Genomic DNA, 56158 nt, shown 5'->3' with positions numbered 1-56158 from the left:
ACTGCACCCGGCTCAGCCGCTCGCCCAGAAACATGGTGCCCAGCAACACGTTAAGCAGCGGATTGATGTAATAGCCCAGGCTCGTCGCAAGCACGTGTCCGTTGTTGATCGCAATGACGAAGATCAGCCAGTTCACGGCGATCAGGGCGGCGCTCAGCCCGAGCATCGCCAACACAGGGCGATTCGCGAATGCGGCGCGCAGGTCCGGGCCCTGCTTGCGGAAGGCTATGATCGCCAGGCACACGGGGACCGTCCAGACGACGCGCCAGCCGACCAGTTCGAGCGGCGGCACATCGTGCAGCGCGCGGAAGTACAGCGGCAGCAAGCCCCACAGCCCATAGGCAGCGATAGCGGCGAACAGGCCACGTTGCACCGAAACTGGCTGGGCGGATGAATGAACGGTCATTTGCGGCACTTGGCAGCATCTCGGACATCCCGCCACCCGCTTTCGTTCAAACGTTTCACCGACGCGTATATGCGCCCCATCGCAAAATCGAATTCTGACACGTCGGTTGCGGTCTGTTCAGGTTGGGGTGCGTAAACATGAACCAACAACAGCTTCTGGACGATACGGAACCCCCGAAACGTCCGACCGTTATGAGGAGAACAGTGATGAAAAAGTTCAGGAACATCGCCCTCGCACTGGCCGCCGCATTCGTTACGACGTCGGCACCTGCCGTTGCCGCCACCGCGACCCACGGTCCGGCTGCCGTGGTCGCCAGCGAATGGAACCAAGGCTGGAACGGTGACCGCTGGGAAGGCCGCCGCGATCGTGACTATCGCGACTATCGCAACGATGGCCGCCGCGACCGCTACTATGGTCGGGGTAACGACCGTGGCTACTACCGTGGTAACGATCGCGGATATTACGGCGATCCGGTTTACCGCAACACGCGCGTCTGGCGCGGTAATGATGGTCGCAACTATTGCCGCCGCTCGAACGGCACCACGGGTCTTCTGATCGGTGGCGCAGCCGGTGCCCTGCTTGGCCGTGAAGTTGCGGGCAACTACGGTGACCGTACCCTCGGCGCGATCCTGGGTGCAGCCGGTGGCGCACTGCTCGGCCGCGAAGTGGATAATGGCGGATCGCGCTGCCGCTAACGATTACTGACCGTCCTTCGGGTCGCACTGAAAGGTCGGCGGGGCGCTCCACCCAGGTGGAGCGCCCCTTTTCGTTGCGCAAACCATTCCCCCCTGCCGCCTGCGCGAAGGGTCGGGGGTGGGCACTTTCTTAACCGGACCCGGCTTACACGCCCAGAATGCCAGCGCTGCGTTACCTTCTGTCCGCACTCACCACGGCGCTGCTCGCGGCCTGCGGGCCAGCGCCGCTCGAACAGGACGGTGCTCCGCTCGATCCGGTGATGGCAGAGGCGCTGCAAGGGCAATTGATGGTCGACCCAGACCTCACGCAGCAGGACATGCGCAATCGCGTCATTGTCCCCGGTGGCCCGATCGACCCCGCGCTCCCGCTACCCGATCCGCGGGAGCAATAGCCTAGTCGCTGCGTAAGCCAACGCCGATGCTCGCGCGCGGCTGGTCCATCTCGGTCGAGGCGACCGGATAGGCGCAGTAATCGGCAGCATAGTATGCGCTTGGCCGGTGGTTGCCCGACAGCCCGACCCCGCCGAACGGCGCTGCCGAACTCGCGCCGTTGGTTGGGCGGTTCCAGTTGACCACGCCTGCACGAATGTTCGCCCAGAACCGGTTGTAGTCCTGTGGGCTGCCGCCGATCAGCGACGCCGAAAGGCCGAAGCGCGTGTTGTTGGCCTCGGCAATCGCCTGGTCGAAATCGTCGACCTTGACCACTTGCAGCAGCGGCCCGAACAGCTCGACATCGGGCCGTTCGGCCACACCGGTCACGTCGATGATCGCGGGGCTCAGGAACGGCAGGTCGTCGCGCAGGCGAACCATGTGCTTGATCGGACGCCCGCCCGACGAGAGCAGGTAAACGAAACTCTCGGTCAGCCCATCGGCGGTGCGATTGTCGATGACCGGCCCCATGAATGGCGGCGGATCGTCGAACGGCGCGCCGACGATGACGCGGTCGGCCAGGCGCTTCACCTCGTCGATCACCTCGTCATAGATCGAAGCCTTGACGATCAAACGGCGCGCGGCGGTGCAACGCTGGCCTGCGCTGGTGAATGCAGATTGGACGATCAGCGACGCCGCGTCCTGCATCTTGGGCGTATCCCACATCACGATGGGATTGTTGCCGCCCATTTCGAGCGCGACCATCTTGCCCGGGTTCGACGCCAGCTTGCGGTTGATCGCAATCCCGGCGTGGGCGGATCCTGTAAACAGCACACCGTCGATCCCGTCATGCGCGACCAGCGCCTGGCCTTGCTCGGGTCCGCCGACCAGCACCTGTACGACAGCGGCCGAAATCCCCGCGCGATGGAAGCACTGCGCCAGCATCTCGCCGGTTGCAGGCGTTTTTTCCGATGGCTTGAACACCACCGCGTTGCCCGCGATCAGCGCCGGTACAATGTGGCCGTTGGGCAGGTGCGCGGGGAAGTTGTACGGTCCCAGCACCGCGAGCACGCCGTGCGGCTTGTGGCGCAGCGCGGCGGTGCCTTGGAGTGCCGAATCCAGTTTGCGCTGCGAGGTCCGGTCGGCATAGGCCCGCACCGAAATCTCGACCTTGTTGATCACGCTTTCGACTTCGGTGCGCGCTTCCCACAGCGGCTTGCCCGTCTCGCGCGAGATCATCGTCGCCAGCTTGTCGGCGTCCTTGCGCACTTCGTTGGCAAAGCGGCGGAGCAGTTCGATCCGCGTGGCGAGCGGCTGCGCGGCCCACGTGGGCCAGGCGCGACGGGCGCGCGCGACGACCTCGTCGACATCGCCGACCTTGCCGCGCCACACTTCCTCGCCGGTCGCGGGCTCATACGATACGATTTCGGCCACTGCCACGGATCAACCTGTCTTTTCTCGTTATCCCGCAGCGATTACCGCCGGGAAGGTTACCGATTAAACAATATTCATGCGCGGGGCCAGTGGTGCTGCGCGATTTCAGCGCGGAGCGTGGCCCAGCGGCTCGGGCCGCGCGCCCATCGCATCACCCATCCGTCGGATCGCTGACACTTTGGTCTGGAGCATCGACCAGTCGTCGTCGCGCGCAATCGGCGCCCAGATTGCCTCGACTTCCTCGATCAGCAGCGATTGCGGCGCGGCGTCTGACCAATAGGGGTGCCCTGCATCGGTCGCGCTATATGGCGCCAGCGCTGCCTCAAGCTCGGGGATTTCATACGGCCCGCGCCCCCCGCGATGCGCGTGGAAGAACGCGTCCGGCCCCATGCCGCTGGCCACCATTGCCCGCTCGCAAGCGCCGATCAGCGCGGTGTCTTCTTCCAGCCCGCGCTGCTTGACACCCAGCCGCCAGCACCACCGCCGCGCCATGGCCTGCTGGTACAGATCGGGAAAACGATTGAGCGCTTCGATCAGCGGCGGCGCTTCGACCAGATTGCGCAGAGCCACCGCCATCTGCCCGCAATTCCAGTGAATCGCCTCGGGCTGGCGACCATAGGCATAGAGCCCCTGATGGTCGAAATAGGCCGCGGTAAAGCCCGGCTCCCACTGCGGCAGCCACCGCCACGGGCCATAGTCGAAGCTCTCGCCGGTCACGTTCATGTTGTCGGAATTGAGCACGCCATGGACGAAGCCTGCGACCATGTAACTCGCGGCCATGTCCGCCATCCGCTCGATGACCTGATTGAAGAATCGCACGGCGGGATGCGGCGCGTCCGAAAACGCAGCGCCCGGAAAGTTCGCCAGGCAATAGGTCACCAGTTGCGCCATCTCGTCATCGAACCCCAGCGCGCCCAGCCGCTGGAATGTGCCAATGCGGATGTGGCCGTGGCTCAACCGCACCATAACCGCCGACCGTGTGGGTGAGGGCTCGTCCCCGCGATAGAGCGCCTCGCCGGTCTCGATCACGCTGAATGTGCGGCTGGTATTGACCCCCAGCGCAGCCAGCATCTCGGTTGCCAAAATCTCGCGGACCGCGCCTTTCAGCGTCAGCCGGCCGTCACCGCGCCTGCTCCACGGCGTTTGCCCGGACCCCTTGGTGCCAAGGTCCATCAGCCGCCCGTCGCCATCAAGCATCTGCGCAAAGGTGAACCCGCGCCCGTCGCCCAGCTCGGGATTGTAGGTGCGGAACTGGTGCCCGTGATAGCGCAGCGCCAGCGGACCCGGCATGTTGTCGTGCAGCGGTGCGAACCGCCCGAAGTGCCGCACCCATTCCTCGTCCGAGAGATTCGCCAGCCCGACCTCGGCGGCTGCACGGTCGTTGCGCCAGCGCAGCGTCGTCTCGGGGAAGTCCGCAGCCTCTACCGGATCGCCGATCCAGTCGGCCAAGGCCATGATCCGGGGTGATGCGCGATAGATCGCGGCTTGCACGGGTGCCGTCATACCGGCAATAGTGGGGGTGGCGATGCCCGCCTGCAAGCGGCGCGTCCGATTAAGTCCAGGGCACAAGGCGGTTTCACACACGATCATGGCGCAATTCGAAGATCGTCACTGGACCAGCGCCGACGGGCTGCAACTGCACTTTCGCGATTATGCGGGTGATCCGGCGCGCCCGCCGATCCTGTGCCTGCCCGGCCTCACCCGCAACGCGCGCGATTTCGAGGATCTGGCAGCCCACCTCGCGGGCAAATGGCGCGTGATCTGTCCCGAAATGCGCGGTCGTGGCGATAGCGACTACGCCAAGGACCCGATGACCTATCAGCCGCTGCAATACCTGCAGGATATCGAGCTGCTGCTGCTGCAGGAAGGCATCACCCGCTTCGTCTCGATCGGCACCTCGCTCGGCGGGTTGCTGACCATGCTGCTATGCATGTCCAATCCGCAGCGCATCGCCGCCGCCGTGCTCAACGACATCGGCCCCGACATATCCGAAGCGGGCCTCGAACGCATTCGCGGCTACGTCGGGCAGGGGCGCAATCACGAAACCTGGATGCACGCCGCCCGCGCGCTTCAGGAAAGCACCGGCGATGTCTATCCCGATTGGGAAATCACCGACTGGCTGCGCTTTGCCAAGCGGATCATGGTGCTCGGTACGGGTGGTCGCGTCGCCTTCGACTATGACATGAAGATCGCCGAGCCGTTCGACACGCCCGCCGGAGTAACGCCGCAAGTCGATATGTGGCCGCTCTACGATGCGCTCGCAACGCGTCCGCTGCTGATCCTGCGCGGTCAGAACTCCGATATCCTCGAGGCAGACATTGGCGAGCGTATGGCCACCCGCCCCGGCGTCGAACTCGTCACCATCCCGCGCATCGGCCACGCGCCGACGCTCGACGAACCGGAGTCGGTCGCGGCGATCGAACGGCTGCTCGACCGGATGGCATGACCGCGCGCGCAAAGGGAGCACCGCTCAAGGTGCTCCATCTCCATTCGACGTTCGACGCAGGCGGCAAGGAGCGCCGCGCCGTCGCGTTGATGAACCGCTTCTGGAAGGGTGTGTCGCACCACATCGTTTCGGCCCAGCCCACGGCAATGGGTGCCAAAATCCTGATCGACAAACGCGTTGCCGCATTTTTCCCGTTCGGCTTTCCCGCGCTTGCCGGAAAGTTGCGGATCGGCCGGTTGCAGACGCTGGCGCGTGCGATGCAGGACTTCGACCTGATCCTGACCTACAACTGGGGCGCGATGGATGCGGTGCTGGCTCATGCGGTCTTCGCGCCGTCGATGGGTCTTGCCCCGCTGGTACACCACGAAGACGGCTTCAATGCTGACGAGGCAGGCGGCCTCAAGCGTAGCCGCAACTGGTATCGCATGGTCGCCCTGTCGCGTGCCTCGGCGCTGGTCGTGCCCTCGCACCAGCTCGAAAGCATCGCGCTGAAGGCGTGGCATCAACCCCGCGCCCGCGTTCACCTGATCCCCAACGGCGTCGACACCGCCGCCTTCCTGCGCAAGCCCCGGCCCGATGTCCTGCCGCGCGTGGTCAAGCGCCCGGGCGAGAAGTGGCTCGGCACGCTCGCCGGTCTGCGCGCGGTCAAGAACCTCCCGCGCATGGTCCGCGCTCTGGCTGATCTGCCGCCCGAATGGCATCTCGTCATTCTGGGCGAGGGGCCCGAGCGCGCCGCGATCCTCGCTCAGGCGACAGACCTCCAACTCGGCCACCGCGTCCATCTGCCCGGCCACGTTCCCGATCCCTCGGCGGCTATCGGCCTGTTCGATCTGTTCGCCTTGTCGTCCGACAGCGAACAGGCGCCGCTCTCGGTGATCGAGGCGATGGCCGCGGGTCTCGCTGTCGCCAGCCCTGCCGTCGGCGACGTCGCGCACATGGTCAGCGAGGCCAACCGCCCGTTCATTACGCCGCCCAAGGATGATGACGCGTTCACCGCCGCCGTCGCAGCACTCGCCGCCGACGATACGCTGCGCCGCCGCCTCGGCGACGCGAACCGCACGCGTGCGCGCGACGAACTCGACGAGAGCGTGATGGCCGCCCGCTACGCCGCGCTTTATGCCAAGGCACTCGGCCGGGCGTCCTTCCCCTGAGTCAGCCTTCAGCCAAGGTTCACGCTGAATTCCTACAAAATCAAATCCGTTGAAAAGGCGGTCCCATCCGCTAAACACCGCGCCAGACAAACGTTAGCAATCTTCCACCGTACTTCCCGAAAGCGCGCTGCCTTGGCCCTCCGTCCCGATCGACCGCAGTCCCGTTCAGACCAGCTTGCAGCCCAAGGTGCATCCCCGACAGGTGATGCATTCCTGCGCGAGGTCGACGATGCCCTGCGCGAGGACCAAGTGTTCACCGCGCTGCAGCGTTACGGCAAGCCCGTAGCCGCGGTGATCGTGGCCGGGCTGCTCGGCCTTGCCGGCTGGCTGTGGTATGAAAATCATACGAAGTCCGTCGCAGGCCAGCAGGGCGAGGAACTGACCAAGTCGCTCGACCTGCTCGAAGCCCGCAACCTGGGCGGCGCGGCAACCGGACTCGCTCCGATCGCCAAGGACGGCCGTGATGCCTATCGCGGCACCGCCAAGCTTGTCGAAGCCGGTATCCTGTCCGAACAGGGCAAGAGCGATCAAGCCGCAGCCGCCTTTGCTGCGATTGCCGCCGACACCGATGCGCCGCAGGTTTTTCGCGATCTCGCGTCCATTCGCGAAGTCGCGATCACGTTCGACAAGATCGGTCCCGCCAAGGTTGTCGAACGTCTGAAGCCGCTGGCCGTGCCGGGTAATGCCTGGTTTGCCAACGCGGGTGAGCTTGTGGGCGTCGCCTATCTCAAGCAGGGTAAGAACGATCTTGCCGGCGCGCTGTTCGGACAGATCGCCAAGGACAAGTCCGCACCGGATTCGCTGCGCCGCCGCGCTCGCCAGATGGCAGGTCTGCTCGGCGTCGACGCGGTAGAAGATCCGGGCGAAACCGCGCTGGCCGCACCCGCAGCGCAATGAAAATGAACACGCAAGGATGCTCAAGCATGACGCCTAACCCCAGCTTTCGCCGCGCCACGCTTTCCAGCGTGCTGGTTCTTGCGCTCGCGCTCGGCGGATGCGGCATCTTCGGCGGCAAGGACAAGGCCAAGACGACGCCCACCGTCGGCGAACGCACCCCAATCTTATCCAAGATCGAAGCGGGCACCAAAGTCGATGATTCGATTGCGCTGACCACGGTCGTCCTGCCCGCTCCCGAAGTGAACCCCGATTTCGCGCAGGCCGGTGGCACCGCCAGCAAGTCCTACGGCCACGTCGCACTGGCCGACTCCCCGCGCAAGGCGTGGACCGTCGCCATCCAGGGTTCGTCCTCGCGCGAACGCCTCGCAGCCTCGCCCGTAATCGGTGGCGGCAAGCTGTTCGCGATGGACACGAATGGTACGGTCCATGCCTTCGATGCCGCCACAGGCGCACGCGCGTGGGAAACCGCAGTGAAGGCTGAAAAGGACAACGCCAACTCGACTTTCGGGGGCGGCGCGGCCTTCGATGAAAGCGTTGTCTACGTTACCAACGGCGTCGGCGAAGTTGCCGCGCTCGATGCCGGCACCGGTGCGATCAAGTGGCGGGTGAAGCCCGCGGGTCCGTTGCGCGGTTCGCCGACGATCGCCTTCGGGCAGGTCATGGTGATGACGCAGGACAACCAGATCCTCACGCTCAACGCGCCTGATGGCGCGGTGCTGTGGAACGCCAATGCCTCGGTCGGCCAGACCAACGTGTTCGGCGTTGCCGCGCCCGCCGCAGGGCAGGGCACCATCGTCGCAGGGTATTCCTCGGGCGAACTCGTCGCCTACCGTTACGAAAACGGCCGTGAACTGTGGGCCGACGCGCTTGCCCGCACCAGCATTGCCACCAGCGTCTCGACCCTGACCGACATCGACGCCGATCCGATCATCGAACGCGGCCGCGTCTATGCCTTGGGGCAGGGCGGCCGCATGGCTGCCTACGAACTGGTTACCGGCCAGCGCATCTGGGAACTCAACCTCGCCGGCATCTCCACTCCCGCCATCGCGGGCGACTGGATCTTCACGCTGACCGACGAAGCCAAGCTGCTGTGTATCGCGAAGTCCAACGGCAAGGTCCGCTGGATGACCCAGCTCGATCGCTACAAGAACGAAAAGAAGAAGAAGAATCAGATCCTGTGGACCGGGCCGGTCCTTGCCGGTAACCGCCTGTGGATCGCCAATTCGCGTGGGCAAGTGATGAGCGCCTCGGTCACCGACGGCACGGTCAGCCCGTTCACCGAAGTCGGATCGGCCGTCAGCCTCGCGCCCGTCGTCGCCAACCAGACGCTCTACATCCTCGACGACGGTGGCAAGATCACCGCCTTCCGTTAAGCCTTCTTCCCCCTCCCGCTTGCGGGAGGGGTAGGGGGTGGGCCTGTTGTTAAAACCGTTTCCTAACCCTTTGTAGGCTAAGGGATGGGCAACATGACCTCGCGCCCATCACTCCCGCCGTCGGACGTCTCCGCAGGCGTCGGCCTCGCAGGCCTCGTCGGCCTCGCCTTCTGGGTGCTGGTCTGCCGCTTCTGGCCCGCTATCGCCGACGCGTTCGCGCTCCCCGGCCCGCGCGCCGTGATGGACGGCCCCACCGCAGCGATGACCGCGATGCTCTTCTCGGGCGCAGGCATGGTCGGCTGGTCGCTGCTGGTCGACAAGGTCCACCGCCGCCCCTCCACCGGCATCGACTGGTCCAATCCACGACCCTTGCGCGATGTGATCGACATTTCGATCACCAAGATCGCCGGGCTTTGGGCGACATGGGCGATCATCGGCCTCGTCTATTGCATCGCCCGTTGGTACTGGCGCGGGCAATACGTCTTCGCGATGGAAGTGCTGGAGGGCGCGGCTCCGTTCCTGTTCATGGGCGCGATCCCTTACGTCCTCTGGCTCGACCGCGTGCTGGTAACCCCGCGCGACCCAGCCTGGCACTTCGGCGCGATGCTGATCGGGCGTGAGCCGTGGGACGCAGCCGAGGTCAAGCGCCACTGGCTTGCGTGGATCGTCAAGGGCTTCTTCTGCGCCTTCATGATCTCGATCGTCCCCGGCGGCTTCGGCGCGGTCGTCCGCTTCGACTGGAGCCACGCGTTCCACGATCCGGTCGAATTCGCCACGCTGCTGATCGAGACGATGTTCATGATCGACGTGCAGATCGCGATGGTCGGCTATCTCGTCACGATGAAACCGCTCGACGCGCAGATCCGCACTGCCAACCCGCACCTCGGAGCATGGGTCGCGGCGCTGATGTGCTACCCGCCGTTCATCCTGATGGGCGATGGCGGCGTACTCGACTACCGCCACAACGGCGCAGAATGGCCGTTCTGGCTGCAGGGCCACGATGTACTGCTATGGATATGGGCAGGTGCGCTGGTGTTCCTCACCGCGGTCTACGCATGGGCCACGGTCGCCTTCGGCCTGCGCTTTTCGAACCTCACCTATCGCGGCGTGCTGACCAACGGGCCATACGCGTTCACCCGCCACCCTGCCTATCTCTCGAAGAACACCTACTGGTGGCTCGCCTCGCTGCCGTTTCTGGCGACCAGCGGCTCGATGGTCGACGCGATCCGCAACACCACGATCCTCGCGCTGGTCAGCGGTGTTTATTACTGGCGCGCCCGCACCGAGGAGAAGCATCTCCTCGCCGAGGACGCCAAATATCGCGAATATCATGCATGGATGGCGCAACACGGCCCGATCACGCGCACCCTGCGCCGCTTTACCGCCGCGATCACACCCAACCGCCCGGTCGCCCAGCCAGCGGAGTAGCGATTACCCTACCTTCGCTCGGCACGAACGGGTCTTTTGAAGACTAAACCGCCACGCCCTCGTCGCTCTCGAACACCTTGATGTCCCGCTCGGACAGGCCGAGGCTCGCGCGTTCAACTGCCCATTCTTTCATGTGCGGCGTCTGAAAATGCGCATCGAGCGCCGCGCGGTCCCGCCACTTCTCGGCCACGCGCACCAGGCTCGGGTCCAGCAGGTCGCGCGAATAGGCGTACATAAGGCAACCGTCCTCGGCGCGCGTCGCGGCGATCACCTTTTCCATCATCGGCTGTGCAGCTTCGAAGTTCTCCAGCGGAAATCGAAAGCTACCGATGAGGATGATCATCAGAAGCTTTTTTCCTCGTAGATCCGCGACAGATCGCCAGCCCACGGTCCGTTGTACAAGTCGAGCAGGCGCTCCGCCGGAGTCTTGCCCGTCGCCACGATTTCGTCGAGCGGCTGAAGGTAGCCAGTCTCGTTATCGCCCGCCTCGTTCAACCGCGCCCGCGCCGAAAGCCCGCCGCGCGAAATCGCCAGCACTTGCGCCGCAATGTCGCGCAAGGTTCCACCACCCGGCAGCGCCGCGTCCAGCCCCAGCTTCGGCACTTGCGCGCGCAGTTCCTCGCGCCCGGCCATGTCCCAGTCCTTGACCAGATCCCACGCCGCATCCAGCGCACCCTGATCATAGAGCAGCCCGACCCACAGCGCGGGCAGGGCGCAGATCCGGTTCCATGGACCGCCATCGGCGCCCCGCATCTCGAGGAACGACTTCAGCCGCACCTCTGGAAACGCGGTCGACAGGTGATCGACCCAGTCCGACGCGTGTGGCTTTTCGCCCGGCAGCACCGAGAGCTTGCCGTCGAGGAAATCGCGGAACGACAGGCCCGAGGCATCGATGTATTTGCCGTCGCGGTAGACGAAGTACATCGGCACATCGAGCATGTAGTCGACGTAGCGCTCGTAGCCGAAGCCGTCATCGAACACGAAGCCCAGCATCCCGGTCCGCGCCGGATCTGTATCGGTCCAGATGTGGCTGCGATAGGACAGGAACCCGTTGGGCTTGCCTTCGAGGAATGGCGAATTGGCGAACAGCGCAGTCGCCAGCGGCTGCAGCGCCAGCGAAACGCGGAACTTCTTCACCATGTCCGCCTCGCTCGAATAATCGAGGTTGGTCTGGATGGTGCAGGTCCGCAGCATCATGTCGAGGCCCATCGAACCCACGCGCGGCATGTGTCGCAGCATGATGTCGTAGCGGCCCTTGGGCATGATCGGCAGTTCTTCGCGGGTCTTGTCGGGCCATAGTCCGAGGCCAAGATACCCCAGCCCCAACTTGTCGCCGATGCTCTTGACCTGAACCAGATGCCGTCCGGTTTCGGCGCAAGTCTGGTGCAGGTTCTCCAGTGGAGCGCCCGAAAGCTCGAGCTGTCCTGCAGGTTCCAGACTGATCGCGCCGTCGACGCCGCTCATCGCGATGACGTTGCCGCCTTCGGTCACCGGCTCCCAGCCATAGTCGGTCATCGCCGACAGCAGGTCACGGATGCCGCCCTGCTCGGTGTACGAAGGCGCTGCACGATCCGCCGTCCGGTAGACGAACTTTTCGTGTTCGGTGCCGATTCGCCAGTCTGCCTTGGGCTTTTCACCCTTCTGCATGGGCGCGACCAGCATGTCGCGGCTCTCGATGATGGGATCGTTGCGATTTGAAACTTGCCGCGTGCTCATGCGCGCATCCGTTAAAGCGCCGCAAGGCTTTACGCCAGTGCAATTGTTGCGTCCGCGCGGGACTCACCTTTGCAGATTGGCTGACCTAGTCGAGCCAGTCGCCTTGCATCCCCATCCACAGCGCCGTTCCCGCGATTGCCGCTGTCTCTCCGCGCAGGATGCGAGGCCCCAATCCGATCGCGATGGCCGCAGGATGCGCGCGGATGCTGGCCCGTTCAGCCTCATCGAACCCGCCTTCCGGCCCGATCAGCAGGGCGGCCGGAGCAATGCCATGCAAGGCAAACGCCGCGCCAGCCTGCATCCCGCCATTCTCGTCGGCAAAGAACAGCGTCCGCCCCTCGGGCCAGTCGCGCAGTAATTGGTCGAGCTTCACCGGATCACCCAGCGCCGGGAGCGCGGTGCGCGCGCATTGTTCGGCCGCCTCGGTCACGATCGTCCGCGCCCGCTCGGGGTTAAGCTTGTCCGCCACGCAGCGCCGCGTCACCACCGGCACCACGCGCGCCACGCCCAGTTCGGTCGCCTTTTCCAGCACCAGATCGAAATTCGGCTTTTTCAGCAGCGCCGCACAAAGCCAGAAGTCCGGCACCTCTTCGCGCGGGCGCAATTGCCGCTCGACCGCAACCACTACTTCGCGCTTGCCCGCTTCGGCCACGCGCGCCACCCATTCGCCGGTCGCATCGTCGCACACGATCACTGCATCGCCCACGCCCACGCGCATCACCTTGCCCAGGTAATGCGCCTGTTGGCCCTCGATCGAAAGGCGCAGGCCTTCACCAAGCGCAGTTTCGACAAACAGACGCGGCGCGGACTTTGGCGGCCATGCAGGGGTAGCGGGCATCACAACCGCCTAGCGGAATTCGCTGCAGACGGTAAGGCTTCAAGCATGGACCCGGCCACATCGGAACAGATCGTCCCCGACAGCGAACATCGCGGACACGTCGCGCGTCTGCCGCAACCGTGGCGCAACCTCGCGCTGCTCGCCCGGTTCGATCGCCCGATCGGCTGGTGGCTGCTGTTCTGGCCCTGCGCGTGGGGTCTGTTCCTCGCCGGAGGCACCGCACGTTGGGGCATCCTCGCGTGGATGCTGCTCGGCGCCATCGCGATGCGCGGGGCGGGCTGCGTCTACAACGATATCGTCGATGCCGATCTCGACGCCCGCGTCGCGCGCACCGCCGCGCGCCCCATCGCCAGCGGCGCGACCAGCAAACGCGCGGCATGGATCTGGCTGCTCACGCTCTGCGCGATCGGTCTCGTCGTCCTCCTGCAACTGCGCTGGGAAGCGCAACTCGTGGCGCTCGGCAGCCTCGGCCTGGTCGCCGCCTATCCGTTCATGAAGCGCATCACCGGCTGGCCGCAGGCGTGGCTCGGCCTCGTGTTCACGTGGGGCGCACCCGTTGGCTGGGTCGAGGCGTCGGGCTTCGAATACCTCGCCCCGCTCGGCCTGCTCTACGCCGGATGCTGGGCATGGTGCATGGCCTACGACACGATCTACGCGCTGCAGGACCGAGAGGATGACGCGCTCGTCGGCATCGGCTCGTCCGCGCTATCGTTCGGCCGCCACGTCAGGGCAGGGGCGGGCGGTCTCTATGCGCTCGCGACAGGCTGTTGGGGCGGAGCGATCTGGCTCGTCCGCCCCGATCCGCTTGCACTGCTGACTCTAGCGCCGGTCGCCGTGCATCTGTGCTGGCAGGTGGCCACGCTCAGGGAAGACGGTGCCGACCCGCTCGTCAAGTTCCGCTCGAACCGCTTCGCCGGCCTGCTGATGGCCGCCGCTTGCTACGTCGTCGGGAGCGTTTGAGGCGATCGTAACCGCAACGGACCAATACACTCTTGCCGAAATATAACCTCAAGCTAGGTTGAGGTCGTCGATCCATCGTCAGAATGGACGAAATCCTTGGACGGGTGCGCCATTATGAACCGCAATGACCTTATCCCGATTGGCGCTTTGTCGCGCCGCACCGGCCTCGCCGTCTCGGCGATCAGGTATTACGAAGAGCGCGGGTTGATCACATCGCTGCGCACCGGCGGAAACCAGCGCCGCTTCCTCCGCTCCGACATCCGCCGCCTCGGCTTCGTCCAGATCGCCCAGCGCCTAGGCCTCGGCCTGCCAGAGATCGAGCGTGAACTCGCCGCCCTGCCTCAGGGCCGCACGCCCAACACCATGGACTGGCAGAAGATCAGCCGCTCGCTGCGTAAAGAGATCGACAGCCGCATCCAGTTGCTCACCCGCACCCGCAACAAGCTAGACGAATGCATCGGCTGCGGCTGCCTCAGCCTAGACCGCTGCCACATCACCAACAAGGAAGACCGTGCCAGCGCCGCCGGACCGGGGCCGCGGTACGTGCTGGATTGACCGTTCCGAAGTTCAATCTCGCGCCCCTACGATTCTGCGGAAAAGCATATCCGCCTCGTTTAGAAAGGTCTCGCTTGCGAGACGCGGCTCAATTGTTCCTGCGCGGGCCAGTTCATCGTGCACAAGCGCCTCGATTTCGACGGACCGCTTGGTTCCAGCCTTCTCCCGCTTCTGCGCCTTCAGTGTCACCAGTTCGTTGATCTGGTCGGCAATAGCAGGCGGCAGGTCGATGACCGCCATGAGGTCCTGCAGTCGCATTGGTGGCCGTCGCAGCGGATTCATGCGTAGCGCGCGTACGGCGAGCGCGGGCCGCAGGGCATAGAAATAGCGCTTGGCGGACAAGGTTTCGGCATGCTCCGGCCAGCGCTTCACGTTGTTCATGCCAAGGCTAGCATAGTGGAGAGCATAGCCGCGCGGATCAAAATGCCGATCCGCAAGCGCTGACAATTCCCCAATCGCCGGATCGTCGGGCAAATAGCGGATAGGGGAATCCAGCCACTCGGCCACGACCGCATTGTGTTTGAGAAGCAAGCCGAGCGTTTTGCGAATGTCCCAGCCATTTACGTCGAAGTCGTCCACGATCGGTCGTTCGATAACATCGCGCAGGGGCCGAAGCGTGACATAGTCCCGTGCGGGGCGGACATAGATGAAGCGCACATCGTAATCACTGTCGGGTGACGGGAAGCCCCAGGCGCGTGACCCGGATTCGACTGCCATCAGATAACGGATGCCGTCTTCTTGCGCCACGCGCGAAAGCCGGAATTCGATTTTACTCCGGGCAACAGGTTCGATGGTAATCATGGCGCCGGAATACACTTCCGGCCCGGGCAGGCAAACCTTCGCGAAGCCTCAACCCGCCGCCTCAAGCAACTCCACCGCCCCGCCCAGATCCACGCTGACCAGTCTTGAAACGCCCTGTTCCACCATCGTCACGCCGAACAGGCGGTGCATACGGCTCATGGTCACGGCGTTGTGCGTGACGATCAGGTAGCGCGTGCTGGTCTCGGCGACCATCGCGTCGAGCAGGTCGCAGAAGCGTTCGATATTGGCATCGTCCAGCGGCGCGTCGACTTCGTCGAGCACGCAGATCGGTGCGGGGTTGGTCAGGAACAGCGCGAAGATCAACGCGACGGCGGTCAGCGCCTGTTCGCCGCCTGACAGCAACGTCAATGATTGCAGCCGCTTGCCCGGCGGTTGTGCGAAGATTTCGAGGCCTGCCTCAAGCGGGTCGTCGCTGTCGATCAGCGCCAGATGCGCCTCCCCCCCGCCGAATAGCCGCGCGAACAGCCGCCGGAAATGGCCGTCCACCGCCTCGAAAGCCGCGCGCAGCCGTTCGCGACCCTCGCGGTTGAGGTTGCCGATCGACCCGCGCAGTCGATGCACCGCTTCGGTCAGTTCGGCCTGTTCGGCAACGCTCGTCCCGTGGCGCTCTTCGGCTTCGGCAAGTTCGGCAGCCGCGACCAGATTGACCGGCCCGATCCGCTCGCGCTCAGCCACCAGCCGGTCCATCGCCGCGCTTTCGTCTCCCGCCGACGCCACCGTTGCTGAATCGAACTCGAACCGCGCGGGTAACAGCGGGGGAGGGCACTGGAACCGCTCACCTGAAATCCCTGCCATCTCTTGCCGTCGCGCATCCTCGTTTTCGGCCCGCGCCGAGGCACCTGCGCGGCCCTCGCGCGCGGTCGCCAGCGCCTCGTTCGCCGCCGCAAGCGTGCTGTCAGCGCCCTTCGCGCCAGCATCCGCCAGCGCCAGCGCGGTCTCAGCCGCCGCAAGCTCGCCCGCCAGCCGGTTGCGGATCGCCTCGCCCTGTTCGATCTCGCGGATGAGCCCGGCAGGTTTGGCCGCCAGTACCGCGCGCTCCTGCTCAAGTTCCTCACGCCGCCCGGTCATTTCCGCGAGCCGCTTGGCTGCGTCCCCGGCGCGCGCAGTCCAGGCACGCGCGTCGCCCTTCAGCCCTGCCAGCCGCTCCTTGCCGACCGCGATCTCCTGCTCGAGTGACGCGATTCCCGCGCTCGCCGCCTGCAACCCACGTCGCGCCTCATCGTTGCGCACGCGTGCCGACTCCAGTGCCGTGCGCCCCGCCGCCGGATCGGGCAGGGCATCACGCCGCCCTTCTGCCGCCACCAGTTCGCCAGCGGCACTTTCGCGCCGGTCAGCGAGTTCACCCTGCGCCCGCGCCAGTTCCGCCTTGCGCTGCGCCATCCGCGCCTGCGCCGCTTCGGCAGCATCGAGCGCCCGCAACGCCGAACGTTCGGTATCTGATACCGCAGAGATCGCCTTCTCGACCCCACCAAGCCGCGCCTGAACCTCGCCCAGTGCGTTGCGCGCCGCCATCGATGCCGTCTCTGCATCAGCCACCGCCGCGCGCCGCTCGGGCAATAGCGCCGCAAGCCCCGCGAGCCGATTTTCCGCCTCCAGCGCGGCTGCCTCCGCCGCGCCTTCGCCCCGCGCGACGAACCCGTCCCAGCGGCGCAAATGCCCGGCCTTGGTCACCAGCCACTCGCCCGGAGCCAGCGCGCGCCCATCGTCGCTATCTGCCACCCGCACCAGCGCCAGCCGCGCGGCAAGCTCGGGCGGGCATTGCGGCACGTGGTGCGCCAGCGCATCCGCCAGCGCGGCAGGTGCCTCCGCCCCGGTCCAAAACCGCCCCTCGGCTCCACTCGGCGCAGGCCCCACCGGCGCTGCTGCATCGCGCCCGAGCACCGCCGCCAGCGCGCGCTCATAGCCAGGTGCCGCCCGTGAACCGGCAAGCGCCGAAGCACCGCGTCCCTTGGCCGCCGCCGCCTTTTCGCGCGCAGCCTTGTCACGTGCGAGGGCGTCGGCCTCGCGCTCGATCCCGGCCAGTTCCGCGCGCGCCTGCGCCAACGCATTGCCCGCCGCATCGCGTTGCACCGAAAGCGCGTCGCGCTGCGTCAGCAGTCCAGCGCGTTCGGTTTCCGCCGCCGCCAAAGCAGCCGCAGCTTCCGCCCGCCGCGCTTCCGCCTCGGCGATCTGCGCACCCGGGTCGGGCTCGCGCTGCAGGGCATCCGCCTGCGCAACGAGCCGCGCCGCATCGCCATCGAGCCGCGCCAACTGTGTCCGCGCAGCCGCTACCGCAGCCTCGGCTACGCGCCACTCGGCGTCGATCCCGGCCTGCTCGGCCACCCGTTGCGCCAGCGCCACTTCCGCGGCACGCGCTGCCCGGTCGGCATCGTCCATCGCCGCTGTCAGCACTGGACGACGCTCCGCCTGCGCCGTGACCGCCGCTTCGGCTGCCACGAGATCCGCCTCGATCCGCGTCATCGCTGCTGCCGCATCCTCGGTCAGCCGGTCCGCGCTGCTACGATCCGCCTCGATCCGCGCAAGCTGTCGCTCGATGTCCGCGACGCGCTGCTCGGCTGCCTCAAGCTGCGCGCTGAGCGACGCCATGCGCTGCCCATGCGCCGCCGAATCCTGCCGCCGGTCGAACAGTTCGTCGCGCGCCTCGGCCAGCGCCGCCGCCGCCTTGTGCTGTGCGTCCTGCGCCGCCTTGGCCAAGCCTTGCGCGACCAGCACACGTTCATCCGCAGCCTTCGCCTCGGCCCGCGCCGCATCTGCTGCCGCAGCCGCATCGCGCCAGCGCGCAAACACCAGCCGCGCCTCGGCCAGGCGGATCTTCTCGCTGACCGCCTTGTAGCGTTCGGCCGCGCGCGCCTGTCGCCGCAGCGTGGCGATCTGGCCTTCAAGCCCGGACATCAGGTCTTCGAGCCGCGCCAGATTCGTCTCGGTCGCACGCAGCTTCTGCTCGGCATCGCGGCGGCGGACGTGCAGCCCCGCGATTCCCGCCGCTTCCTCGAGCATCATCCGCCGCTCGGCAGGTTTGGCCGCGATCACCGCCGCGATCCGCCCCTGGCTGACCAGCGCCGGGCTGTGCGCCCCGGTTGCGGCATCGGCGAAGACCAGCGATACGTCCTTGGCCCGCACATCGCGCCCGTTGACGCGGTAGGCCGACCCCGCGCCCCGCTCGATCCGGCGGACGACCTCAAGCTCCCCGCCGAACGGCCCGTCAGGATCGGTATCGGCGGTCAGCATCACTTCGGCGAACCCGCGCGAAGGGCGCGTCGCGGTCCCGGCAAAGATCACGTCTTCCATCCCTGCACCGCGCATCGACTTGGCCGAGCTTTCGCCCATGACCCAGCGGATCGCTTCGAGCAGGTTGGACTTGCCGCAGCCGTTGGGGCCGACAACCCCGGTCAGCCCGGGTTCGATGCGCAGTTCGGCGGGCTCGACAAAGCTCTTGAAGCCCGAAAGCTTCAATCGCCTGATCTGCACCGCCCTGTCCCCCCGAACTCCGGCGCCGCCCCTAGCGCGCGCCGGCCTTCTGGATCAGTGGCTCAAGCGCGGACCAGTCGGCCACCCCGGTCTTGCTGCCGTTCAGGAAGAACGTCGGCGTGCCGGTGATGTCGAATTCCTTGCTCCACTGCTCGTTCGTCGTGGCAAGCTTGGTCGCCTTGGCAGTATCGGCAAGGCACGACGACCCTTGCGCCGCCGCGATGCCGCGCGAGGCGAAGAATTCGGTCATCCCGCCAAGCTGCGCGATTCCGGCAAAGCGCTTGTCGACCGGCAGGTTCGAAACCTGCTGGAACGCGGCCTCGTCTTTCTGCAGGTTGGCAAACATTTGTCGCTGGAAGCCCCAGAACTGCTCCGACAGCGGGATTACCGCCTCGGGCGCGCCGCAGGTCGCCAGCAGCACTGCCGGCATGTCGAGCGCGTTCAACAGGAACAGACGCAGTTCATAGCTGACCCGGCCCGATGCGATGTATTCGTCGCGCAGCTTGGGAAAGCCTTTTTCCGAGAATTCCGCACAGTGCGAGCACGACAGCGCGCCGAATTCGATCAGCTTGATCGGCGCATTCGGGTTGCCCATCCGGTAACCGCCTTCGGGCGTGACCGCGAACGTTTCTGTCCAGCTTTGCCCGGCAGGCGCGGCAATCTTGGCGATCGGTTCGGAACTCGAAACATCGCCCGTCGCCGCATCGCCCTTCTTGTCGCAAGCCGCCAGGCCAAGCGTCAGTGGCAGGGCTGCAAGAAGCAGGGCGCGCGCATATTTGATCGTCATGAGATGTCCCGTTGCTGGAAGTCGCGCAACGCTAGCCGATCATCGCGTATGATTGAAGGGGGTGCGTGATGGTAGATCAGCGCTGCCCCACCCCCAGCCCCTCCCGCAGGCGGGAGGGGGGAATTAAACGCCCCTTCTTCCCTTCCCGCAGGCGGGAGGGGGAATTAACCGCCTCTTCTTCCCCCCTCCCGCTTGCGGGAGGGGTCGGGGGTGGGCCTGCCTGCTACTTAAACCGCGCTTCCAACTGTGGCTTCAGGCCCGCCCAGTCGTGCGTCCCGGCCAGCAGCGCGCCGTCGATCATGAAGCTCGGTGTGCCGGTCACGAAGTACTTTTCCTGCGCCTCTTCGGTCTGCGCCGCCAGCTTCTTGGCGAGCGCCTCATTTGCCAGGCACCGGTCCATCGTGGTGCGCGTCATCCCGCGCGCGGCCATGAAGTCATAGAACTTGAAGTCGCTCGCAATCGCCCGCGTCCGTGCCGCAAGTGGTCCGGTGGACCAGCGTTGGCGCTGCGCCTCGGTCGAATTGGTCGCCGTCGCGATCCATGTCGACTGGCTGCGCATGAACGCGGTGTGCAGCGGGAAGAAGCGGTTGGCGGGCACGCAATTGGTCAGCAGCGCCACCGTCATGTCGATCGGATCGCGCACGAAATTGCGCACTTCGATCGCGCCCTTGCCCGGCGCGACCATGCCGATCTTCAGCTGCGCTTCGGACTGCGTTTCGAAGTGCGAACAGTGCGGGCAGGTATAGCTGACGAACTCGACCAGCCGCAATTCCGCCGCCGGATTGCCCAGCACGTGATAGCCCTCGGGCGTCACCGATCCAGCCGCAACCCAGTTGGCGCGTTGCACCGGCTTGGCGGGCTTCTGCGCCCCCGTCAGAGTCACCAGCGCGCCAAAAGCCAGCGCCAATGTCGCAATCGTCTTCTTCACGAAACCTTCCCCTTGGCTACCTGATCCAGACTGCGCGCGAGACTTTCCAGCACCGTGCGTAATTCCGGATCGCCGATATCGCGCAGTGAATCGCCCAGTTCGATCGGTATCGGCTTGAGCGAAGGCGGCGCGGTGCGTGGCGCATCCTTGGTTTTGGGCGCCTGAACCACGCCTTGCCGGATCTTGACCCGCGCCACCGCGCGATAGCCGAAGAAGCGGTTCACCCGGTCGATGATCTCGGGCGTCACGTGCTGAATCATCGTCGCATGGGCCGGCGTCACCACCAGTTGCAGGATGCCTTCGGCCTTTTCGCCGGGTGCAAAGCGGATCGATTCGGGCATGCAGTTGCGCGCATGGCGCTCGCCCACGATCTCGGGCCAGCGCGTCACCACGCTCGATTGCACGAAGCCGAAGCGGCGGAACGCGGTGCGCCCGATCGCGGGCATCAGGTCGGCGATCTGCCGCGCCTCGCCGCCGCGCGGGCGTTCGTACGGTTTTCCGGCGTAAGGCTTGCCCGCAGCAGGCTTGGCCGCAGCCTTGGGCTTCTTCTTGGCCGGGTCCGAAGGGGTGCTTTCCATCTTGCCCGCCGCCATGCCATAGCCGCGCGATGCAGGCCAGTGCGCAACCCACCCCTAATTCGCAAGATACGCAGATCGCGGGCAAACTGCTCGACTGGTACGATGCCAACGCGCGCCGCCTGCCATGGCGCTCTCCTCCGGGAGAGACCGCGCCAGACCCCTACCGCGTCTGGCTGTCCGAAGTCATGCTGCAGCAGACCACGACTGCCGCAGTCGCTCCCTACTTCACCAAGTTCACCACGCGCTGGCCGACCGTCACCGACCTCGCGGCAGCCGATGATGCCGATGTCATGGCCGCATGGGCAGGCCTTGGCTACTACGCCCGCGCCCGCAACCTGCTCGCCTGCGCCCGCGCCGTGGCTGCGATGGGCGGCAGCTTCCCCGATACCGAGGACGCCCTGCGCACGCTGCCGGGCCTCGGCGCCTACACCGCCGCCGCCGTGGCAGCGATTGCCTTCGAACGCCGCGCGGTCGTCGTCGACGCCAATGTCGAACGCGTCGTCGCGCGCCTGTTCGCGATCAAGCAGCCACTGCCCGCCGCGCGCCCCGCAATCCGCACCGCTGCCGACAGCATCACGCCCGACTCCCGCGCCGGAGACTTTGCCCAGGCGATGATGGATCTCGGCGCGACCATCTGTACGGCGCGTTCGCCACGTTGCATGCTCTGCCCGCTGCGCGCCGATTGCCGCGCCTATGCTCAGGGCGCGCCCGAGCGCCTGCCGGTCAAGGCCGCCAAGAAGCCCAAGCCCACCCGCCAAGGCCGCGCCTACTGGGTGGAGCGCGACGGCAAGGTTCTGCTCGTCCAGCGCGCGGGAAAGGGCATGCTCGGCGGCATGCGCGCCTTGCCCGATGACGGCTGGTCTGCACGTGGTGATGGCGACGTGCCGCTGCCGGGCGAATGGCATCCCGGCGGCGTGGTCCGTCACAGCTTCACGCATTTCGATCTCGAATTGCAATTGATGCTTTGCGCGGCGAACGAATTGACTAGTCTGCCCGTGGGAGAATGGTGGCCGGTTGATCAGATCGAGGCCGCAGGATTGCCGACCGTGTTCGCCAAGGCAGGGCGGCTGGCAGTAGCCGAAAGAAACACATGAACGCCAATACGATGAACATATCCCGGCGCGGACTGATCGGATCGCTCGGCGCGCTGGCGGGCACTGCCCTGATGCCGCGCATGGCTTTCGCTAGCGCCGCTGCCGAGGCGCGCTTCCCCGTCGTCACGCGGATGGTCGATGGCTACGTTTCGTCGGGCAAGCTTCCCGGCATGATCGCCACACTGGGGCAGGGCATCGGAACGTCCGCATTGGACATCGCACGCGGAACGCTCGCGCGCGGCAACCCTTCGCCCGTCGATATGGATAGCCTGTTCCGCATCTATTCGATGACCAAGCCTGTTACCGGCATGGCCGCGATGATGCTGGTCGATGACGGCAAGCTGCGGCTCGATCAGCCTCTGGCCGACCTCATCCCCGCGTTCGGCAAGATGCAGGCGCAGGCAACGCCCGATGGCTCGATCACCGACTTACGCCCCGCCAAAACCCAGATCACCATCCGTCACCTGCTCACCCACACCGCAGGGCTCGGCTATTCGATCATCCAGCAAGGCCCGATCAAGGACGCCTACATCAAGGCGGGCGTCGTGCCCGGCCAAGCGAGCCGCATGGCGCTGCCGGGCCTCGAGAAATTCACCCCGCTCAAGAGCCTCGCAGAATTCGCCGAGGTTCTGGCCACGCTGCCGCTGGTTTACGAGCCCGGCACGACTTGGAGCTATTCGGTCGGCCTCGACCTAATGGGTCGCGTGATCGAGATCGCCAGCGGCATGGCCTTCGACCAGTTCCTCAAGACGCGCCTGTTCGACCCGCTCGGCATGGCGTCCACCGGTTTCCGCGTGCCCGAGGCGCAAGCACCGCGCCTCACCACCAATTATGCGGTGGCAGGCGGTATGCTGCTGCCGATCGATCCTGCGAAAACCTCAGTCTATCTCGACCAGCCAGCATACCCGTTCGGCGGGGCAGGGCTGGTCTCCTCTCCCCGCGATTACGACCGCTTCCTCGCCATGGTGCTCGGCTACGGCTCGTTCGGTGGTCGGCAGGTGATGTCGGAAGCCGCCGTCCGTCTCGGCACCAGCAACCTGCTGCCGGTGGGCACAGACCTGTCGCGCTCGTTCATCAAGGGCAACGGCTTCGGCGCGGGCGGCTCTGTCGGCCTGGGCGAGGACGCGGGCACTTATGGCTGGGCAGGCGCTGCGGGCACGGTAGGCTTCGTCAGCTTCCGCGCCGGATTGCGCGCCGGGCTCTACACCCAGTACATGCCGTCCGAAGCCTACCCCGTGCACCGCGAATTCGCGCAGGCCGTGCTGGCCGATGTCACCCAGAAGAAAGCTGCCGCCTGATGGAAACCGCAATTGCCTTCGCCAGCGTAGGGCTCGACCGCGCCGATCACATTCGCGGCGATGCCGAAGCGCTTGGCAATCTGATGAACTGGCGCGCCCGCCTGCTCAAGCTCGACGGCATTGACCCCCAAATCGCGCCCGACGGCGGCCTCGACTGGGGCACGCTGGCCGACGCCGACCCTGAAGCCGAACTCGTCTTCCTCGGTCTGATGGGCGATGGGCCAAGCGCTTCTCGACCCTGTTTCGCACAAGTCGCACCCAGCCTGATCGGCAGCGTCGCGCCGCCCAACCCGCGCCTGTGGGCCGCGATGGGCATGCTTTCTCCGACCGATCTTGCGATCTACGGCGGCGCGCGCAGCCTCGTCGATTGGCACGCCCGCCACCGCTTCTGCGCGCGCTGCGGTCACGCGACCAAACTCGCCAAGGGCGGCTGGCAGCGCTCCTGCACCAACACCGCGTGCAATGCCGAACACTTTCCCCGCGTCGATCCGGTCACGATCATGACCGTCGAATGCGATGGCGAAATGCTGCTCGGTCGGCAGCCGCGCTTCCCCCCGCGCCGCTACTCCGCGCTCGCAGGCTTCGTCGAACCGGGCGAAAGCCTCGAAGGCGCGGTCAAGCGCGAGGTGCTTGAAGAAGCCGGGATCACCGCCCGCTCGGTCCAGTATGTCGCCAGCCAGCCATGGCCGTTCCCGTCCTCGCTGATGATCGGCTGCCACGCCTATACCGACGACAAGACGATCACCATCGACGAGACCGAACTCGACGATGCCCGCTGGTTCACGCGCGAGGAGGTGTGCTATGCCATGACCGGCGCGGAAGACGGCGCGTTCATCGCCCCGCCGCCGTTCGCCGTCGCACATCACTTGCTGAAATGGTGGCTGGAACAGTGAGCACGCCCGCAAAAGTCGCGATCGACATCTGGTCCGACGTCATGTGCCCGTGGTGCGTGATCGGCCTCAACCAGCTCGAAAAGGCGCTCGTCATACTGCGTGACGAAGTCACCGCCACGATCCGCTTCCACCCCTTCGAACTCAACCCCGACATGGCCGAAGAGGGCGAGGAACAGGCCGCGCACATTCAGCGCAAATATGGCCGCTCCGCCGAACAGATGGCAGGCGTGCGCGAAACGCTGAAGCAGGCCGCCGCCAACGCGGGCTATTCCTTTGAATACACAGGTGGTGGCGAGGCACCCCCGCAGATGATGTGGAACACGCGTCTGGCGCATCGCCTGCTGACGTGGACCCTCCAAGACCACGGCCCCGCGCTCCAAGTCCCGCTCAAACGCGCCCTGTTTGACGCCCACTTCCAGCAGCGCCGCAACATCTCGGACCCCGAAGTCCTCGCCGACATCGCCGAGGCGGTCGGCCTCGACCGCATCGCCGCCCTATCCGCAATGATCGCCCCCCGGATCGACGCCATGGTCACCGCTGGCCAGCGCCAGGCCTGGGACATGAACGTCAGCGGCGTCCCCGCCATGGTCGTCAACGGCAAGCTGATGATCCCCGGCGCGCAGGATCCGGACACCTACGCCAACGTGATCCGCAAGGTGGTGGCGCGCGAGGCTTCAAACGCCGGATAGTCGGCAGCCGTAATAGACCCCGGCCTTCGCCGGGGCGACAGGTCTGGGTGTCATCACCTATAAACCGCGTCACCCCGGCGAAGGCCGGGGCCTATCACGCTATCGCGGCGGACAAACGCCGATCCGACCGCTCATCCTGAGCTTGTCGAAGGACGCACCCACCGCCAAAGCCGCCCCGCCGCCAGCACGATCAGAAACCAGAAGCTCCCCGAAGCCACGAACGGACCCGGCCGAAAGTCGTCCTCGACCCCGATCTGGTGGATCACCGATGTGCCCGGGTCGTCAGCCAGAAACGGCGCGGGCCACCCCGCAACTTCGCGCGGCTGCCAGTTCTCCTCAACCGGACCTTCGAGGCCGTACATCGTACGCTCGTCCGTCGTGCGCTCGACCCAGGCCGTCGCCACCGTGAGCGTTAGCGCCAACAGCAGCTTCGAAAGCGTTCTTATCATGACCAGCAAACCCCTGACGCGAATGGCGTATGTACGTGCAGGTGCGACGCTCGTAGCTGATCGTGGTTCCGGATTTCGCAAGAGGCGGACTGGCGGCACATTCCCGGAGAGCACAGTGCAATGAAATTCAAGAGTCTGTCCGCAGCACTTGCCCTGTCTTTGCTCATCGCCGCCGGATTGCCCGCACAAGCACAAGTACCTGCCGCGAAATCCGCATCCCCGGTCCCTGCAGACTTCAAGGTCCCGACCCTCGTCGAAACGCCGAAGTTCCGCATCGTGCCCCTCGGTCCCGCGCTCGTGAAGGTCGATTTCGACGCCTACATGTCCTCGATCGAACACCTCCAGAAGACCTTCACCCGCAGCACCGGCTGGCCGCACCCCGGCATCACCGACGCTGACGCAATGCGCGACATGGAGACCGAACAGGCCCGCTTCCAGTCCCGCAAATCCTTCGCCTATGCCGTCCTCTCTCCCGACGGCACGCGCGAACGCGGCTGCGTCTACGTCTATCCCGGCATCGCGGGCCATGACGCCGTCGTCCAGATGTGGGTTACCAAGGCCGAATACGACGCAGGCTTCGACGCCGAGCTTTACGCGTGGGTCCAGGGCTGGATGCGCAACGACTGGCCGTTCAGGAACGTCGCCTATCCCGGTCGCGCCATCCCATGGGAAAAATGGGACGCGATGGATGCGGCGGCGAAAAAGGCTGGATGATCCCGAAGCCCGGTTCGTGTCGAGCGCGTAACGCCTACACCAGTCCCAGCTTCGCCAGATCCGCGGCGATCTGCGCGGGCAGCACTTCGCCCGCTTCGCCATCGCCCAGATCGCGCGGCGCGTCGGCGTCCTCGAGATAGCGCCAGCCCTGATGCGCGCGCTTGGGGCTGGGGTACACCTCGACCAGCTTGGTCGAAATCACGATATTCGTCCGCCCACCCTCGGCCTCTTCGAACCCAAGGATTTCGGATCGCGCGACAAGCTGGTGTTTGTGGATCCAGAACAGCGAACTGCCGATCATTTCGGCGGCGCGCTTGGGCCGGTTCTTGGTCGTCAGCCGCGCCTCGGCAGCATCGCCGCGCCTGCCTCCGCTTGCAAACCACGCGCGGATTTCGGCCAGCGACTGCGCGCCATAAGCAACCTTGGTCATGTGCAACGGCATCGGTCTAACTCGCCAGCCCGCTCAGCACGGCAAGGCCAAGGAACGAGAAGAAGCCCATGACATCGGTCGCCATCGTCACGAATACGGCAGAAGAGACAGCCGGGTCGATCTTCAGCCGGTCGAGCGTCACCGGCACCAGTATTCCGGCAAGGCCCGCCACAAGGTTGTTGATCACCATCGCCGACCCGATCACCGCGCCCAGCAGCGGGTTGGAGAAAAGCAGCCCCGTGCCCAAGCCGATCAGCAGCCCCAGAGTCGCGCCATTGGTGGCCGCGATCCTGAACTCGCGCAGGATCATGCGCACGGTGTTCGAACTGGTCAGCTGGTTGGTCGCGATCGCGCGCACCACGACCGCCAGCGTCTGCGTCCCCGCATTGCCGCCCATGCCCGACACGATCGGCATCAGCACCGCCAGCAGCGCGAACCGCGCGATGGCACCCTGGAACAGCCCGACTACCGATGCCGCGATCAGCGCCGTGCCAAGGTTGACGATCAGCCAGGTCAGGCGCGTGCGCACCGTCAGCAGGATCGGCTCGTTGATGTCGCCATCGCCCGCGCCCGACAGGCGCAGGATGTCCTCGCTCGCCTCTTCCTGAATGATGTGGACGATATCGTCGACGGTGATCTGCCCGACCAGCCGCCCGCTTTCGTCTACCACGGCAGCTGAAATCAGCGCGTACTTCTGGAAGCGCAGCGCGACTTCCTCCTGATCCATCGTCACAGGAATCAGCGTCTGGTCGCGTTTCATCACGTCGGCCAGCAGCACGCTACGCGGCGCGCGCAGGATCCACGAGAGCTGGCACGTGCCAAGCGGATGATGCTTGGGATCGACGATGAACACTTCCCAGAATTCGGTGGGAAGATCGTCGTTGCGCCGTAGGAAATCGATCAGATCGCCCACGGTCATCGCCTCGGGCACCGCGATCAGGTCGCGGCTCATCAACCGGCCAGCGGTTTCCTCTGGATAGGACAGCGCCGATTCGATCGCCGCGCGATCCTCCGGCTCCATCTCGGCCAGCACCGCCTGCTGGTCTTCGTGGTCGAGATCCTCGATCAGGGCGACGGCGTCGTCCGTCTCCATCTGCTCGGCGAGTTCGGCAACCTCGTCGGGATCGAGCTCGTCGACCAGCAATTCGCGCACGTGGTCGTTGAGTTCGGCGAAAACCTCGCCGCCCATCAGGTCGTTGATGGCGCGCGCGAGCAGCACGCGGTCTTCCTGATCGATCAGCTCGAACAGATCGGCGATGTCGGCGGGGTGGAGCGGCTCTACAAGGTTGTAGACCGTTTCGTGCTCGCCGCGCTCCAACGCATCGGCGACCTTGCGCACGAAGCCCGGACGCAAGGTGTTGTCTTCCTCGTCGAGGCTTTCGGCATGACGCGACGGTTCGGCCGCCGGAACGATGAAGTCCTCGGCGGGGTCAAGCGTCTCGATGAGGTCCTCGTCGCGCTCCATAAGGGGCGGGTTAGCCTTTGGACCGTCAATTGCAACCGCCTAGCACGGGCACACGTGACTTTATCGGCAGACGCCCTATATCCCTGCCCGAACTGAAAGGACCTGCATCACAATGGCTGACGAAAATCTCGTTCTCTCGCTTGATTCCGGCGACGTCGTAATCAAGCTGCGCCCCGATCTTGCCCCCGGTCACGTCGATCGGATCAAGGAGCTGGTCGGTGAAGGCTTCTACAACGGTGTGAAGTTCCACCGCGTGATCCCAGGCTTCATGGCGCAGGGCGGCTGTCCGCAGGGCACCGGCATGGGCGGCTCGGACAAGCCTGATCTCAAGGCTGAATTCAACGCTGAACCACACGTGCGCGGCGTTTGCTCGATGGCCCGCACCAGCGCGCCGAACTCGGCCAACAGCCAGTTCTTCATCTGCTTCGACGATGCCCGCTTCCTCGACAAGCAGTACACCGTCTGGGGCCAGGTCGTCAGCGGCATGGAACACGTCGACGCGCTGCCCAAGGGTGAGCCGCCGGCAAAGCCAGGCGCGATCAACAAGGCAGAAATCGTCGCGGCCTGATCCGGTCGGACGCAACAACGAAAAGGGCGGCACCGCAAGGTTGCCGCCCTTTTCATGTATCACCGCAAGATGAGTGGTCGGGGAGATAGGATTCGAACCTACGACCCTCTGGTCCCAAACCAGATGCGCTACCAGGCTGCGCTACTCCCCGACACCGGCAGGCCCTTAGGTTTGGCTCGTTTTCGGCGCAAGCTAAATCGTCATGCGTTGTGATCACGAGAAGATTCAAAATGGGACGACGGCTGCGCTTGGCGAGGCCGGGAAACCCGCCCGACCTCGCAATCGCAGATCACGCAGCTTTTGCGGAAGTGCCGGGTTTCAGTACGATCTTGGTGTATTTGTCCTGCTCATCATGAAACTTCTGGTAGCCGGTCGGACCCTCTTCGAGCGCCATCCGGTGGCTGATCAGGAAGGTTGAGTCGATCTTCCCCTCGGCGATCGCGGTATACAGCGGACGCAGGTACTGTTGCACGTGGGTCTGCCCGGTCTTGAGCGTCAGGCCTTTTTCCATGAATGCGCCGAGCGGAAACTTGTCGACGAAACCCGCATAGACACCCGGCATAGATACGCGACCGCCCTTGCGTGTAGCCATGATCGCTTGACGGATCACGTGGGCGCGGTCCGTGCCAAGGAACGTCGAAACCTTGATCTGGTCGATCACGTTATCGGCAAAGGCACCATGCGCCTCCAACCCTACGCAATCGATCGTCGCGTCGGGGCCGATCCCGCCGGTCATGTCCCACAGCGCCTCGGCGACCTTGCTTTCCTCGAAGTTCACCGTCTCTGCGCCGAACTGCCGCGCCATTTCGAGCCGACGCGGGAAGTGGTCGATGGCGATCACCCGTTCGGCACCCATCAGAAATGCCGACTGCACGGCGAATAGACCGACCGGCCCGCAGCCCCAGACAGCGACGGTGTCGCCGGGTTCGATCTGCGCGTTTTCGGCCGCCATCCACCCGGTCGGCAGAATGTCGGTCAGGAAAAGCACCTTGTCGTCCTCGATGCTGTCATCGGGGATCACCAGCGGGCCGAAATCGGAAAACGGCACGCGGACATATTCAGCCTGACCGCCGGAATAACCGCCCGTCATGTGGCTATAGCCGAACGCGGCACCCATCGGCAGGCCCATGCCTTCGCGTGAAATGTCCTGGTTATCTGCCGGATTGCCGTTCTCGCAGCCCGAATACTGGTGCTTCGAACAGTGGTAGCACTTGCCGCAGGAAATCGTGAACGGCACCACGACCCGCTGCCCTGTCTTGAGCGTGCTTTTCGGACCGGTCTCGACGACTTCGCCCATGAATTCATGGCCGAGGATGTCGCCCTTCTGCATCGTCGGGATGTACCCGTCGTAGAGGTGCAGGTCTGAGCCGCAGATGGCGGTCGATGTGACGCGAATGATTGCGTCACGCGGATTGAGTATCTCGGGATCGTCCACGGTGTCGTAGCGGACGTCGTGCTTGCCGTGCCAGGCGATGGCTTTCATGGGATCAGTCTCCGCTGCGTTCGCGCAAGATGCGCTGGTTGCGTGCTCCGGTGGCCACTTCGCCGGTCTCGATCAGTTGCTTGAAGCGATGGAGGTCGCGACGCGCCTGAATGCGCGGCTCGCGCTGGAACAACTTGGCGATGAACTGGCCGACGGTGCCGCCCGGAGGCTCGTACGCGATTGTCGCGCGCACGATCGTGCCGCGCTGACCGGCATCCTTGAACTCGACGCGGCCGCTATTGGCAACGTCTGCGCCTTCGGCCGATTGCCACGAAATGCTGCTGCCCGGCTGGTCGTCGGTAATCACCGATTCCCATGAAACCTCGCGCCCGGCCGGTGCCTTCACCGTCCAGCGCGACCGGACAGAGTCGATCGCCTCGATCGACAAGACGTTCTCCAGCACACCCGCCAGTCTGGGCGTGTCGCGCCAGAACGCGTAAAGCTCCTGCGCCGGAGCATTGATCGTCACCACTTCGGCGAGCAAGGCCCGGTCGGGCTTTGCGGTCTTCGACGCGGTTACGGGCGCGTCATCATGGGTTGACGCGTCGCCTTCGCGAACGCGCTGGGAAACATCGGTCACTGAGAGCTCTCCACCTTGGGGGTCTGCGCCGATAATGGCGGCAGGACAGGGTCAGTTCCGTTCCGAACCGTTCGGCCCGCGCCGTTCGCGACAACACGAAATATGCGCGCGCCCAGACGCAGCACGGGATCGCGCGCCGTTGGGACTACGTCATCGACGATGGCGCGGAGTTCGGCATGTGCGAACGAACCGGGCGCACATATCTCAAGCGGTGGCCATGCCGTCCCCTCAGGGTTCGTGGATTGGGCAACGGTTTGCGGCTGCGCGGAAGTCGGCGGAATGGCGGTAGGTTTCTCGGCGGGCGCGGTTGACATCGCCCAGGGGCTGATGCGCGGCCAGTCCGGTCCAGACGCTGAAGCGCATCTCCTCATTGACCTTTTGCAACGCGTCGTCACTCCAGCTGTCCTGACGCGGGATGCGAAGCGTGGCGATCTGAACGAACGGCGCCTCGTCCTCCTTCCACTCGACCGTGGGATCCTCGACAGGCTGCTTTTCCAGATCGCGGCACAGCTGCGCTTCGAAAGCCCATTCGCCGTCGATCGACGCCATTTCCTTCCGCACATCCTCGCGGATCGCATTCGGGCGGCCTTTGGTGTCGACCTTCTCGCCGGTGAGGGCAGTCAGCGCATCGCTCAAGGGACGCAGGCGGTACTTGGCGATGTGGTTGCCGTGCCGGAAAGCCGTGGCGCTGAAATAGGTTTCGCCAAGTGGATCGACTTGCGGTGCCCCGCCCAGGCTACCAAGCTTGGGACTGTCGAGCCCGACCGCGCCCAGCGCGCCATTCACCACCTGCAGGACTTTCGATAGCCCCACTTTCAGACCTTCAGCCTTGTCGGTCGTCTTGGCGAGAAGGGCGAGATTGCCCGCAAATTTCTTGGCGTTCGGCGCAAGGAATACTGGGCCATTGATCATCACGAAGTCTTGCGTTGTGCCCGAAGCATCCGGCAGGCGAGCGCCCTCGACGTCGGTCACCTTCAACGCCAGACCACGTGGCAGCGCTATCGCGTCGTCGAGCACGTCGCCCGGATTGGTCGAGATGCGCACGTAAGCCCCGTGTTCGCCCGGCGTGGCGAACAGGCCCTGCGCCAGCTCCGGGGGCAGGTCGGACAAAACGGAGAACGTGCCCTTCAGGATGGCGTGCGGTTTGGCATGAACCGCGCGGACGGCATGGCCATAGTCCTGCTGGGTCGTGGTCAGGATCTCATCGAAAGCTTCGTTGAGCTTTTTGACGGTGTCCTGCTCATCGTCACGAAAGGTCTCGACGTCAGGAGCATAGGGAACGGGTGGGGGCAGGGACATGCGCGAACTCCTGAAGACGACGGCTTCGAACAGAATTTGCGGCCCAACCGGAAGTTCCCGGGCGACGGGCAGAAACTAACCCTCCTGCAGGCCGTTACAGCCTGCATGAACCACCCTCAGTCTACAGGCTCGGCCTCACCTGAAACGTGCACTGGCGTCACTCGTCTCCCGCCGCTTCCACCAGCGCGCGCCGCTCAAGAGGTGATCCGCGCGCTATCCCCGTGGCCTGCGGCGTGAAGGCCGGGAAGGGTCGCGTAAAGGCCTTCAAGGGTCCCGCGGGCGGTTGGGGTTCGCTCCGCAGCGTGGCGGAGATCGTCGCGCGCGAGCGGCTCGGACCCGCAGCACTTGCCCAGTTGCCGCGCCAGAACAAGGCAGAAGGTTTCGCATGCGTCAGTTGCGCCTGGCCCAAGCCCGCCCATCCGCACCCGGCAGAGTTCTGCGAGGAGGGCGCCAAGGCGACGGCATGGGAACTGACCAGCCTGCGCACGACGCCAGCGTTCTTCCAGAAGCACACGCTGTCAGAACTGCGCGGTTGGCGGGACTACGATCTCGAACAGCACGGTCGGCTGACCCATCCGCTGCGCTACAACGCCGATAGCGACAAGTACGAGGCCGTCTCCTGGGAAGACGCCTTTCGCGATATCGGTGCCGTGCTGCGTGCGATGGACGCTAAATCGGTCGTCTTCTATTCGTCCGGCCGGACCAGTCTCGAAGCCTCCTACATGTATGGGCTTATGGCCCGGATGTACGGCAACCAGAACCTGCCCGACAGTTCGAACATGTGTCACGAATCCACTTCCGTCGGTCTGAAAGCGGCGATCGGCGTCCCGGTCGGGACGACCCGGCTGGACGATTTCGAGCACTGCGATGCGCTGTTCTTCTTCGGCCAGAACACCGGCTCGAACTCGCCGCGCATGCTCCATGACTTGCGCACGTGTCGCAAGCGCGGCGTCGAGGTCGTGACCTTCAACCCCTTGCGCGAACGGGGGCTCGAACGCTTCACCGATCCGCAAAATCCGCTCGAAATGTCCACGCTTGGCGAAACCGACATCTCGACTCAGTATCACCAGCTCAAGGCAGGTGGCGATATCGCCGCAATGACCGGCATCGCAAAATTCCTGCTGCAATGGGATGACGACGCTGCGCTCAAATGCGAGCCGGAGGTGCTCGATCACGCCTTCCTCAAGCAACATACCGTCGGCTTTGCAGACTTCGCCGCAATGGTGCGCGCCACCTCATGGGAGGTGGTCGAACAGGAGTCCGGTCTGCCCCGCCATGCAATCGAGCAGGCTGCGGGCGTTTACGCCCGGGCAAAGGCGGTCATGGGAATTTACGGCATGGGGCTGACGCAGCATGTCAAGGGCGTCGATAACGTGCGGATGCTGGTCAACCTGCTGCTGCTGCGCGGGAACATCGGCAGACCCGGCGCAGGACCGATGCCGGTACGCGGGCACTCCAATGTCCAGGGCCAGCGCACGGTCGGCATTACCGAGAAGACCGAGCTGGTGCCGATAGATCGGCTCGAACGGCAATACGGTTTCACCGCTCCACGCGAAAAGGGCTTGGATACCGTCGAAAGTTGCCGGGGGGTGATCGACGGATCGGTCAAGGCGTTCGTCGCGCTTGGCGGCAACTTTCTTCGCGCCGTGCCTGAAACAGCAGCGATGGAGGCGGCTTGGCCGGGTCTCGACCTGTCGGTGCAGATCGCGACGAAGCTCAACCGCAACCATCTGTTTTCCGGCAAGACGACCTACCTGCTTCCCTGCCTCGGCCGGATCGAGCGCGACGTTCAGGCAAGCGGTCCGCAAGCGGTTTCGGTCGAGGATTCGACCAGTTGCATTCACGGATCACGCGGCAAAGTCGCACCCGCCAGCGAGCACCTGCTGTCCGAGCCGGCCATCGTCGCCGGTATTGCCACGCAGGTCGTGCCCCCCAACCCCCGCATCGACTGGGATGCTTGGGTCAGTGACTACAGCTTGATCCGCGATGCGATCGAGGAGACCTACCCCGATGTCTTCAAGGATTATAACGCGCGGCTGTTTACGCCGGGCGGCTTCTGGAAAGGCAACAAGGCGTCCGAGCGCATCTGGCAGACATCGACCGGCAAGGCCGAGTTCCTCACACCGACATCGCAGAATGCCACCGGTTTCGCCGATGCCGCGCACCGCTATCGCCTGATGACGCTGCGCTCTAACGACCAGTTCAACACCACGATCTACGGCTACCATGATCGCTTTCGAGGCGTGAAAGGCACGCGCGACGTGTTGTTCATGAACAGCCAGGATATTGCCGCTGCCGGTCTTCGGGCAGGGCAGACCGTTGCCTTGGAAAGCGACGCCGACGACGGCGTAAAGCGTCGGCGCACCGACTTGATCGTGACGCCCTATGCCATTCCCCGTGGCTGTCTCGGCGCCTATTATCCCGAGGCCAACGTGCTCATCCCGGTCGAACATCACGCCGAGGAAAGCCATGTCCCAGCTGCGAAATCGGTGCCCGTGCGGATCGTCGCCTAGCCGGCAGCGGCCCGCGGCCCCGTCCGCTTACAGATCGTTCGGCCCGGCATCCGATTCACTGGCTATCAGATCTGCTGCTTCGGTGGCGTCAGCAGCGAGCGTACGCAGCGCCGTGGCCGTGTCCTTGAGCAGCCCGTCGCCGATCGGTTTTTCACCATTGATGAAACGCCGGATCGCGCGCTCGTCGATGCCGAGGCGGCGCGATGCCGACGTCGTGCCGCCAAACAGCGCAATGCAGCCCGCAAAGTGTTCCCGTCGATCCATCATCGCAGTCGTCGCCCTTGTTGAGATAGGAGCCGGACCCATAGTGCGTCCGGCGCCGATGTCACCGCCTCAGACGCGCCGGGCCGCTGCAAACCATTTCACAAGACCGTCAAATCGCGATATCCAACATGCTTCGCGTAGGTGCCGGAACAGGCAACGCGCGGGGATGAAGGACGCACTGCGATGGAAAACCTGCCGACCGCACAGTTCCACTCGATGACCGAAGGCACCCAGGCCGATTGGGATGCGATCATGACGCATCTGCGTCCGCATGCGCAAAGCGGCGGCGCGCGCGTTCTGGCTCATCTTCGCCTGCTCGATGGCGATTGCGGCGGCTTTGCGGTCGATCGCCTGACCCACTGCCTCCAGACCGCCACGCGCGCCCACCGCGACGGTAAGCCTGAGGACTACGTCGTCATGGCCCTGCTGCATGACATCGGCGACGTGCTCGGCGCCTACAACCACCCCGATGTCGCCGCCGCCATCCTCAAGCCGTTCGTCTCGGACGAATTGCTGTGGATCGTGCAGCACCACGGCGTGTTCCAGGGCTACAACTTCTTCCAGTTCATCGGCCTCGACCGCAACATGCGCGATCAGTTCGCAGGGCACGAACACTATGCCGCCACCCAGGAATTCATCGACAAGTACGATTGTCCCGCCTTCGACCCTGAATACGATACCCTCCCGCTGTCGTTCTTCGAACCGATGGTGATGCGCCTGTTCGAATATCCGCGCGCCAGCATCTACAAAAGGGCGATGGCGGAGGGCTGACCGAGGCAGCTCGTCGCACTCCGGTTCGTGACACCGGGATGTGTCGGCATGTCAGTTATACTGCACCGTCACCACCAGCGTCCCCGAAAACGTCCCGATCCCGGTAGATCCCGACAGCGGGATCGAGCCTCCGACTTTGACCTGCAAGGTGCCTGCGCTCCCCGTACCGCCGCTCAATACCTGCGAGCCGCTGCCCGTCGCGGTGGTGGTCGCCACGATCGATCCGGCTGAACCCGACATCGTGACACTCGATGGCAGCGACACCGTCACCGCCTGTCCGCCTTCGCCGGTGACGGTAAACGCGGCGGCTGTGGGGGCAGGTGAGGGAAAGCGGATCACGCCGGTCCCCGTGACAGACGCCACTCCTGCCGGGCTCAGCGTCAGGCTGCCCGTGCCGCTGGTCGGCCGCGTCACCTTGCCGAACTGCAGGTCCGCCGTCTTGGCGATGTCGATCGGCCGGATCACCTTGGCGGTAATGTTGCCCACCAGTGAATCCGATCCGGCGCCCGATGGACGTGATGCGGTGATCAGGAACGATGTCACGGCGTTGCCCGTCGGCTGGCTGGAGTCATTCCCCAGCACCGGGATGTCATATCCCAGCAGGAACGTCCGCGACGTGTTGCGCGGTATAGGATTGAGATTGATGACAATATAGCTGCCAGCACTATAGGCCGAGGTGATCGTCGCCGTGCCGTTGGTCAGGTTGACCGACGGTATTGCACCCAGCCGCCCGCTCGGCGTTCCTGCCAGAGCCAGCGTCACATAAGGCGTCGCCGAATTGCACAAGTTGTTCCCCGTGCAACTGATCGTGATCACCGAATACACCGAACTGCTCGATATGCGCACCGCGCTGCCCGATTGCAGCGTCACCGCTCCCGACGACGATGATGCGCGAAACGTCGACGATCCCGATGCTGCGCTGACGACATCGCCCAGCACACCGTCGCTGATCGAATCGACGTTGTAGGACTGCGCCTGCGCAGCCTGTGCGACCATCGCCGCGATCAGGATAAGGAGTGCGCGCAGCATCAGAGTTTCACCATCTGGACCGGTTCGTTGAAGGCCACTTCGCCCAGCGCGTCAATCGGCCGTCCGTCGGCGCTTACCGTGACGAACACCGGCTGCATCAGGTGCATCCCCAGCCGTGCCGCCTGATCGGGATCAATCTCGATCGCATAGCGCCCGGGCCTGACCTCGTCGAAGACCGCCGTCCCGTCGAACTCGGTGACCCCTTGCACCACCTTGCCCTTGGGCGAAACCAGCCGCAGCTTGACCGCCGACAGCCCGCTCAGCGCGCCGTCCTTGCGGCGGAAGCCGATCCGCGCCACCAGTTCGGACGTCGGCACCAGCGGATAGGGGATCGTGGTCATTCCGCCCGCGCGCGCGGCGAACATGATGTTCTGCGGGGGTGGGCTGACGAACATCGTGTCCGTGCCCGAAACGTCGGCACGCAGGGTCGCCATGCTGCCATCGCCCAAGCCGGTCACGAACGCGCGACCCTGCGCGTCGGTGACCGCCTTCAAGCCGCCGCCCTCGACGGTTACGCCGGGCACCGCGTTCTCGCCCTTATCGCGTACGCCATTCGCATTGGCGTCGATGAACGCCAGCAATGCAGCGCTCGCACCGTTGGCAGGGCCGGGCGGCGTCATGCGGTAGCGCCCTTGCAAGGGGTCGCGCGCAAAGCCGAAGTTGAACTGCACGCCGACCCGCCAGCGACCTTGCCCGGTCGACCAGTCGCCGCCCAGCGTCGCCGACGCAAACGGCAGGCGCGCGGTCAATCCGGCCTGCAGCGCCACATCCTTGTTCGAGAACGTCCGCGTCGCGCCCAACCGCATCGAATAGCGCTCGCCCAGCGCGCGGTCCGCAGCAAAACCCAGCGTTTCCATCGCCAGATTGGGCCGCACGCGGAAATCGGCGGTCGCACGAAGCTGCCACTTGTAGTCGATCAGCCGGATCGCGCTGACATTGCCGTTGACGCGCGTCGCCGAAAAGCCGGGTTGCGAGCGTCGGCTATAGTCCGCGCCGATCGCGACGAGCGTATCGCCAAGGCCCACGGTCGTACGTGCCCGCGCGGTCAGGCTCTTGCCGCCGTCGATGAACTCGGCACGCTCGACCCTGCCCGAAAGCGGCAGTCCCAGCGATCCCGGCAGCGGCACCGCCAGATCGAAGACGACCTCGCTGTAGCGCCGCATCGGGCGTGACGGATCGAAGCTGGTGTTGACCTCGTCGGCAAATCCGCCAGCATACTCGACATGACGCCCGACGAAGCTGATCCCGGCTACGCGCCCGGCTAGCCCCAGCGAAACCGCGCGCGCACCTTCGAAATCGGCCGCGACATCGGTTTGCATCGCAAGACCCAGCAGCGAACTGCGCGTGCCGACATTGGCCATCGTGTGCCCCACGCCGGCACTGTCGGTGAAGCGCGAGAGCCCCGCCGTCAGCGTCAGGCCTTCGCTCACCCCGTGCGCCACGCCTACCACCGCGCGCAGCGCGCCGCGCCCCTTGGTAAAGCCGCTGATGCTTTGGTCGGACAAGTCGATCACCGCGCGATCCTGCGCCACGACACCGATGTCGAACGTCGTCCGTCCGGTCGCCAGTTGCCCGCCGCCGACATTGAGTACGCGCGTCCGCTCGACCCGTTCGCCGCGCGGTCCATACAGCACGATGCGGATTGCATTGCGTCCGCGCACCAGCGGTATGTCGTTGAATTCATAACGACCCTGCACGCCCGAACCGCGTTGGCCCGATCGCAGGATGTCGTTGACGTACAGTTCGGCATCGTAGCCCACGGGCAGCTCGCCGCGCAGGTTGATGCGCTGGAACACGCTGGCGTCGTCGATCCGCGCCGACGAAAACACCACGCCCGCGCCGCCCAAGCTGCGCGGGCCCACGGCGAGGGCAGGGGTGAACACGTCACCTGCCGATGCCATCGTTCCACCGAGCGATCCGAGCAGCCGTCCGTCTTCGGACCGGCGCGTGAACGCCACGCGCGCTGCCACCGGGTCGGCGCTTTCGTCGGTCGCGACCCAAGCTGAAAACCCGGTCTGCAGCAGGTCGCCTGCGACGCGCGCTTCGGCCCGCGTGATCGTATGCGATGTGTTGCCGCCCTGGCCCGACCCCTCGTTGCTGTAACCCAGCTCTGTCGTGAAATCGAACGCGGGCTCGCCCAGCCAGCGATAGGGCGTCGCAACGCGCAGCGCTTCATCCTGCGTCCCCGGCTCGCCGGAAAGCCCCGCCATCCGCGCCAGCCGCTCGCGCTGTGCCTGCACCGGCAGCTTCTCGGTCGCCTCCAGCGTCAGCAGCATGTCGTTTTCGTTCGCGGTGATCCTGATCGGCAGCAGCTTGGCGATCAGCGATGCGCGCAGATAGATGTCGGTATCGGTGGTCAGGCTGTCGGGCGGAACCAGCGCGACGATCTTGCCGCCGATCAGCGCCTGTCCCGATTTGAGGTCGATCGTGATCGGCCGCTGGCTCTCGCCGATCCGTCCCGAAACCACGCCGTTCGAAGCGTCCACGTCCAGCGGCAGTTCGAGCAACCGGCTCAGTTCGCCCAAAGGCAGCAGCGGGTCCTGCGGATCGCCATAGGCAGTCAGCGCCTCGCTGATCGTCGCGCCGTCCAGTTGGACCGAAAGCAGCAGCAACTGGTCCCGCGCCATGTCTGACGATACAGACGTGGCAGCAGGTTGCACAGGCGCAACCGGTCCTTCCGGTCCACCGCTTGTGATCGCGGCGGCCAGGGCCAGAAAGGCAGCGGCGTAAGCCATTTCAGGGTGCTGTGTAGGTCCCGCTCGCGATCGGAGAGGCCTTGCCCGCCCCATCCGCGATATACGTCGCGGTCACGATCTCGCCCTTCTTCAGCGGGCGCAGCAGCGGCACTTGCGCCACGCGCTCGCCGACTTCGGGATAGACCGCGATACCGCGCACCACGCCGACCACTTCCTTGGCCGTGCGCAGCTCGATATTGCCGTAGAGCGATGTCGTGCCCTGTCGGCGGAGCGTCACGGCCAGCGCCGGACCTTCGGGCAGGGTTACTTGGCTGATCGGCCCCATGCTCCCGGTCGCGTCGGCAACGCCACCGCGCACGATCAGCGGGATCGAGATGCCGAAGATCGACTGAATGCGCAGTACCAGCTCGCCCTTTTCGGACGCGGCGGCCTGCTCGGCAGTAAGGCCGCTGTCGGGCGACGGGACCGTGGTCACTGTCAGATGGCTGCGATATTCGCTTGCTTGAGCGCCGTCGGCCAGCGTCGCGCGGACGCGGATCGTCTTGCCCTGGCCCGGAGGAAGGGTCATACGGCTCGGCGCGGCCAGCAGGAACGGCTTGGCCGATTGCACCTTGGCCGCCGTTGCCTGAGCTGCCGCATCACGCTCGGCAATGCGCGACATCGGCACGATCTCGCCCGATGGCAGCATCGCGTTGTCGACCAGCGCAACGTCCACCGTCACCGGGGTGTTGCCCTGGTTGAACACATAGACCGCCTCGGTCCGCTTGGTGCGATCGAAGATCACGCGGCGCGGCGTCAGGTTGATGTTTGCCGCAGCCGAGATCGGCGCGATCGTTTGCGTCGTCGCACCGTCGGCCTTGGGCTGCGTGATCGGCAGCGAGGTTTGCTGTGCCGCCGCCGGCGTCATCGCCGATGTGGCGACCAGCACCGTCGCCAGAAATCCCAGAGTGCGCCGCATGGCAAAAAAACCTTCCGTTAGCCTCGCGTTCAACCGTCAGTTGAACTGGGCAAGGAACAGGATCGAGCTTCCGCCCGGCAACCCGCTGCTCAGCAGCCCGCGGCGCATGGTGTGCATCCGGCTGTTTGCGGGCGTGAGCAGATCGATCCTGTAGACACCGCTCGCCATGACCACCACGCCGCCGCTGTTGCGGGCGTCGCGCGGACCGGCCTTGCGCGGGGTCATCAACATCGAGACCGAATCCCCGATCTCGCCATTGAGGAACACCGCCGATACGGCGTCGTTCAGCACGTCGAAGGAAAAGCCCGCGCCCACCGGCTCCACCACCACGACCGAAGCTTGCGCTTCGTCCGTGGTGGTGGTCTCGCCAGTAGCCGCAAGCGCGACAGGCCCCGTCACGAAAGTCGCCGCCAATCCCAGCGATGCGGCCAAGGCCTTGGCACCGCCATGTAGAATCCGCGTCATCCTCTCGTCCCCCCGGTTTCCGTCGCTCCCCTCGCGCTTACTGGTAGGCGACCGTCACCGGGAAGGTGGCGGTATAGGCGCCCGAGGCCTGCGTATCGACGAGGTTGAAGCTCCCGCCAACGTTCAGCGTAGCCGTGCCGGCAGCAGCCAGCGCGCCCGACAGCGTCACCGTGCTGCCAAAGTCGGGCAGCAGCGTCACGAGCAGCGAATTGGCGCCGCTGGTCAGCGAAACCGTGCCCGGGATCGTCGTCGTCACGGCCTGCGCACCTTCACCGGCAACGCTGAAGATCGCGCGGCTGGTCGTGCTGGCCAGCGCAACCGCGCCTGCAGCAGCAACCACCGAGTTGCCGGAGTTGGCCAGCGTCACGGTGCCCGTGCCGGTACGCGGACGCACGATGCGGCCGAATGCCAGGTCGCTGGTCTTCGTGATCGTCAGCGGACGGATGATCGTGACTGAAGTGGTGGCGGTAGCGTTGTCGGTATTCGCGGCCGACTGGGCGAAGGCATTGCCCCCAGCCAGCAGACCCGCGGCGATCGCCGCGGTTGCAAGCAACTTCTTCATCTCAAATTCCCCTATCCAAGACCCCGAGCAACCAGGGCTGTCCCTTACCGGTTTCCGCCAGGATAAAAGCGGATCCGGTCTTGCTGACAGAGATGTCGGCAGGGGTCCGTACTAGGTAGGTGCACCTAAGCATTGGTTAACGCGAGGGGCGTTCCCATCCGTCTCAGCATTTACCGTTAACCGGTCTGCAATTGATTGCCAACCACTTGAAAAATAGCGAGAATCACACGGAGAATCGCGGGAATCCGGGGTCTGTTCATCTGAATTTAATGTTGGGGCAATGAGCGTAAAAGCTTAACAACTAACCAACGATATAGTTAACGGTCACTATCGTTAGGTAAGGTTGTGTGCGCATGAGAAGTCGCGGGCGAACTTATGGGTTCGGCACGCCCCTTTCGGATACTCGGCTTTCGCGCTCGCGCATATGTCATGGGAGGCGGCGCTGACGCCGTCGCGACATCCGAAATCCGAAATTCGAAAAATCCAAGCCGCGATCGTTCGATCAGCGAGGCTTGCAAGAGGCCGGCACTTCCCGTCCAGCCATCATCCCGCAGCGTCTTGCCACCGGGAAGCGGATCCGGCGCCCGCAAAGTGCAGGCGCCGGTCCGGGAAAAATCAGCCGTTCAGCTTGTCCTTGACTGCCTTGGCGGCAGCGAAGGTCAGCTTGTTCGATGCTGCGATCTGGATCGTCGCGCCGGTCGAAGGATTGCGACCTTCGCGTGCAGGCGAGTTCTTGACCTTGAACTTGCCGAAGCCGTTCAGCGAGACTTCCTCACCCTTCGCCGCAGCGTCGGTGATCGCGGCGAAGACGCTGTCGACGGCCTTGCGAGCGTCGGCCTTGGACAGGCCGTGGGCCGCTGCGATGGTGTCTGCGAGGTCGCTGTTGTTCATGGTGACTTTTGTCCTCATCTTGAAAGGGATGGCACGGCTAACGCAAGGAGAACGCGCATAGCCATGCCCCGACGCCTACCTTTCCACTGAAAAGCGCGCAAGGGGAGCGTTTTTACGTCGATTTTGGGCTTGTCCGCCCGAAAATCCGACGAACCGTGCCCTCTCACGCCTTTGTATCGTTTTGTCGCAGGTCGTCACGAATCCGAACAAGGGACGTGCGCACCTGCAGCATTCTGCTAGACACCATCGCGAAATGTTGCCGGCGGACCGCGTCGGATCCTCCACGGAACTGGCTACCGGCCTGACCGTTGAGGGCTCCGGTCGACAAAGCGGCATTGTCAAGCGAACGCCCGAAACCGACTGCTGCACGAATTGTGAGACTGTCCTTGCCGTCAAGCCTGCAAACCCTGTTCCTCGGTGTCGCGAGTGCAGCCTGCCTTGCGCTTTCCGCCTGCGGATCGACCGACAAGCCCAAGGACAAGCCGGTTCCCGTCGTCGGCGTGATCGTCGCGCGGGCGCAGCCGGTCGAACTCACCACCGAACTGTCGGGCCGCACGATGGCCTCCGAAGTCGCCGAAGTCCGCCCGCAAGTCGCGGGCATCGTGCTCAACCGTCTGTTCGCCGAAGGCTCGGTCGTGCGGGCAGGCCAACCACTCTATCAGATCGACAGCCGCGTCTATGCCGCCTCGCAGGCTCAGGCGAGCGCGTCGCTCGCCTCGGCGCAAGCCACGGTCGAGGCCAACCGCCTCAAGGCCGAACGCTTCGCCCTGCTCGCCGAACAGGGCGGCGTCAGCCGTCAGGACGCCGCCGATGCGCGCGCCGCCTATAACCAGTCGCGCGCGCAGGTGCAGCAGGCGCGTGCCTCGCTGTCCTCTGCCCAGATCAACGTAGGGTTCACCCGCGTCACCGCCCCGATCACCGGGCGTATCGGCATCTCGATGGTCACCAAGGGCGCGCTGGTCACCACCAACCAGGCAGAGCCCATGGCCAAGGTCCAGCGCCTCGACCCGATGTTCGTCAACATCCAGCAGTCGGGTGCCGATTTCATCGCCCTGCGCCGCGCGATCGAAAGCGGCAAGCTCGTTTCGGGTGCTGCACCGGTTACGGTCATTCTTCCCGACGGCTCTGAATATCCCGTCGTGGGCAAGCTCAATCCGGCCGATATCGATGTGAACCCCGAGACCGGCACGATCACCGTGCGCGCCGTCGTTCCCAACCCGCGCGGCGAACTCCTTCCCGGACTGTTTGTCCGCGCGCGGGTCGGGCAGGGCACCGTGCCCGCTGCGATCCTCGTGCCCCAGGCTGCCGTCAGCCGCGATCCGCGCGGCCGTGCCAGTGTGCTTGTCGTCGGCGCCAAGGACATGCTCGAAAAGCGAGAGATCGTGGCCGACAGCCCGCTTGGCCAGAACTGGGTCGTCACCAGTGGTCTCAAGCCCGGCGATCGCGTCGTCATCGAAGGCCTGAACAGCGCGCGCGAGGGCCAGAAGGCCAAGGTCGTTCCCGCAGGATCGAAGCAGGTCGACCGCAAGCAGGGCGCAGCACCCGCTGCGGCCAAGTAACCCCAGATGATCTCCCGGTTCTTCGCCTATCGCCCGATATTCGCGTGGGTGCTTGCCATTGCGGTCATGGCCTTTGGCCTGTTCGCGGTGAGCACGATGGGTGTCGAACAGTACCCCGATATCGCCCCGCCGACCGTCTCGATCAACGCGACTTATGGCGGCGCGGATGCTTCCACGGTCGAAAACAGCGTCACCCAGATCCTTGAGCAGCAGCTCAAGGGCCTCGACGGGATGCTCTATTTCACCTCGAACTCGTCGAACGGTTCGGCCGGCATCACCATCACCTTCGACAAGGGCACCGATCCCGATACCGCGCAGGTCCAGGTTCAGAACGCCATCTCGCGCGCGGTCAGCCGCTTGCCCGCGGTCGTCCAGCAGCAGGGCGTCAACGTCAACAAGGCGCAGTCTGATCAGTTGATGGTCGTCGGCATCTACGACACCACCGGCCGTGCGACCAATTCCGACATTTCCGATTATCTGACCACGCATTTCCAAGACCCGCTTTCGCGCGTTGAAGGGGTGGGTAATACGCAAGTCTTCGGCGGCTCGTTCGCCATGCGTATCTGGCTCGATCCGTTGCGCCTGGCTGCGGTGCAGTTGATCCCTTCGGACATCACCACCGCGCTACAGGCGCAGAACACGCAAGTCGCGGCGGGCGAAATCGGCGGCAACCCTTCGCCCGAAGGCCAGCGCCTGAACGCCACCGTCACCGCCCGCTCGCGCCTCGAAACGCCCCAGCAGTTCGAAAACGTCGTGGTCAAGACCAACGTCGATGGCTCGGTAGTCAAGCTCAAGGACGTCGCACGCGTCGAAATGGGCGAGGAGAATTACGGGTCGGTCAGCCGGTATAACGGAGCACCGGCCACGGGCCTGTCGATCAGCCTGGCATCGGGTGCCAACGCGACGCGGACAGCAGAGCTTGTCAAGGAACAGGTTGCCGAACTCTCCCGCGACTTGCCGCAGGGCTACAAGGTTGCCTACCCCCGCGACAGCAGCATCTTCGTCAAGCTCTCGATCGAGGAAGTGGTCTGGTCGCTGTTCGAGGCGATCGTGTTGGTCGTGATCGTGATGTTCCTGTTCCTGCAAAGCTGGCGCGCCACTTTGATCCCTGCCATCGCGGTGCCTGTCGTGCTGCTCGGCACGTTCGGCGTGCTGTCGATGTTCGGCTACACGATCAACACCCTGACCATGTTCGGCGTGGTGCTCGCCATCGGCCTGCTTGTCGATGATGCCATCGTCGTGGTCGAGAATGTCGAGCGCGTGATGCACGAGGACCACGTCAGCCCGCTCGAAGCCACGGTCAAGTCTATGGGCGAGATCACCTCGGCGTTGATCGGCATTACCCTGGTCCTGACCGCCGTGTTCGTCCCCATGGCGTTCTTCGGCGGATCGACCGGCGCGATCTACCGCCAGTTCTCGATCACTATCGTCTCGGCGATGATCCTGTCGGTGCTGGTCGCGCTGATTTTTACGCCCGCATTGTGCGCCACGCTGCTCGCCCCGGTCGAGCGCGAGAAGCCCAAGGGCCGCTTTTTCACCAAGTTCAACAGCAGCTACGACAAGCTCGAGACCCGCTATCGCGGACGCCTGTCCCGCGTCGTGGCGCGGCCCGCGCCGTGGATTGCGGTATTCGTCGCGATCACCATCGCCATGGTCCTGCTTTACGTGCGCCTGCCCACCAGCTTCCTGCCCGCCGAGGATCAGGGCAACCTCTCGATCAACTACCAGCTTCCCGTCGGCTCCACGTCCGAGCAGACGCGCAAGGTCGCCAACGACGTTTCGGACTATATCCGCAAGACTGAAGGCAACAACGTCGAGGCGGTCTTCGTTGTCATGGGGCGCGGACAATCGGGCAACGCCCAGAACGCGGGGCAGGGCTTCTTGCTGCTCAAGGACTGGTCCGAACGCACCGGTAAGGACCGCAACGCCGCTGCCATCGCCGAACGCCTCAACGCCCATTTCAAGCAATCGCGCGACGCCCAGATCTTCGTGCTCGATCCCCCGCCGATCCGGGGCCTCGGTAGCTCGGGCGGGTTCGAGATGTGGCTGCAGGATGCCGCAGGGGCAGGGCGCGAAGCGCTCACCGCCGCTCGTCGCCAACTCACGCAGCTGGCCGGTGATGACAGCCGTCTGGCGCAAGTTCGCCTCAGCGGGCTTGAGGATACCCCGCAGCTCAAAGTCGATATCGACGACGACGCGCTCACCGCGTTCCAGATCACGCCCGCCAGCGCCAACTCCACGCTGTCGATCGCGTGGGGCGGCCTTTACGTGAACGACTTCGTCGATCGTGGCCGCGTCAAGCGCGTCTATATCCAGGGCGATGCACCCTACCGCAGCAAGCCGTCCGACCTCAGCCAGTGGTTCGTGCGCGGCAGTGGCGGGCAGATGTCCCCGTTCTCGGCCTTTGCCACTTCGCGTTGGACGCAAGGCGCGGTGCGGCTCGATCGCTTCAATGGAATTGCCGCCCAGCAATTGCAGGGCGGCGGCGCACCCGGCGTCAGTTCGGGCGATGCGATGAACATCATGGAAGAGGCGGCCACCAAACTCGACGGCAATTATACCGTCGCTTGGAGCGGCCTGTCCTATCAGGAACGCGCTGCCTCCAGCCAGTCGCTGCTGCTCTATGCCGCCTCGATCTTCTTCATCTTCCTGTGCCTTGCCGCGCTTTACGAAAGCTGGTCGGTGCCCGTCGCCGTCCTGCTGGTGATCCCGCTCGGCATTATCGGCGCGGTGCTCGCAGTCACCATCCGTGGCTTTTCCAACGACATCTACTTCCAGGTCGCGCTGCTCACCACCATCGGCCTGTCCGCCAAGAACGCGATCCTGATCGTCGAATTTGCCGAAGCCGCGATGGCGCGCGGCGTCGAACCCGTCGCTGCCGCGCTTGAAGGCGCGCGCCTGCGCCTGCGTCCGATCATCATGACCAGCGTCGCCTTCATCGCGGGCGTCGTGCCGCTGGTCATCGCCGACGGGGCAGGGGCCAACGGGCGCCGCGCCATCGGGACCGGCGTGATGGGCGGTATGATCTCGGCCACGATCCTGGCGATCTTCCTCGTGCCGATGTTCTTCGTGCTGGTGAAGGGCCTGTTCAAGCGCAAGGCCGCCGCGCCTGTCGAACCGGAAGGAGTTCCGGCATGAACGCTCGCCTGATCCTCGCCACGCTTCCGGCCATGGCGCTGTCCGCGTGCAACCTCGCGCCGAAGTACGTCCAGCCTGCGACCCCGGTCCCGCCGTCGCTGCCGCAAGGTGCGTCTTACCTTGCGCTCGCAGCAGGTGAAACGACCGCCGACGCGCTCGGCTGGCGGCAGTTCTTCACCGATCCGCGCCTGCAACAGGTCATTGCCAGCGCGCTCGCCAACAACCGCGATCTGCGCGCCACTCTCGCCAACGTCGAACGCGCCCGCGCGCTCTATCGCGTCGACCGCGCCGCGCTGCTCCCGGTGATCGACGCCTCAGGTACCGCGTCCCGATCCCAGAACAGCTCGAACAGCAACAACCGCAACTTCCAGGTCCAGGCCGGATCCAGCGCGTTCGAACTCGACCTGTTCGGGCGTATGCGCAACCAGAGCGCCTCATCCTTCCAGACCTATCTCGCCACCGACGAGGCGCGCAAGGCCACGCAGATCGCACTCGTTGCCGAAACCGCCAGTGCCTGGCTGACTTATGCCGCCACCGCCGACGCCCTGAAAGTCGCGCAGGAAACGTTGCTCTCGCGCCAGCAGACGGTCAACGTCAACACGCGGCGCGAGGCCAATGGCATCGGCACCAAACTCGATGTCGCCACCGCGACAACCGCGCTCAACAGCGCGCAGGCCGCCGTCGCCGATTTCACCACCAGCCTCGCGCAGGCCCGCAACGCGCTCGACCTCCTAGCAGGCGCGCCCGTCACCGACGACCAGTTGCCGACAACGCTGGGGCAGGGCGACCAGACCCTCGCCGCGCTTCCCGTCGGCCTATCCAGCGAAGTCCTCTTGCGCCGCCCCGACGTCCTTGCCGCCGAACACGATCTGCGCGCGACATACGCCGATATCGGAGCCGCCCGTGCCGCGTTCTTCCCCACGATCTCGCTCACCGGCCTGCTCGGCTTTGCCAGCGGCGGCCTGTCCTCGCTGTTCGACGGCGGCAATTTCCAGAAAACGCTCAGCGGCACCGCCCGCCAGCGCAGCTTCGATGGCGGCGCAACCTCCAGCAACCTCGCTGCCGCCAAGGCCTCACGCGACGCCGCACTCGCCCGCTATGAAGGCGCAATCCAGACCGCGTTTCGCGAAGTCGCCGATGCGCTCGCCCGGCGCGGCACGATCGAGGACAGCGTCCGCGCGCAATCCTCGCTCGAAGCCAACGCGGCTACCGCCTACCGTCTCACGCAACTGCGCTACGATGCCGGAATCGCCAACTTCCTCGAACCCCTGGACGCCCAACGCACGCTCTACAGTGCGCGCCAGTCACTCGTCACAGCCCGCCTGACCCGCGCCTCGAACATGGTCGAACTCTACCGCACGCTCGGCGGCGGATTGAACGAAACGACGCCGTAAATCCCCCCTCCCGCCCGCGGGAGGGGCAGGGGGTAGGCCTTGCGCAACCCGTCAATGCGAACTGACCCGTGCTCGCTTGATCGTCCCCGAAAAGCTCAGCACCGGCACGTCCCCGCACAGAATCGTACCCCGCGCGAACACCAGGCTGCGCCCCTCGCGAACCAGCTCCCCGCGCGCAGTCAGCAACTGCCCGGCCTGCGCACCGCTGACGAACTCGCAATTCATCGTCACGGTCACCCCGTTGATCTCGTCGCCTGCACTGCCCGCGATCATGAACAGCGAAAAATCGGCAAACGTCATCAGCGCACCGCCGTGGACGATGCCGTGGCCGTTGAGGTTCTTGTGTTCAGGGATAAACGCGGTGACGATCCCGCGCTCGTCGCGCTTGACGTGAAATGGTCCGGTGCCGTCCTCGAACGGGTCCTTGCCCGACCACCTCCACCATCCGGCCCACGGGCCTTGGTTCACCTCGACGAAATTGCCCCGGATCGGAGCCACACCCTGTTCGCTCATCCCCCCGCAATCGCGCAACCCGCGACGATTGTCGAGCCTCCCGCTTGCGGTAGGGGCTGGCGGTGGGCCTGTTACGCGACCGCCGCCTCGACCGTCTCCAGCATCATCGAGGCCAGCGCCTTGCCCGAGACCCAGGCGTTTTCCACACGCGGCCCCAGCAGCCAGTCGCCGCAGATCCCGATGCGCGACGTCTCGCTCCACAGTGCGCCAAGATCGCTGCCCGATGACATCGCGTAACGCCAGCGATGCGCCGCCGCGACCGTCGGCTCGGGCAGTTCCACGCCCAGCGCCTTGCCCAGTTCGCCCAGCATCCGCGCCGCCACGTCGCCCGCCGCCATCTCGATGTGCGCCGCCGACCAATCCGGCTTGGCCTGGACCACCCACGTCTCCGGCCCGCGCCGCCCCGGTTTGGCCGAATTGCGCGCCGCCCAGTTGATCACCCCTGTCTCACGCACGCAGTCCCGCGCCGTCGCGAGCTTCTCGGTGAATGCAAACATCGCGGTCCAGCACGGCTGAGAGCGCGCCGCCAGCGCCGTCGAGGCCAGCGACAGGTCATGCAGCGCCACGATCGCCGCGGCCTGCTCGGGCGGCAGCGATACCACCACCGCATCGAACGGACCCCGCTGCTCGCGCCCGCCGCCCGCGCACTCGCCGCTCACGAACCATGCACCATCGCGCCTCACCAACCCGCTTACATGCCACCCGAAGGTCACGTCGTGCTGCTCGGCCATGTCGCGCACCACCGCGCTCATCCTCGGCACGCCGACCCACGCGCCGGTTCCCGCCACCGGCCAAGGTGCGGCCACGCCCCGCGCCGACCACCGCGCCACTTGCGCCATGAATGCCGGATCGCGCACGGTGAAATACTGCGCACCATGATCGAATTCCACATCGCCCAGCGCGGTCTGCATCCGCCGCGTCGACATGCGACCCCCAGCCCCGCGCCCCTTGTCGAACAGCGCGACGCAATGCCCCGCACACGCCAGCCGGTCGGCGCAGGAAAGCCCCGCCATCCCGGCCCCGATCACCGCCACACGCAACCGCGCGGGCACCATGGCAACATGCATGTTCACGTCCGGCAGGGCCTCAACCACGTCCCATCAACGCCAGGACTTCCTTGCGGGTGCTGGCATCGTCCAGAAAGCACCCGAGCATCCGGCTCGTCACCATCCCCACGCCGTGAGTCTTGACCCCGCGCCCGGTCATGCACCCGTGCTGCGCTTCGATCACCACCGCCACGCCGCGCGGGTTGAGGTTGTCCTGGATGCACTGCGCGACTTCCGCCGTCAGCCGCTCCTGCACCTGCAGCCGCTGTGCAAAGCCATGCAGCACCCGCGCCAGCTTCGAGATGCCCACCACCCGGTCACGCGGCAGATAGGCGATCGAGGCCGTGCCCGTGATCGGCGCCATGTGGTGCTCGCAATGGCTCTGGAACGGAATATCGCGCAGCACCACGACGGAATCGTACCCGCCCACTTCCTCGAACGTGCGCGAAAGGTGCACGCCGGGATCGCTGGCGTAGCCAGAGCAATACTCGCGCCACGCCCGCGCCACGCGCTTGGGCGTATCGATCAGCCCCTCGCGCTCCGGCTCGTCGCCCGACCAGCGGATGAGCGTGCGGATCGCGTCCTCGACCTCGGTCGGAACCACGACCTTGCCGTCTTCGCCGATCACGTCGGCCATGCCAGACGCTGCCGCCAGACTGGGAGAATATACGTTCATCTGGCTCGAGCCCCGCTCCGCTGCACGCGACATCGCTGCAATCGTTGACCGGATGCGCGCCGCCCCGCCGCCGAACAACACGGACCAAAGGGCACGCATTGGAAATCGCCGCGATCGGGCGTATATCGCCCCCATGTCCATATCCGAGATGATCGCCTCCAGCCCGACGGCCGCCGTCATCAGCAACCCGCGCCTGCCGGATAACCCGATAGTCGCCTGCAACGACGCGTTCGTCGAACTGACCGGCTATGCCCGCGAAGAGATCATCGGCCGCAACTGCCGCTTCCTGCGCGGCTCCGCGACCGAGGACGACAAGGCCACCACCCTGCGCGAAGGCATCTGGCGCAAGCAGCCGGTGATGGTCGAGATCCTCAACTACAAGAAGAACGGCACCCCCTTCCGCAACGCGGTCATGGTCGCCCCGATCTTCGATGCCGAGGGCGAGGTCGAATACTACCTCGGCTCACAGGTCGAAATCTCCGAGGACGCAGCCCAAGCCACCAACGCCCGCCGCACCGGAGCCGCCGCCCGCGTCGAACGCCTCAGCCGCCGCCAGAAGGAAATCCTCGTCCTGATGGCCGCCGGCAAGCTGAACAAGCAGATCGCCTACGAACTGGGGCTGAGCGAACGCACGGTGAAAATGCACAGGTCTGCGGTCTTGAAGGGCCTGGAAGTAAAGACCAGCGCGGACGCGATCCGCGTGGCGATCGAGGCTGGGTTTTAGGGGGGCGCAGCAAAGTCAGGCAGAAGCTGTTGGTCTTAGTGGTCAAGAGCGGCTGACTCTGGGACGATGCCGTCATTTGCCTGCGACATTACGAACAGAGACTCTGGTCAGAAGCCGACATTCAACGTTCGCTCGAACCAAGTTGCATAGAAACTGGAGATCGGTCGGTTTCGAATAGGCGGCCTATAACCAGACATTCGTTAAAGCTGCCTTCGGTGTCCCATGTCGCAAGCAAGCCCCCTTCTTCCATCGTAAGCAGGAAGGGAAGCAGCGAATGCTGAGCTGAGCACCTTACAGTCCCAGCAGCGCCGCTAACTGAAGAAAGCTCGGCAAAGTCGACCCGGCTCGCCCTGTAATTTTGCTTCCTGTGTTAGCATGATCGCAGTTGCCATAAGAGCATGCCGAAGTAGATTCTGCTTGTGACACTCTAAAAAAAGCTGCTTGCTGATCAGGAGCGGTTCACATCCTTTTTCAGGGGGCAAGCTCGACGCTTCAGCACCATAACAAAGGTATGTGTGACACCAATTGTCCTGAAGTGCTGCGTTCGGCCGAAAGCTACCGACAGCTTGCCATTCCGTGGCCTCAAGCCCGACTTCTTCGAGCAATTCTGTTTTAGCGCTGACGAATGGATCAGTGCCTCGATCGACGATTCCGCCAGGGAGTTCGATCGTCTCTTCACCTATTCCATGTCGGAATTGGCGGACTAGGGCGAGGTTGCCCGCAGAGGTAAACGCTATCACATTTACCCAATCCGGGCAGCGCAGCAGACTGAATCGCTGAGGAGGGCCATCCCCTCGCTCGATTCTTTTTCGTTCGACGCGGAAGACATCGAAATCGGATACGTCACATTTTGTCATACATCTCTTCCTGCCTACGCAGCCAATCAATATGCTCGGTTGAAAAATCGAGCGTTAACAATTCGGCATGAGTGTATTCGCGAGCACGATAGTTTTCGCCTCGTGCTGCTCCGTGCATACGATGCAGATTGTCGAACAGGATCAAGATTGAGGTGGTGGCTGCGACGAATTGGGGGGCTGCCTGCTCGGACAAGCTTAAAAGATAGCGGAGACCGCGACGATAAAATTGCACTGGATTTTCCATCCCCTCGATTACCAGGTCGCACAACTCTATTTGCCGCGAGCGCCAGAGATCCATTGAGGCGCTGGAAGCCGGATGTAAGCGCCTAGCCTCATTGATTGAGATCCCTGTTAGGACCCCGAGGCCGATCGAGCTCAACTCCCGTCTCACTTGCACCGTAAGACCAAGGCGCTCAGCAATGAAGTTCGCGGTTTCTCGGGTTTGCACGGTCGGACAAGCATCAATGCCGCATGGTCGGTTTCGTAGGCTGGCTACGCAAACAGCAAGTTCTCGAGCTTGATCGATCCCGCGAGACGTCAGAGAATCTCCTTTACCACCTGGAATTCCGATCAGGTTCTTGGCGCACTCCGCATGGCGAGCAACGTAAAGTCTCAAGCTTCATCACCCGTCGATCTAGCGGGAGATCCAACGACGGTAGTCGCAGCAGGAACATCCTCACGTGCAAAAGAAAGAGCCCCGAGGACGCTCCAATCATCAAGGCGAACCTGCTGCGCGACTGCGGCACCCATACCAACATAGGTACCGTCTCCTAACCACGCTTCAGATCCAATGTTGGCGCCTGGACACAAATTTACATACTCTCCGATGTGCGAGCCAGCACCGATACTCACGTTGGCATTTAGAATGCTTGCCCTCCCAATTTCGACCCCAGGGCCCACTACGCAACCTGGAAATACGATGGTTCCTTCTCCGACGTGCACGTTTCCCAAAAAAACGGCTGTCGGATGAATGATCGTCAACAATACTGGCTTCGGCAGGATGGTATGCAAGCGCGCTAGCACCTCCACACGCGTTCGGGGCGCACCTATTGCTATCACGACCCCAAACTCCGGGAGACTGCGTCTTAGTCCCGCCAGTTCATCAATCCGTCCTAGGCAGGGTATTCCTTCGACCAGCGATCCAGTTGAGACGCCGTCGTCCACTACTCCGATAGGGGGATATAGAGCGTAGGATCTCGCAATTTGGACGACGCTCTTTCCTAGCGACGACGCACCAATAACGACCAAGTCCATACCAAGCTTAGGAAAGCTTATCGACGTGGAGCACCTTGCTACCCGTACACTTGTGATCGTAAAATGTGAACTCCAGCAGAGCGAATGCGTCACTAGAAAGGTATGGCTTCAGCTTACGACCCATTTCTGCATTGGCAACAATCGCGTGAACAGCTTGTTGAGTTCCATGCCCATGTAGACCAAAAACCACCAGTGTGGGTTTTGAGGTGAGATCATTGGGATTGAGCTTTTGCAGTCGCACGACGAGTCCATAGTCGCGTTCGACGCGCTGGCTCTGATCATAGGCTGTGCAGAACTGCGCTCCGCCGTAGGAGAAGCACTTCGCTGTCGCATCAAACGTAACGGGTAATCGCGAACCGAGTTGAAGAAGAACCTGCTCGGTTATGCCGTTAGCCAGTGGGCCGCCGAGCGAAACAAAACAATCCCTCCGTAGTTGGCCAATATCAGCCTGAGTTCGTGCTTTAAGTTCAACGATCCGACCAAGAGATTCCAGAGCACTTCGGACATCAGAATAGGCTTGAACGTCAGTAATGCTAATTTTACGAGGGCTTCTCGGATACTGACCATCTTTGTCGGTAAGAACAACGGATATCGGCCCTTGACCTTTTAAAAACGGAGCCCAAAATTGCCTTTGCCCGCGCGTCTGAAAGCGCCTCCAAGCATTCGTTGCCGCCAAGCCTATTAAAAGCCAAATGAAACTCGCAATAATGTTAATAAATAGGTCGTCCACGCAATTCCCCTTGATTGATGTCTAACGCTAAAGCTAACGTGGCCGCAACTGTTGGGGCGTGAGTTATTGTACCGTCCTGGATCATGCGAAGTGCATCGTTTATTTGCAAGCGTCGAACTTGAAACTCGGCATCGCGAGCGGCGTCGGAATCTCTTGTCTTCGACGTAAAGACATGTGTACGATGCAATGTGGTTGAAAGGTCTAGATCCAAAGTGAAGAGGAACTGAGCTTTACCGCCGTTGAGGCCCGTCTCCTCGGAAAATTCGCGGATTGCAGCCTCTTGCGGCGTTTCTCCTTCGCGAACGACGCCACCGGGAAGTTCTAGGGTCCGCTCCGCACGAGGCTTCCGAAATTGCTCGACGAGCACAAGCGCTCCCTTGGTGTCGATCGCGAGCATACAGGCAGATTCGGGGAAAATATATGTCGTCCCTTTCTGAATCATGGTCTTAGCTGGCACCAATATCCACCTCCAAAGCGACAGAAATAATCTGGTCCCTAATCTCACGCTCTTTGTCCGCTGTCGACCAACGAACTTTGCTGTCGTCGAATATGTAGCTGCCTGCTTCAGCTATTTCCGTGGGCACGTTAGGTTGGCAAACGCCCACACGCCAAGGAGTTTTGCCACAGTGGTTGAACAAGGGCCAATATCATGTGCGTCGAAGCGGACCGGCCGATCCCAAGATATCGCGCCGTACAGAAACAGCCATTTTATTTGGCGCTTAGCGGCTCAGAATTTATCAACGTCGTGAATGACCTTGTCTGACGTGAGCGGACATTCGGACCGCTGCGTCGGAAGAGCGAGTTTTGGTCGATAGCCGTCACCGGCTAGGGGCGGGCAGTCTGCAAATCACCCCCTACCGATCCGCCGCCCGCGCCCCCTCCAGCCGCATCTCGCACCACAGCCCCGCCGGATCGAAGTTCAGTTCGATCGCCTCGATCCCCGGCTGCGGCATCAGCAGGCGGGTGCCGAGGCCCTTGCGGACGGGGGGCTCCACGCGGGGGCCGCGGCGTTCGGTCCATAGCACGAACAGCGTCGTGCCGTTCGGGCCGATGAACCAGCTCAGTTCGACAAAGCCTTCGGGCACCGACAGCGCGCCGTGCTTGATCGCGTTGGTCGCCAGTTCGTGCAGCGACATGATCAGCGGGATCGCGCTTCCGGCGGGCAGCAGGCATGGCTCGCCGCTCATGCGGATGCGGCCTTCGCCGTCGAACGGGGCAACCGTGTCGCGCGCGAGGTCGGGCAGGCGGCCTTCGGTCGTCGCGCCGATCTGGAGCAGGTCGCTCGCCTTGGCGAGGCCGTCCAGCCGCAGCGAGAATTCCTTGTAGAAGTCCAGCGGCGATTCCGCGCGAGGCCCGCGTGAGGCGAGCGCCTGGATCAGGTTGAGCATGTTGCGCACGCGGTGGCGCAGCTCGCGGTTGTAATTCTCCTGCTCGTCGTTGACCCGCCCGATCTCACGCATCGTGCAGCGCAGGCTCGCGCCCATCGCCACGATCAGGCCTGCCGAAAGTGCGAACAGCATGAAGTACACCACGCGCACCGGCGTCACCACGGCAAACCAAGCGCCGCCGCCGAATATGCGTTGCGAAACGATTGCAGCGACGAACGCGAAAACGATGGCGTAGCGCACCTCAAGCAACAGCGAGGCGATTAGCAGGCACGGCCAGTAGGTCAGGAACGGCAGGCCCAGCCCGCTGGTATCCACCGCCGCGCGCAGGGCAGTGGGAGCCAGCAACAGTCCGGTCATCCACGCCAGCGATTCCGGTGCGCGGCGGTTATGGCTGATCAGCGCGCGCAGGTTTACAAGGCGTCGTGCTGAATCTGCGCGCACATCGTTCTCCCCGGCACGTCGCGACCAAACGGCAAACGCCGTCAGAGGACGTTCCCTCTAGGTTCCTATCTAGAGTCAATACATCCTTTGGTACAGGGCAATAAGTGATACGCGACCAATCTCGAGCGTGGATCAACCCCCTCGGCGCCGCGCATTAACCGTCCTGCGGCAGCACGATCCGGCCTGGCGCGGCCAACCGCAGCGCGTCGGCGATCTCGATCACGTCGACCACCGCGCGCGCCTCGGGCAGCGTCAGTCCGGTGAAGTCCGGCTCGAACGCGCGGCATGCCTGCAGCAGGTTGCTAGGTGATCGCTCCAGTTCCGAGCGATATTCATCGATCGTGCGGCACCCGTCGATCTGGCCCCAGTTGATCCCGCTCGGCCCCGGTCGCTCGTGATAGGCCCACAGCGCCTGGATTGCCCGCTCGATCGCGATCCGCGCCTGTTCGACCACCGATACGTTCGAAGCACCCGCC

General features: G+C 64.5%; 55 protein-coding genes and 1 tRNA gene (2 of these 56 cut by a window edge). 21 read left to right on the top strand and 35 right to left on the bottom strand.

The genetic code is table 11. The annotated features are described in order from the left end of the window. Positions 1 to 406, bottom strand: partial view of an EamA family transporter RarD gene (gene rarD, locus GGQ88_RS02060; RefSeq protein ID WP_183611351.1) — the start only. It extends 512 nt beyond the left edge of the window; the window shows 406 of its 918 coding nt (coding positions 1-406); its start codon is at positions 404 to 406; the stop codon falls past the left edge of the window. A 206-nt stretch (positions 407 to 612) separates the two neighbouring features. Between rarD and GGQ88_RS02055 the strand changes: the two genes are divergently transcribed. Both GGQ88_RS02055 and GGQ88_RS02050 read left to right on the top strand, forming a co-directional pair. Next, a complete protein-coding gene (locus GGQ88_RS02055; protein WP_183611350.1) occupies positions 613 to 1101 on the top strand; it encodes a glycine zipper 2TM domain-containing protein in 489 nt (162 codons plus the stop codon). Between the two features lie 158 nt (positions 1102 to 1259). After that, positions 1260 to 1493: a hypothetical protein gene (locus GGQ88_RS02050; protein WP_183611349.1), complete on the top strand. Its 234-nt coding sequence runs from the start codon at positions 1260 to 1262 to the stop codon at positions 1491 to 1493. A 1-nt stretch (position 1494) separates the two neighbouring features. Here GGQ88_RS02050 and astD read toward each other — a convergent pair whose 3' ends face one another. After that, a complete protein-coding gene (gene astD, locus GGQ88_RS02045) occupies positions 1495 to 2910 on the bottom strand; it encodes a succinylglutamate-semialdehyde dehydrogenase (RefSeq protein ID WP_183611348.1) in 1416 nt (471 codons plus the stop codon). 99 nt (positions 2911 to 3009) lie between these two features. Further along, positions 3010 to 4407, bottom strand: coding sequence for a protein adenylyltransferase SelO family protein (locus GGQ88_RS02040; protein ID WP_183611347.1), 1398 nt, complete (start codon positions 4405 to 4407; stop codon positions 3010 to 3012). A gap of 85 nt (positions 4408 to 4492) precedes the next feature. Here GGQ88_RS02040 and GGQ88_RS02035 point away from each other — a divergent pair, with 85 nt between their 5' ends. The 5 genes from GGQ88_RS02035 (at position 4493) to GGQ88_RS02015 (ending at position 10199) form a co-directional block, all read left to right on the top strand. Continuing rightward, complete coding sequence (locus GGQ88_RS02035) at positions 4493 to 5350, top strand: alpha/beta fold hydrolase (RefSeq protein WP_183611346.1); 858 nt, start codon at positions 4493 to 4495, stop codon at positions 5348 to 5350. After that, complete coding sequence (locus GGQ88_RS02030; RefSeq protein ID WP_183611345.1) at positions 5347 to 6501, top strand: glycosyltransferase family 4 protein; 1155 nt, start codon at positions 5347 to 5349, stop codon at positions 6499 to 6501. Before GGQ88_RS02035 ends, GGQ88_RS02030 begins: the two co-directional genes overlap by 4 nt. A 132-nt stretch (positions 6502 to 6633) precedes the next feature. Continuing rightward, the gene (locus GGQ88_RS02025; protein WP_183611344.1) at positions 6634 to 7398 is read left to right on the top strand and encodes a tetratricopeptide repeat protein; all 765 of its coding nucleotides are present in this window, start codon (positions 6634 to 6636) and stop codon (positions 7396 to 7398) included. 26 nt (positions 7399 to 7424) lie between these two features. Continuing rightward, entirely contained in the window at positions 7425 to 8771 is a 1347-nt protein-coding gene (locus GGQ88_RS02020; RefSeq protein ID WP_183611343.1) for an outer membrane protein assembly factor BamB family protein, read from the top strand. A gap of 93 nt (positions 8772 to 8864) precedes the next feature. After that, a complete protein-coding gene (locus GGQ88_RS02015; RefSeq protein WP_183611342.1) occupies positions 8865 to 10199 on the top strand; it encodes a methyltransferase family protein in 1335 nt (444 codons plus the stop codon). A gap of 43 nt (positions 10200 to 10242) precedes the next feature. On the opposite strand, the gene GGQ88_RS02010 is transcribed toward GGQ88_RS02015, so the two are convergent. The 3 genes from GGQ88_RS02010 to GGQ88_RS02000 form a co-directional block, all read right to left on the bottom strand. Then, the gene (locus GGQ88_RS02010) at positions 10243 to 10542 is read right to left on the bottom strand and encodes a putative quinol monooxygenase (protein WP_183611341.1); all 300 of its coding nucleotides are present in this window, start codon (positions 10540 to 10542) and stop codon (positions 10243 to 10245) included. Then, the gene (locus GGQ88_RS02005; protein ID WP_183611340.1) at positions 10542 to 11915 is read right to left on the bottom strand and encodes a glutamate--cysteine ligase; all 1374 of its coding nucleotides are present in this window, start codon (positions 11913 to 11915) and stop codon (positions 10542 to 10544) included. Before GGQ88_RS02005 ends, GGQ88_RS02010 begins: the two co-directional genes overlap by 1 nt. Before the next feature lie 85 nt (positions 11916 to 12000). Then, positions 12001 to 12753, bottom strand: a complete 753-nt coding sequence (locus GGQ88_RS02000; protein ID WP_183611339.1) for a 16S rRNA (uracil(1498)-N(3))-methyltransferase — start codon at positions 12751 to 12753, stop codon at positions 12001 to 12003. Positions 12754 to 12798: 45 nt separating this feature from the next. On the opposite strand from GGQ88_RS02000, the gene ubiA reads away from it, so the two are divergent. Next, a complete protein-coding gene (gene ubiA, locus GGQ88_RS01995) occupies positions 12799 to 13713 on the top strand; it encodes a 4-hydroxybenzoate octaprenyltransferase (protein WP_183611338.1) in 915 nt (304 codons plus the stop codon). 114 nt (positions 13714 to 13827) lie between these two features. After that, on the top strand, positions 13828 to 14268 hold the full coding sequence (soxR, locus tag GGQ88_RS01990) for a redox-sensitive transcriptional activator SoxR (RefSeq protein WP_183611337.1): 441 nt from the start codon (positions 13828 to 13830) through the stop codon (positions 14266 to 14268). 12 nt (positions 14269 to 14280) lie between these two features. On the opposite strand, the gene GGQ88_RS01985 is transcribed toward soxR, so the two are convergent. The 5 genes from GGQ88_RS01985 to GGQ88_RS01965 form a co-directional block, all read right to left on the bottom strand. Beyond that, on the bottom strand, positions 14281 to 15084 hold the full coding sequence (locus GGQ88_RS01985) for a DNA polymerase beta superfamily protein (protein ID WP_183611336.1): 804 nt from the start codon (positions 15082 to 15084) through the stop codon (positions 14281 to 14283). 33 nt (positions 15085 to 15117) lie between these two features. Then, complete coding sequence (gene smc / locus GGQ88_RS01980) at positions 15118 to 18558, bottom strand: chromosome segregation protein SMC (protein ID WP_183611335.1); 3441 nt, start codon at positions 18556 to 18558, stop codon at positions 15118 to 15120. A gap of 31 nt (positions 18559 to 18589) precedes the next feature. Beyond that, positions 18590 to 19345: a thioredoxin domain-containing protein gene (locus tag GGQ88_RS01975; RefSeq protein WP_183611334.1), complete on the bottom strand. Its 756-nt coding sequence runs from the start codon at positions 19343 to 19345 to the stop codon at positions 18590 to 18592. Positions 19346 to 19568: 223 nt separating this feature from the next. Continuing rightward, the gene (locus GGQ88_RS01970) at positions 19569 to 20273 is read right to left on the bottom strand and encodes a thioredoxin domain-containing protein (RefSeq protein ID WP_183611333.1); all 705 of its coding nucleotides are present in this window, start codon (positions 20271 to 20273) and stop codon (positions 19569 to 19571) included. Continuing rightward, complete coding sequence (locus tag GGQ88_RS01965) at positions 20270 to 20866, bottom strand: DUF721 domain-containing protein (protein ID WP_246385398.1); 597 nt, start codon at positions 20864 to 20866, stop codon at positions 20270 to 20272. Before GGQ88_RS01965 ends, GGQ88_RS01970 begins: the two co-directional genes overlap by 4 nt. A 14-nt stretch (positions 20867 to 20880) precedes the next feature. Here GGQ88_RS01965 and mutY point away from each other — a divergent pair, with 14 nt between their 5' ends. Genes mutY through GGQ88_RS01945 form a run of 4 tightly spaced genes read left to right on the top strand, consistent with a single transcriptional unit; the run spans position 20881 to position 24825 of the window. Continuing rightward, positions 20881 to 21945: an A/G-specific adenine glycosylase gene (mutY, locus tag GGQ88_RS01960; protein WP_183611332.1), complete on the top strand. Its 1065-nt coding sequence runs from the start codon at positions 20881 to 20883 to the stop codon at positions 21943 to 21945. Continuing rightward, positions 21942 to 23243, top strand: coding sequence for a serine hydrolase domain-containing protein (locus GGQ88_RS01955; RefSeq protein ID WP_183611331.1), 1302 nt, complete (start codon positions 21942 to 21944; stop codon positions 23241 to 23243). Before mutY ends, GGQ88_RS01955 begins: the two co-directional genes overlap by 4 nt. Beyond that, positions 23243 to 24136, top strand: coding sequence for an NAD(+) diphosphatase (nudC, locus tag GGQ88_RS01950; RefSeq protein WP_183611330.1), 894 nt, complete (start codon positions 23243 to 23245; stop codon positions 24134 to 24136). The genes GGQ88_RS01955 and nudC overlap by 1 nt, the downstream gene beginning before the upstream one ends. Beyond that, on the top strand, positions 24133 to 24825 hold the full coding sequence (locus GGQ88_RS01945; protein WP_343057050.1) for a DsbA family oxidoreductase: 693 nt from the start codon (positions 24133 to 24135) through the stop codon (positions 24823 to 24825). Before nudC ends, GGQ88_RS01945 begins: the two co-directional genes overlap by 4 nt. 131 nt (positions 24826 to 24956) lie before the next feature. Here GGQ88_RS01945 and GGQ88_RS01940 read toward each other — a convergent pair whose 3' ends face one another. Continuing rightward, positions 24957 to 25274 (bottom strand): hypothetical protein, encoded by a 318-nt coding sequence (locus GGQ88_RS01940; protein ID WP_183611328.1) that lies wholly within the window; start codon positions 25272 to 25274, stop codon positions 24957 to 24959. Positions 25275 to 25394: 120 nt separating this feature from the next. Between GGQ88_RS01940 and GGQ88_RS01935 the strand changes: the two genes are divergently transcribed. Next, positions 25395 to 25988 carry a twin-arginine translocation pathway signal protein gene (locus GGQ88_RS01935; protein ID WP_183611327.1) on the top strand — a complete coding sequence of 198 codons (594 nt, stop codon included), beginning with the start codon at positions 25395 to 25397 and terminating at the stop codon, positions 25986 to 25988. A 34-nt stretch (positions 25989 to 26022) separates the two neighbouring features. Here the strand turns inward: GGQ88_RS01935 and GGQ88_RS01930 are convergent, their stop codons facing one another. Together GGQ88_RS01930 and mgtE are read right to left on the bottom strand one after the other, a co-directional pair. Next, on the bottom strand, positions 26023 to 26430 hold the full coding sequence (locus GGQ88_RS01930) for a DUF1489 family protein (RefSeq protein WP_183611326.1): 408 nt from the start codon (positions 26428 to 26430) through the stop codon (positions 26023 to 26025). 4 nt (positions 26431 to 26434) lie between these two features. Continuing rightward, on the bottom strand, positions 26435 to 27883 hold the full coding sequence (gene mgtE / locus GGQ88_RS01925) for a magnesium transporter (RefSeq protein WP_183611325.1): 1449 nt from the start codon (positions 27881 to 27883) through the stop codon (positions 26435 to 26437). A 112-nt stretch (positions 27884 to 27995) separates the two neighbouring features. Here mgtE and GGQ88_RS01920 point away from each other — a divergent pair, with 112 nt between their 5' ends. Then, positions 27996 to 28451 carry a peptidylprolyl isomerase gene (locus GGQ88_RS01920; RefSeq protein WP_183611324.1) on the top strand — a complete coding sequence of 152 codons (456 nt, stop codon included), beginning with the start codon at positions 27996 to 27998 and terminating at the stop codon, positions 28449 to 28451. Positions 28452 to 28525: 74 nt separating this feature from the next. Here GGQ88_RS01920 and GGQ88_RS01915 read toward each other — a convergent pair. The 4 genes from GGQ88_RS01915 to GGQ88_RS01900 all read right to left on the bottom strand — a co-directional run bounded on the left by GGQ88_RS01915 (position 28526) and on the right by GGQ88_RS01900 (position 31813). After that, positions 28526 to 28602: transfer RNA gene (locus GGQ88_RS01915), tRNA-Pro, on the bottom strand. 138 nt (positions 28603 to 28740) lie between these two features. Further along, positions 28741 to 29934 carry a zinc-dependent alcohol dehydrogenase gene (locus GGQ88_RS01910; RefSeq protein ID WP_183611323.1) on the bottom strand — a complete coding sequence of 398 codons (1194 nt, stop codon included), beginning with the start codon at positions 29932 to 29934 and terminating at the stop codon, positions 28741 to 28743. 4 nt (positions 29935 to 29938) lie between these two features. Beyond that, complete coding sequence (locus GGQ88_RS01905; protein WP_183611322.1) at positions 29939 to 30514, bottom strand: SRPBCC family protein; 576 nt, start codon at positions 30512 to 30514, stop codon at positions 29939 to 29941. Between the two features lie 228 nt (positions 30515 to 30742). Continuing rightward, on the bottom strand, positions 30743 to 31813 hold the full coding sequence (locus GGQ88_RS01900) for a catalase family protein (protein WP_183611321.1): 1071 nt from the start codon (positions 31811 to 31813) through the stop codon (positions 30743 to 30745). 233 nt (positions 31814 to 32046) lie between these two features. On the opposite strand from GGQ88_RS01900, the gene GGQ88_RS01895 reads away from it, so the two are divergent. Further along, positions 32047 to 34326: an FdhF/YdeP family oxidoreductase gene (locus GGQ88_RS01895; protein WP_183611320.1), complete on the top strand. Its 2280-nt coding sequence runs from the start codon at positions 32047 to 32049 to the stop codon at positions 34324 to 34326. Between the two features lie 27 nt (positions 34327 to 34353). On the opposite strand, the gene GGQ88_RS01890 is transcribed toward GGQ88_RS01895, so the two are convergent. Then, positions 34354 to 34593 carry a hypothetical protein gene (locus GGQ88_RS01890; protein ID WP_246385396.1) on the bottom strand — a complete coding sequence of 80 codons (240 nt, stop codon included), beginning with the start codon at positions 34591 to 34593 and terminating at the stop codon, positions 34354 to 34356. A gap of 180 nt (positions 34594 to 34773) precedes the next feature. Between GGQ88_RS01890 and GGQ88_RS01885 the strand changes: the two genes are divergently transcribed. Continuing rightward, the gene (locus GGQ88_RS01885) at positions 34774 to 35361 is read left to right on the top strand and encodes an HD domain-containing protein (RefSeq protein ID WP_183611318.1); all 588 of its coding nucleotides are present in this window, start codon (positions 34774 to 34776) and stop codon (positions 35359 to 35361) included. Between the two features lie 51 nt (positions 35362 to 35412). On the opposite strand, the gene GGQ88_RS01880 is transcribed toward GGQ88_RS01885, so the two are convergent. From GGQ88_RS01880 to GGQ88_RS01855, 6 genes are all read right to left on the bottom strand, one after another. Continuing rightward, the gene (locus GGQ88_RS01880) at positions 35413 to 36390 is read right to left on the bottom strand and encodes a DUF4402 domain-containing protein (RefSeq protein ID WP_183611317.1); all 978 of its coding nucleotides are present in this window, start codon (positions 36388 to 36390) and stop codon (positions 35413 to 35415) included. Then, the gene (locus GGQ88_RS01875; protein WP_183611316.1) at positions 36390 to 39125 is read right to left on the bottom strand and encodes a hypothetical protein; all 2736 of its coding nucleotides are present in this window, start codon (positions 39123 to 39125) and stop codon (positions 36390 to 36392) included. Before GGQ88_RS01875 ends, GGQ88_RS01880 begins: the two co-directional genes overlap by 1 nt. 1 nt (position 39126) lies before the next feature. After that, positions 39127 to 40044, bottom strand: coding sequence for a fimbrial biogenesis chaperone (locus GGQ88_RS01870; RefSeq protein ID WP_183611315.1), 918 nt, complete (start codon positions 40042 to 40044; stop codon positions 39127 to 39129). A gap of 36 nt (positions 40045 to 40080) precedes the next feature. Further along, positions 40081 to 40509 carry a hypothetical protein gene (locus GGQ88_RS01865; protein ID WP_183611314.1) on the bottom strand — a complete coding sequence of 143 codons (429 nt, stop codon included), beginning with the start codon at positions 40507 to 40509 and terminating at the stop codon, positions 40081 to 40083. Positions 40510 to 40546: 37 nt separating this feature from the next. After that, positions 40547 to 41071 carry a DUF4402 domain-containing protein gene (locus tag GGQ88_RS01860; RefSeq protein WP_183611313.1) on the bottom strand — a complete coding sequence of 175 codons (525 nt, stop codon included), beginning with the start codon at positions 41069 to 41071 and terminating at the stop codon, positions 40547 to 40549. A 615-nt stretch (positions 41072 to 41686) separates the two neighbouring features. After that, positions 41687 to 41980: an HU family DNA-binding protein gene (locus GGQ88_RS01855; protein WP_183611312.1), complete on the bottom strand. Its 294-nt coding sequence runs from the start codon at positions 41978 to 41980 to the stop codon at positions 41687 to 41689. 368 nt (positions 41981 to 42348) lie between these two features. Here GGQ88_RS01855 and GGQ88_RS01850 point away from each other — a divergent pair, with 368 nt between their 5' ends. The 3 genes from GGQ88_RS01850 to GGQ88_RS01840 are packed head-to-tail and all read left to right on the top strand — an operon-like array spanning position 42349 to position 48053. Further along, on the top strand, positions 42349 to 43521 hold the full coding sequence (locus tag GGQ88_RS01850; protein ID WP_246385392.1) for an efflux RND transporter periplasmic adaptor subunit: 1173 nt from the start codon (positions 42349 to 42351) through the stop codon (positions 43519 to 43521). A gap of 6 nt (positions 43522 to 43527) precedes the next feature. Then, entirely contained in the window at positions 43528 to 46659 is a 3132-nt protein-coding gene (locus tag GGQ88_RS01845) for an efflux RND transporter permease subunit (RefSeq protein WP_221214456.1), read from the top strand. Next, on the top strand, positions 46656 to 48053 hold the full coding sequence (locus GGQ88_RS01840; protein WP_183611311.1) for an efflux transporter outer membrane subunit: 1398 nt from the start codon (positions 46656 to 46658) through the stop codon (positions 48051 to 48053). Before GGQ88_RS01845 ends, GGQ88_RS01840 begins: the two co-directional genes overlap by 4 nt. A gap of 51 nt (positions 48054 to 48104) precedes the next feature. On the opposite strand, the gene GGQ88_RS01835 is transcribed toward GGQ88_RS01840, so the two are convergent. From GGQ88_RS01835 to folE, 3 genes are all read right to left on the bottom strand, one after another. Further along, on the bottom strand, positions 48105 to 48566 hold the full coding sequence (locus tag GGQ88_RS01835) for a PaaI family thioesterase (RefSeq protein ID WP_183611310.1): 462 nt from the start codon (positions 48564 to 48566) through the stop codon (positions 48105 to 48107). Between the two features lie 71 nt (positions 48567 to 48637). Next, a complete protein-coding gene (locus GGQ88_RS01830) occupies positions 48638 to 49633 on the bottom strand; it encodes an NAD(P)/FAD-dependent oxidoreductase (protein ID WP_246385469.1) in 996 nt (331 codons plus the stop codon). A 19-nt stretch (positions 49634 to 49652) separates the two neighbouring features. After that, positions 49653 to 50249: a GTP cyclohydrolase I FolE gene (gene folE, locus GGQ88_RS01825; RefSeq protein ID WP_183611917.1), complete on the bottom strand. Its 597-nt coding sequence runs from the start codon at positions 50247 to 50249 to the stop codon at positions 49653 to 49655. 172 nt (positions 50250 to 50421) lie between these two features. Between folE and GGQ88_RS01820 the strand changes: the two genes are divergently transcribed. Then, a complete protein-coding gene (locus GGQ88_RS01820) occupies positions 50422 to 51012 on the top strand; it encodes a PAS domain-containing protein (RefSeq protein WP_246385390.1) in 591 nt (196 codons plus the stop codon). Between the two features lie 311 nt (positions 51013 to 51323). Here GGQ88_RS01820 and GGQ88_RS01815 read toward each other — a convergent pair whose 3' ends face one another. The 7 genes from GGQ88_RS01815 to GGQ88_RS01785 all read right to left on the bottom strand — a co-directional run. Beyond that, positions 51324 to 51869, bottom strand: a complete 546-nt coding sequence (locus GGQ88_RS01815; RefSeq protein ID WP_183611308.1) for an NUDIX hydrolase — start codon at positions 51867 to 51869, stop codon at positions 51324 to 51326. Then, positions 51856 to 52485 carry a histidine phosphatase family protein gene (locus GGQ88_RS01810; protein ID WP_183611307.1) on the bottom strand — a complete coding sequence of 210 codons (630 nt, stop codon included), beginning with the start codon at positions 52483 to 52485 and terminating at the stop codon, positions 51856 to 51858. The genes GGQ88_RS01815 and GGQ88_RS01810 overlap by 14 nt, the downstream gene beginning before the upstream one ends. Continuing rightward, on the bottom strand, positions 52482 to 53123 hold the full coding sequence (locus GGQ88_RS21740) for a PglD-related sugar-binding protein (protein WP_183611306.1): 642 nt from the start codon (positions 53121 to 53123) through the stop codon (positions 52482 to 52484). The genes GGQ88_RS01810 and GGQ88_RS21740 overlap by 4 nt, the downstream gene beginning before the upstream one ends. A gap of 7 nt (positions 53124 to 53130) precedes the next feature. Beyond that, positions 53131 to 53853: a hypothetical protein gene (locus GGQ88_RS01800; protein ID WP_183611305.1), complete on the bottom strand. Its 723-nt coding sequence runs from the start codon at positions 53851 to 53853 to the stop codon at positions 53131 to 53133. Continuing rightward, complete coding sequence (locus tag GGQ88_RS01795) at positions 53834 to 54310, bottom strand: NUDIX hydrolase (protein ID WP_343057049.1); 477 nt, start codon at positions 54308 to 54310, stop codon at positions 53834 to 53836. Before GGQ88_RS01795 ends, GGQ88_RS01800 begins: the two co-directional genes overlap by 20 nt. Positions 54311 to 54707: 397 nt before the next feature. Further along, entirely contained in the window at positions 54708 to 55682 is a 975-nt protein-coding gene (locus GGQ88_RS21625) for an HWE histidine kinase domain-containing protein (protein WP_183611304.1), read from the bottom strand. A gap of 154 nt (positions 55683 to 55836) precedes the next feature. Beyond that, positions 55837 to 56158, bottom strand: the 3' portion of a protein-coding gene (locus GGQ88_RS01785; protein ID WP_183611303.1) for a hypothetical protein. 59 nt of this gene lie beyond the right edge of the window; the window shows 322 of its 381 coding nt (coding positions 60-381); its start codon lies beyond the right edge, outside the window; its stop codon occupies positions 55837 to 55839.

The sequence above is a fragment of the Novosphingobium hassiacum genome (genome assembly GCF_014196055.1).
GTDB classification, from domain to species: domain Bacteria; phylum Pseudomonadota; class Alphaproteobacteria; order Sphingomonadales; family Sphingomonadaceae; genus Novosphingobium; species Novosphingobium hassiacum.
The sequence above is the reverse complement of the archived record's forward strand: the minus strand, read 5'-3'. Positions and strand labels throughout refer to the sequence as shown.

What these genes read in the sequence shown, in the direction of transcription:
- GGQ88_RS02055 (WP_183611350.1), top strand. Translation starts at nt 613, where the DNA reads ATGAAAAAGTTCAGGAACATCGCCCTCGCACTGGCCGCCGCATTCGTT.
- nudC (WP_183611330.1), top strand. Translation starts at nt 23,243, where the DNA reads ATGGAAACCGCAATTGCCTTCGCCAGCGTAGGGCTCGACCGCGCCGAT.
- GGQ88_RS01955 (WP_183611331.1), top strand. Translation starts at nt 21,942, where the DNA reads ATGAACGCCAATACGATGAACATATCCCGGCGCGGACTGATCGGATCG.
- GGQ88_RS02020 (WP_183611343.1), top strand. Translation starts at nt 7,425, where the DNA reads ATGACGCCTAACCCCAGCTTTCGCCGCGCCACGCTTTCCAGCGTGCTG.
- GGQ88_RS01885 (WP_183611318.1), top strand. Translation starts at nt 34,774, where the DNA reads ATGGAAAACCTGCCGACCGCACAGTTCCACTCGATGACCGAAGGCACC.
- GGQ88_RS01935 (WP_183611327.1), top strand. Translation starts at nt 25,395, where the DNA reads ATGAAATTCAAGAGTCTGTCCGCAGCACTTGCCCTGTCTTTGCTCATC.
- GGQ88_RS02050 (WP_183611349.1), top strand. Translation starts at nt 1,260, where the DNA reads ATGCCAGCGCTGCGTTACCTTCTGTCCGCACTCACCACGGCGCTGCTC.
- GGQ88_RS01975 (WP_183611334.1), bottom strand. Translation starts at nt 19,345, where the DNA reads ATGACGATCAAATATGCGCGCGCCCTGCTTCTTGCAGCCCTGCCACTG.
- ubiA (WP_183611338.1), top strand. Translation starts at nt 12,799, where the DNA reads ATGGACCCGGCCACATCGGAACAGATCGTCCCCGACAGCGAACATCGC.
- GGQ88_RS01840 (WP_183611311.1), top strand. Translation starts at nt 46,656, where the DNA reads ATGAACGCTCGCCTGATCCTCGCCACGCTTCCGGCCATGGCGCTGTCC.
- GGQ88_RS01920 (WP_183611324.1), top strand. Translation starts at nt 27,996, where the DNA reads ATGGCTGACGAAAATCTCGTTCTCTCGCTTGATTCCGGCGACGTCGTA.
- GGQ88_RS01860 (WP_183611313.1), bottom strand. Translation starts at nt 41,071, where the DNA reads ATGAAGAAGTTGCTTGCAACCGCGGCGATCGCCGCGGGTCTGCTGGCT.
- GGQ88_RS01865 (WP_183611314.1), bottom strand. Translation starts at nt 40,509, where the DNA reads ATGACGCGGATTCTACATGGCGGTGCCAAGGCCTTGGCCGCATCGCTG.
- GGQ88_RS01930 (WP_183611326.1), bottom strand. Translation starts at nt 26,430, where the DNA reads ATGCCGTTGCACATGACCAAGGTTGCTTATGGCGCGCAGTCGCTGGCC.
- GGQ88_RS01940 (WP_183611328.1), bottom strand. Translation starts at nt 25,274, where the DNA reads ATGATAAGAACGCTTTCGAAGCTGCTGTTGGCGCTAACGCTCACGGTG.
- mutY (WP_183611332.1), top strand. Translation starts at nt 20,881, where the DNA reads ATGCAGGCCAGTGCGCAACCCACCCCTAATTCGCAAGATACGCAGATC.
- GGQ88_RS01870 (WP_183611315.1), bottom strand. Translation starts at nt 40,044, where the DNA reads ATGCGGCGCACTCTGGGATTTCTGGCGACGGTGCTGGTCGCCACATCG.
- GGQ88_RS02040 (WP_183611347.1), bottom strand. Translation starts at nt 4,407, where the DNA reads ATGACGGCACCCGTGCAAGCCGCGATCTATCGCGCATCACCCCGGATC.
- GGQ88_RS02015 (WP_183611342.1), top strand. Translation starts at nt 8,865, where the DNA reads ATGACCTCGCGCCCATCACTCCCGCCGTCGGACGTCTCCGCAGGCGTC.
- GGQ88_RS01845 (WP_221214456.1), top strand. Translation starts at nt 43,528, where the DNA reads ATGATCTCCCGGTTCTTCGCCTATCGCCCGATATTCGCGTGGGTGCTT.
- GGQ88_RS01965 (WP_246385398.1), bottom strand. Translation starts at nt 20,866, where the DNA reads ATGGCGGCGGGCAAGATGGAAAGCACCCCTTCGGACCCGGCCAAGAAG.
- GGQ88_RS01890 (WP_246385396.1), bottom strand. Translation starts at nt 34,593, where the DNA reads ATGATGGATCGACGGGAACACTTTGCGGGCTGCATTGCGCTGTTTGGC.
- GGQ88_RS01835 (WP_183611310.1), bottom strand. Translation starts at nt 48,566, where the DNA reads ATGAGCGAACAGGGTGTGGCTCCGATCCGGGGCAATTTCGTCGAGGTG.
- GGQ88_RS02030 (WP_183611345.1), top strand. Translation starts at nt 5,347, where the DNA reads ATGACCGCGCGCGCAAAGGGAGCACCGCTCAAGGTGCTCCATCTCCAT.
- GGQ88_RS02010 (WP_183611341.1), bottom strand. Translation starts at nt 10,542, where the DNA reads ATGATCATCCTCATCGGTAGCTTTCGATTTCCGCTGGAGAACTTCGAA.
- GGQ88_RS01910 (WP_183611323.1), bottom strand. Translation starts at nt 29,934, where the DNA reads ATGAAAGCCATCGCCTGGCACGGCAAGCACGACGTCCGCTACGACACC.
- GGQ88_RS01815 (WP_183611308.1), bottom strand. Translation starts at nt 51,869, where the DNA reads ATGACAAAATGTGACGTATCCGATTTCGATGTCTTCCGCGTCGAACGA.
- GGQ88_RS02000 (WP_183611339.1), bottom strand. Translation starts at nt 12,753, where the DNA reads ATGCCCGCTACCCCTGCATGGCCGCCAAAGTCCGCGCCGCGTCTGTTT.
- folE (WP_183611917.1), bottom strand. Translation starts at nt 50,249, where the DNA reads ATGGCCGACGTGATCGGCGAAGACGGCAAGGTCGTGGTTCCGACCGAG.
- GGQ88_RS01820 (WP_246385390.1), top strand. Translation starts at nt 50,422, where the DNA reads ATGTCCATATCCGAGATGATCGCCTCCAGCCCGACGGCCGCCGTCATC.
- soxR (WP_183611337.1), top strand. Translation starts at nt 13,828, where the DNA reads ATGAACCGCAATGACCTTATCCCGATTGGCGCTTTGTCGCGCCGCACC.
- GGQ88_RS01855 (WP_183611312.1), bottom strand. Translation starts at nt 41,980, where the DNA reads ATGAGGACAAAAGTCACCATGAACAACAGCGACCTCGCAGACACCATC.
- GGQ88_RS01880 (WP_183611317.1), bottom strand. Translation starts at nt 36,390, where the DNA reads ATGCTGCGCGCACTCCTTATCCTGATCGCGGCGATGGTCGCACAGGCT.
- GGQ88_RS02005 (WP_183611340.1), bottom strand. Translation starts at nt 11,915, where the DNA reads ATGAGCACGCGGCAAGTTTCAAATCGCAACGATCCCATCATCGAGAGC.
- GGQ88_RS02035 (WP_183611346.1), top strand. Translation starts at nt 4,493, where the DNA reads ATGGCGCAATTCGAAGATCGTCACTGGACCAGCGCCGACGGGCTGCAA.
- mgtE (WP_183611325.1), bottom strand. Translation starts at nt 27,883, where the DNA reads ATGGAGCGCGACGAGGACCTCATCGAGACGCTTGACCCCGCCGAGGAC.
- GGQ88_RS01875 (WP_183611316.1), bottom strand. Translation starts at nt 39,125, where the DNA reads ATGGCTTACGCCGCTGCCTTTCTGGCCCTGGCCGCCGCGATCACAAGC.
- GGQ88_RS21740 (WP_183611306.1), bottom strand. Translation starts at nt 53,123, where the DNA reads ATGGACTTGGTCGTTATTGGTGCGTCGTCGCTAGGAAAGAGCGTCGTC.
- GGQ88_RS01900 (WP_183611321.1), bottom strand. Translation starts at nt 31,813, where the DNA reads ATGTCCCTGCCCCCACCCGTTCCCTATGCTCCTGACGTCGAGACCTTT.
- GGQ88_RS01830 (WP_246385469.1), bottom strand. Translation starts at nt 49,633, where the DNA reads ATGCATGTTGCCATGGTGCCCGCGCGGTTGCGTGTGGCGGTGATCGGG.